This window comes from Acidisoma silvae (genome assembly GCF_020618775.1).
Classification (GTDB): domain Bacteria; phylum Pseudomonadota; class Alphaproteobacteria; order Acetobacterales; family Acetobacteraceae; genus Acidisoma; species Acidisoma silvae.
On record NZ_JAESVB010000007.1, the window covers coordinates 1 to 55,512 of the forward strand.

Genomic DNA, 55,512 nt, shown 5'->3' on the forward strand with positions numbered 1-55,512 from the left:
ATTACAGCTTGCGCTTGATCGCCTCATTCACCAGCGCCGGATTGCCCTTGCCGGCCATGGCCTTCATCACCTGGCCCACAAAGAACCCGAACAGCTTGTCCTTGCCGGACTTGTATTCGGCCAGCTTGTCCGGGTTCGCCGCCAGCACCGCATCCACCGCCGCGTCGATGGCGCCGGTGTCCGTCACCTGCTTCAACCCCTTGGCCTCGACGATGGCGGCGGCGCTCTCGCCCGTCTCCATCATCGCTTCCAGGACTTCCTTGGCGATCTTGCCGTTGATGGTGGCATCCGCGATCAGGTCCAGCAGACCGCCCAGCGTGGCGGCGGAAATGGGGCTGGTCTCAATCCCCTTCCCCATGCGGTTCAGCCCGGCGAAGAAATCGCCCAGCATCCAGTTGGACGCGCTCTTGCCGTCACGGCCCTTTGCCAGCGTCTCATAGAAATCGGCGGTCGCCTGTTCCATCACCAGCACGCCGGCATCATAGGCCGGGATGCCGTAGTCACTGATGAAGCGGGCCTTCTTGGCGTCCGGCAGTTCCGGCAGGGCAGCGGCCAGACCGTCCACCCAATCCTGCTCGATCACCAGCGGCAGCAGGTCGGGGTCGGGGAAGTAGCGATAGTCATGCGCGTCTTCCTTGCTGCGCATGGACCGCGTTTCGCCCCGGCTCGGGTCGTACAGCCGCGTCTCCTGGTCAACCGTCTGTCCGGCTTCCCAGATTTCCACCTGACGGCGCGCCTCCACCTCAATCGCCTGCATGACGAAGCGGACGGAATTGACGTTCTTGATTTCGCAACGCGTGCGGAACTCCTCGCCCGCCTTACGGACAGAGACGTTCACGTCGGCGCGCATGGAGCCTTCCTCCATATTGCCGTCGCAAGTGCCGAGATAGCGCAGGATGGTGCGCAGTTTCCGCAAATAGGCACCGGCTTCCTCGGGCGAGCGCATATCGGGTTCCGACACGATTTCCATCAGCGCCACGCCGGCACGATTGAGATCGATGAAGGATTCCGCCGGATGCTGGTCATGCATCGACTTGCCGGCATCCTGCTCCAGATGCAGGCGGGTGACGCCGATATGGCGCAGCTCGCCGCTTTCCAGCTCGATATCGACGATGCCCTTGCCCACGATAGGATGGGCGAACTGGCTGATCTGATAGCCCTGCGGCAGATCGGCGTAGAAATAGTTTTTGCGGTCGAAACGGCTGACGAGATTGATCTCGGCTTTGAGGCCAAGACCCGTGCGCACGGCCTGGGCCACGCATTCGCCGTTGATGACGGGCAACATCCCGGGGAAGCCCGCGTCGATGAAGCTCACCTGGGCATTGGGCTCGCCGCCATACATGGCCGACGCCCCGCTGAACAGCTTAGCGTTGGAGACGACCTGGGCATGGACTTCAAGCCCGATGACCAGTTCCCAGGGGCCGGTGCGGCCTTCGATGATATAGGACATTACGCGCCCTCCCCCATGCGGATCTGCGGCAGGCCCTTGAAGCCGGCCGCCTTTTCCAGCGCCGCCCCGACCGCGAAAACTGTCTCCTCGTCGAAATGCCGGCCCAGCACCTGCAAGCCCAGCGGCAGGCCCTGCGCGTCCAGCCCGGCGGGGACGGACATGCCCGGCACGCCGGCCATGCTGGCCGGCACGGTGAAGATATCGTTCAGATACATCTGCACCGGGTCATCCGCGTTCTCCCCGATCGCGAAGGCGGCCGAGGGGGCCGTCGGCGTCAGCAAGGCGTCAACCTTGGAGAAGACGTCCGTGAAATCCTTAAGGATCAGCGCGCGGACCTTCTGCGCCTTCAGGTAATAGGCGTCGTAATAGCCGGCCGAGAGGACGTAGGTGCCCATCAGGATGCGGCGGCGCACTTCCCGGCCGAAACCGGCGGCGCGGGTGCCCTCATACAGATCTTTCAGATCATTCGCCGGCACGCGCAACCCGTAGCGCACGCCGTCATAGCGCGCGAGGTTGGACGAGGCCTCGGCCGGGGCGACGATATAATAGGTGGCGAGACCGTATTTGGTATGCGGCAGGGAGACGTCGACAATCTCCGCCCCCTGCTGGCGCAGCCAGTCCAGCCCCTGCGCCCACAGCGCCTCGATCTCAGCCGGCATCCCTTCAGCGCGATATTCGCGCGGCACGCCGATCTTCAGCCCCTTCACGCCGCGCTTCGCCGCCGCCGCGAAATCCGGCACGGCGCGGGGAACGGAGGTGCTGTCCTTGGGGTCATGCCCGGCCATGGAGCCGAGCAGGATGGCGGTATCCTCCACCGTCCGGGCGAAGGGCCCGGGCTGGTCGAGCGATGAGGCGAAGGCCACCACGCCGTAGCGCGAGCAGCGGCCGTAGGTCGGCTTGATGCCGACGATGCCGCAATAGGAGGCCGGCTGGCGGATGGACCCACCGGTATCCGTGCCGGTCGCGGCCAGGGCCATGCCGGCAGCAACGGCGGCGGCGGACCCGCCGGAGGAGCCGCCCGGCACCAGGGCCACGTCGCTGCCCTGGCGCTGCCAGGGATTGATGGTGGCGCCGAAGGCCGAATTGGTGGTGGCCGAGCCCATGGCGAACTCGTCCAGGTTCACCTTGCCCAGAAACACCGCGCCGTCGTGCAGCATATTACTCGTCACCGTGCTCTCATACGGCGGCACGAAGGGTTCCAGAATCTTGCTGGCGGCGGTCGTCTTCACGCCCTTGGTGCAGAAGACGTCCTTGATGGCCACCGGCAGACCGGTCAGCGGGCCGGCCTCGCCCTTTGCCAGCGCGGCATCGGCGGCGTCGGCCTGGGCCAAGGCCTGCTCGGCCGTCACGGTGATGAAGGCGTGCAGTTTCGGGTCCAGCGCCGTGATGGCGTCCAGATGCGCCTGCGTCAGTTCGCGGGAAGAAATGCGGCGGTTCAGCAGCGCGTCACGCGCGCTGGCGAGGGTGAATTCCAGGGTCATCGTCTTATTCCACGACCTTCGGCACGGTGAAGAAAGGCCCGGAACGGGCGGGGGCATTGGCCAGCACGGCATCGACCTGATCGCCGTCCGTCACCACATCGTCGCGGAGCGTCATCGCCGCCGCACCGATATTGGCGAGCGGATCGACGCCCGAGACATCGACCTCGTTCAGCTGTTCGATCCAGCCGATGATGGAGCCGAGCTCGACTTGCAGTTGCGCGACATCCTCATCGGCCAGACGGATACGCGCCAGCCGGGCGATGCGGCGGACGACGGCAGGGTCGAGGGGGGCGGATGAAGAGGCCATGGAGCAAAAACGGTCCTTGGGGTTTGAATCGGCGCGGACCATAAAGGCCGGCATGACAGTCATCAACTTCGAGGACCTATGCGCGGGGCTCGCGCAGGACGAACGGCTCATCGGGCTAGACCCGGGGTCGAAGACGATCGGGGTCGCCCTGTCGGATGTGCGGCTGAAAGTCGCCAGTCCCTTCGGCAGCATCACGCGGGGCAAGCTGTCGGGCATCGTGGAACAGCTCGGCCGCATCATCATCCGTGAGGAGGTCGGCGGGCTCGTCATCGGCCTGCCCCTGGGCGAGGACGGACGCATGGGCCGGGCGGCCCAGGCGGCGCGGGACTGGGCGTGGTCTATCTCCGACGCGCTCGGCCTGCCGGCGGCGCTGTGGGACGAGACCCTGACCACCGCCGAGACGCATGACGTGCTGATCCATGAGCTGGATATGAGCCGCAAGCGCCGCGCTCAGGTTATCGACCGCATGGCCGCCGCCCGCATCCTGCAAGCGGCGCTCGATTCCCGGAGCTGAGGTTTGCCGGGTTTGTAATGAGGCAAGTCTCAACCCTGTCATACCCGCGAAAGCGGGTATGACGTCGTTTCAACTAAAACCTGAAACGCTCTGGGCAGCCATATCAGGTGGCGCGTCCCGCAGGACGCGTCAGGCGGCGAGAGTGGCGATGGTGCTGGTTTTCATGCGGCTGGCGAGCGGCGCCAGACGATAGGTGCGGCCCGCGGCCTCCCGCACCTGGGACAGATCAGCGAAGCGCTGCCCGTCCAATGCCTTCAGCCGGGCATCGACCCCGACAAAGCGGTAGCTGTCGCCATAAAAGGCTGCGGCACCGACAAAAACGCCGTCGATCTCAATCACGTAAGACTGTTTCACCGAAGTCTCCTGGCGAAATCCGATTCCGCGGATACAGCCCTGAATGGGCCTGTTCCGCTTGACGAGGATGTAATAGCGGCTCGCAAATTCTAAAAGAAAACTATTTGTGACCAATGATCTATTGGTCTTTTTTGATGTCACTTGTGAAGAATGTGCGGAACGTATCTAATTATTAATTGACGGTTACTCTTTGGCTCTTTGGCCTGTTCCTTGAGCGGCAGCGCCTTGTGGCCCTGCCCGACGGCTCTTCCCAGATTGCGCGTTTCTCGCTGTGGTCAATACGCCCTTCAAAATATAAGCGACAGGCGTCAGCACCGCTGTTCATAGCACTGTCACTCTTCGGACGTCATTACGATATGTTGCTAAAAAAGAGTTTCAGCATTGCCGGCCATCGCACCTCGGTCGCGCTGGAAGCGGAATTCTGGACCGTGCTGGAACAGGCGGCACAGCGGCGCGGCGAGACGCTGACGGCCTTCGTCATTTCCGTTGACGCACAGCGAGCCGACGAGCGCCCCCTCGCCTCGGCCTTGCGCGTCCGTGCGCTGAAGGAAGCAGCGGCAGGCGACCACTAGCCGGGGCTCGCGACCATCCAGGCGGCCGGGTTTTGCAGCGGACCGCGCAGAACCGCCGCCGCCGCCGGCGCGCCGGTGGGTTTCAGCGCAAGGTCCAGATTGCAGACCCCACGCACGAGATCGACCTGCCCCTTGGCGTCCAAGGCTCCGGCAGCGCCTGTAATGCCGAAGGCATCGAGATTCAGTTCCCCCTGCGTCAGGGTCGCCGCGCCGGTCATCTGATCGAAAGCCGTCGTCCCCTGGAACAGCGCTTCGCCCAGCTTGTCGCCGGCGGGCGCCGTCTTGGCGGCAAGCACCGCCAGGGTGACGCCCGGCAGGCTGCCCGGTCCTGCCGTAAAGCCGAACTTGCCGGACAGGCTGGCAAGCCAGGAATCGAGGCTATAGCCGTGGGCAGACAGCGTCATCTGACCGTCCAGGCCCTTGACCTTCAGCCCCGTCGGCAACCAGGCGGGCAAGGCCCCGGACTGACCGGCCTGAGCATCCTGTAAACCGAGGTCAGCTTCGGCCTGCGGCGGATCGGCCGTCACCAGCTTCACGGTGCCGAAGACATTGCCGCCCAGGAAGGCGGCGCGTTCCAGAGCCAGGCGCAGCACGCCGTCGGACATGTCGAGATTCGCGCGTATCTGTTTGGCGACCGGCGTCAGATCGTCGGTAATCGCGCCGGCCGAAACGTCCAGCGTGGCATTCCAGCCGGTCAGCAATTCCAGCGGCAAAGGATCCTGCCGGTCTGGATGCGGCACCGGCAGTGACGCGAAACTCAGCGCCCCCGTTATCCGCCGTTCGTCCGGCGGCGCCTTGACCTGATGCGCCAGATGGCCGCTGCCATGGATAAGCCCCAGGCTGAAGGTCAGCGGACTGACGCTCCAATTGCTGCCGTCGGACGCAGCATCGGCGACCACCGACAAAGACCCCTCGCCCAGCCAATTTCCCCCGCCCGCGAAACCCAGCGCCGCCATCAGCCGCCGGGCGCTTGGATGCTGAAGGGTCAGCGCGCCCTTCCAGCGACCATGCATCAGATCCAGCACCGGCTGGGCCGAGAAGCTGAGATCACCGAGATTGCCTTGAAGATTCAGCGCCAGAGCCGCCGTCGGGCCGGAGGCCGTGACGGTCGCGGTCAGCGGCTGGGACCAGATATCGGTATCCAGATCGCGCAGCGACGGTGGCATGAGGTCAACGATGGGCGTCGCATGCGGCGCCGTCAGCACCAGCCGCCCGCTGCTCAGCTTGCCTTTGGCGTCCATGGCCCCCGAGGCGAGGATCTGCATGCCACCGTCCTGGGCCGCCAATTGCCGCAGGTTGAGCGCGCCATTATCCACCGCCGCGTCCAGCAAGGCATGGTCCAGCCGGTCGCCACCGAGCCAGACCTCATCCGCCGACAGTTGCAAATCGGCATTGATGCCACTCAACTGGCCGGCCAATGCGTCCGGCCGGGGCGGATTGATCAGCCAGGCGCCCGGAAGCCACTGCCCAAGGTCGATGCGCGCGAAGGCAAGGCCGGCCGAGATATGGGCGGGCTTGCCTGTGGTCAGCACCATGCCGCCGGTCATGGTGGTATCGTTCATCAGCCCGTCGATCTGGGTGAGCGCGACCTGTCCGGGCACGGCGTCGAGATGCGAGTCGATCGCCAGCGACGTCAGGCCGGACAGCGCGTTCGACAGGTCCGGCACCAGTCCGGCCTGGGCCAGCCAGTGCAACGTCACCAGCGGCGCGGGCGCCGAAAGCTGCATGCGCCCACTGAAGCCGGCGGCCTGCGGATCATAATAGCCGGTCAGCGACAATCCGGCCTCGCCCGGCAGTACCACCGTCAGGGCGTCGAGCTTCAGGCGCGTCGATGAGGTCGACAGCTTGACGCCGAAATGGCGCAGCAGCCCTTCGCCATAGATGGCGGCATCGGCGTCGAGCGACAGATCAAGCGGCAGGCCACGGCTGCTGGCGGCCGGAAAGGCCTTCAGCCAAGGGCCGAGATCAAGGCGTGGCGTATGCAGGTTGACGGAGAGCCGGGGCGTGGAGGTCGCCTCAGCCTGCGGGCCGTTCAGGCGCAGCAGCACGTCGCCCGTCGTCGTCATGCTGCCAAGCGTCGCCGCGACATCCGTCATATGGATGGCGCGCCCATCGGCCAGCACCTGCCCCTGCGCGTCGAAACCCAGCGGCGGTGCGGCGATGAAAGCCGAAAGATCGTCGCCCTGGGCCGTGAACTGGCCGGAAATCTGGCCGTCGCCGTTCAGCATGCCCTTGAGGTCGAGCTTGGTATTGGGCGCGGCGGTGGTGGCGAGCGCCAGATGGACGCCGGCATTGCCGTCCGACGACGGCCAGGACAGATGCAGATCGACCTGCCAGGGCCGGCCGCCGGCCTTGGCCGTGCCGTCCACCGCCAAAGCGTCATCGGCCCCGCCGGTGACGATCGAAAAATCGGCATCCGTGACGCGCAGAGCGCCGAAGGTGAAAGTGCCGTGGGTGACGTCGGCCGAGAGCGCGGCCAGCCAGGGCGGCGGCTCTATCGCGTCCGGCCCGCCCGGCAGCGGCCAGGGCAGCCGGATATCCGGCCGGTTTAGCTCGACATGGGTGACGGCGATGCGGCCCGTGACCAGGGCACCGAGCGACAGGTTGAGCGTCAGCGCCCCGGTCGTCATGCGCACACCGTCGCCGCCGTCATTCACCTTCACCTTTTCGGCGGTGATCGAGGGCTGCGGCAGCAGGATAAGATGGATTTCGCCGTTGATCTGCACCTCGCGGCCGAGGATTTCGCTGGCGACCGCCTGAACGGCGGCGCGATGCGCGCTCCAATCCGCAAGGCGCGGACCGAACCACAGCACGGCCAGCATCAGCGCCAGCAGGACCACCACCGCGCCGAAGACGCGACCGCGCCGCGAGCGGGGCGCGGGGCGCGAGTGCGGCCGGCGCGGGTCACGCGGGGTTAGGGGCGCAGGCGCTCTCACGTCCGGCCTGCCTCATGCGTCGTCACTTGATACGTCATATCTCTCAGGACCGAAGCCGCTCCACATAATCCTGGCCCGGCATCAGCGCCGCTGCGGAAGGTCTCGTCATACTGGCGACAGGCATCCACGAATAGCGGGTTATTCATCCACTTATGGCCGCTTGTTGATATCGCCCTGCCGCGCATGGCGTGTTAGACCTCCGCCATGTTGTGGGGAAAGATCATCGGCGGCGTCGCGGGCTTCGCCGTCGGCGGTCCGGCTGGCGCCATTATGGGCGCGGCGCTCGGTCATGCGGCCGATGCGGGTGCTATTCCACAGATCCAGAAGACCCTGAGAGGTTTTAACGGCGGCCGATTCGGCGCCTCCTCCGCGCCGCTCAACTCCGCCCGCCTGGCCGCCATGCTGGGGCAGCGCGACCAGCTTTTCGCCATCGCCGCTGTCAGCCTCTCGGCCAAGCTCGCCAAATGCGACGGGCCGGTGAACCGCGCCGAGATCGACGCCTTCAAGCGCGCTTTCCATATACCGCCGCAGAATGTGCCGCTGGTCGGACGCCTGTTCGACGAAGCGCGGTCCTCTCCGCAGGGGTTCGAGCCTTTCGCCGAGGAACTGGCGCTGGCCTTCGACGACAATCGCGTCGTGCTCGACGAAGTGCTGCGCTCGCTTTTCGTCATCGCCCGGGCCGACGGTCCCGTGAATGCGGCCGAAACGCGCTTCCTAAAGGAAGTTCACCAGTTGCTGCGGCTGGACCGATTCGCCTGGGATCAGGCGATGAACAATCAAAGCCGCGCCGCCCGTGGGTCTGACGAGGGCGATGCTTATGCCGAGCTTGGGCTGACCCGCGCCGCCACCAACGAGGAATTGCGCGAGGCCCGCAAGAAGCTGATGCGGGAGAACCACCCGGACAGCCTTGCCTCGCGCGGCGTGCCGCCGGAATTCGTCGCCCGCGCCACCGAGCGCGCCGCCCGCGTCAATGCGGCCTGGGACCGCATCAAGCGCGAACGCGGCCTGTAATAAGGCTGCGGCGGCTCAGTAGCCGCCCATCATCGCCCGCAGATAGACCATCGTGATCAGACGCTGGAGACCCTCGAGCAGCAGAATCGCGATCAGCGGGCTGATATCGATATTACCCAGATAGGGGATGACGCGGCGGATCGGATTCAGGATCGGCCTCGTGACGCGTTCGAGGAAATCCATCACCGTCCAGACCATCCGGTTGCGGGTATCGATGACCCCGAAGGAGGCCAACATGCTGAACAGCGCCGCGAGAATGATCGCCCAAATATAGAGGCTGATCACCTTCTGCACGAGCCACACAACAGTATTCAGAACGGGGTCCATGAAAGCCTTTCCTTGCAGGAGCGCGGACCCTAACGGCCGCCAATCAGCCATGCAACCGAGGAGCGCGGCGGCGTGCTTGACACAGAACGGCAACCCAAGCATTAACCCGGCCACGGGAATGGGGCTGTAGCTCAGTTGGTAGAGCGCGTCGTTCGCAATGACGAGGTCAGGGGTTCGATTCCCCTCAGCTCCACCATTCTTGTTTTCCATATTTCCAATTGTATCAGTAACTAACGTCTGCGCGTTGAGGCACCGTCTCAACATTTCGACACAGTTGCGCCACAGCGCCGTCACCTTGTCCGGGTCAATCTGGCGCATGGACAAGCGCATCATCATCACAGAGACCGAAGAGGCGACGCCGACCGGCCGCACGGCCCTGATGGCGGAAGCCTATGTCGCACCCGCTGGCACGGCGCGCAGGCGAACGACCCCGCCGCTGGAATGGCAGGCGCTACTGCTGCGCTATCTGCCCGAGCCGGTGAGCGTCAGCCACAGCGTCAAACGATTCGCTGTGCGATGACGCCTCTGCCCGGTGCCTAACGCTTGCCGACTTCTCTGGAATCACAATTAAAGCCGTCATGCCCGGCCCCGGTGCCGGGCATCCAGGCCTTTAGGCGCCACAGCGTATGGATCCCCGGGTCAGGCCCGGGGATGACACAATATGGCTTGCCTCGCCCCCCTTCTGACACGCCCTCTTGTCTGGACGGCATAGAGCAGGCCAAGGATTGGTGATGGACGGTTTCTGGCAGGATTTCACGGCGCGGCCCGCAGATGGGCCGCCCTATCGCGACCGCTACAGCGTGGCGGTGGGCGGCCGGATGCTGGACCTGCCGATCCGCCCGCTGCCGCAACCGGAAAGCGCCGTCGCCTCGCTTCTCGCCAATCAGGCCAGTTTCACGGTCATCGATCGGCTGACGGAATCGATGGCCGCCCTCGCCCAGCGCTTCCAGCCCGATGTCGTAGTCGGCCTGCCGACGCTGGGCCTGACCTTCGCGCCCGGCATCGCCCGCGCGCTGGGCCAACCGAATTACGTGCCGCTCGGCTATTCCCGCAAATTCTGGTACAGGGATGACCTCTCGGTGCCGATCCGCTCCATCACCTCGCCGGACGCGGAAAAGCATCTGTTCGTCGACCCGCTGATCCTGTCACGCCTGACGGGACGGCGCGTGCTGGTGGTGGATGACGTGGCCAGCACCGGCCGGTCCCTGAAGGCCGCAGCCGAGCTTCTGGCGCTATGCGATGTCAGCGTCGTCGGCGCCGTTGTCGCCATGCGCCAGGGCGCCCATGACCCGGCGAAGGATCCCTTCCCCATCGCCCATGTCTTCGCGACCCCACGTTTCACGCGGCGCGCCGACGGCTGGTGGCCCGAGGGTTAAGCCTATCGACAGGCGCCCGCCGCTGCGGTTTGCTGGCCGCTTGTGACCGGAGCCGTGCCGCATGACCGAGACGCCTCACCCCGACGACGCTGGCCGCGCCGCCGCCCTTCTGGCCGCACAGGACAAGGCCGCGAGCCTCTTCGATGTCATCGAGCGGGATCTGGTGCGCCCCGGCATCAGCGAAAGCGCGCTGAGCGAGGAAATCTATCAACTCGCTGCCGCCCGTTTCGGGGTGGAGACGCATTGGCATAAGCGCGTGGTGCGCAGCGGCCCGCATACGCTGATGCCCTATGTCGAAAATCCGCCTGACCGGGTGATCGCGGCCGACGACATCCTCTTCGTCGATCTGGGGCCGGTCTTCGAAGCCTGGGAGGCCGATTTCGGCCGCACCTTCGTGCTGGGCAATGACCCGATCAAGCACAAGCTGCGCGACGCGCTGGCGCCCACCTTCGCCACCGTGAAGGCGGTCTATGAGGCGTCACCCGACATGACCGGTGAAGCGCTCTACGCCATTGCCACGGAAGCGGCCGAGGCCGCCGGCTGGACCTTCGGCGGCACCATCGCCGGCCATCTGGTGGGGGATTTTTCGCATGAACTGATCCCCGGCGACCGCATCGGTTCCTATATCATGCCCGGCAGCACGACGCGGCTGAGCGACCGTGACGAATCCGGCCGGCGATTGCACTGGATTTTGGAAATCCATCTGGTCGACCGCGCCCGCCAGATCGGCGCTTTCTATGAGGAATTGCTAACCGTCGGCTAAGCCGGTGCGTGGCAGACGGCCTCGATATTATGGCCGTCCGGGTCCAGCACGAAGGCGCCGTAGTAATCGGCATGGTAGTGCGGCCGCAGGCCCGGCGCACCATTGTCGCGCCCGCCGATCGCAATGGCAGCAGCATAAAACCGATCCACGGCCGCACGGTCCAAGGCCGTGAAGGCGACATGCACGCCGCTCTGCGGCTTATCCTTCAGGCCGATCCAAAAAAACGCCTTCTCGCCATCGCCGTAGCCGGCGAAGGTCGCGCCGTCGCTGGCCATAGAGGCGATGCCGAGCGGCGCGAGCGCCGCGTCATAGAACACCCGCGCCTTGGCGAAATCGGTCACGCCGATGGTCACATGGTCCAGCATCGCCGCCTCCATCTGTCTCGAACGAAGGCTAGAGCGTTTCAGGTTTGGATTGAAGCGCGTTCCAACCGTCATGCCCGGCTCAGGGGCCGAGCACGACAGATGGAAGGGCGGTGCCGATCCTGATGGAAACGCTCTAAACCCAACACCGCACGAGGCTGACGGTGACGCGGAACGGGGTTTCGTTCCCCTGCCCCGCGTCATCCCCGGTCAGGATGACGCGACGGATGCCGGGTAGAAGGCTGTCCGGCATCGCCCCCGTCACCAGCACGCTGGCCTTGGCCAGGCTTTCCGCCAGGCCTGCCGTCAGGGACAGGGCCGGCGGCAACCAGGCCGGCGGCACGCCCGCCACCCAAATCCGGTCATCGGGCCTGAGATCGGCCGCCAGCAGCAGACCGGCCAAAAGCGCCGGCGCGATGTCGGGACGGCCGGCGAAATCCTGGATCAGGCTCAGCGCCGAATCGCGCTCATTCGCCTCGCAAGATGGATTCGTGAGCCCCCGCGCCCTCAGCCACAGCCGATAGGCGAAGCCATTCGAACAAGCTTCCGATTCCGTCAGGGCCTGTCGCGAAACGGGGGAGGATAAGGTGTCAGCCATGCATCTGAATATGACAGGTTTCGGAAAGAGGGGCTTGATCGGCGTCACAAGGCCCGTCTATATGCCGCTCACCGCACGGCGGGGCCATAGCTCAGTTGGTAGAGCGCTTGAATGGCATTCAAGAGGTCAGGGGTTCGACTCCCCTTGGCTCCACCACGGTAACCCTTTGACTAGGCTAGGGTTATCGTGGATGGAATTTCCCAATCCGATACAATCGCACAGCATCATCAGGCCCGGCAACTGATCAGCATCGAGCGCTGAAACGGGTTCAGCACGGTGGCACTCAGGTCTTTGGAAACGACGTCATAGCCGGCCGGGCAGACCTTGGCGGCCTTGGCATAGCAATCCGACAATTGATGCTGAATGCCGCTGCAACTGACCTTATAGCCCGGCCCGCCCCCGGGCAGGGCCGCCTGCTCGGCGCTGGCACAGCCCGCCAGCGACGCCAGGCTTAATAAAATAGCCGTCCGCTTCCAGGCCATTCCGCTCACTCCCCCAATTGCTACGGCAGATGGGCAGGCTCCGCATTGCCGCCAACCCCTGTCCTGGCACGCCAGGGCCTGCGGTCCAGATCGGCGGACGGAATACCGCTCAGCATCGTCTCATGCAGAATGCGCTCACGCTCGATCGCACCCGCGTCCGGCTCGCCGGCCGCCTGCAGGACGCTCTCCTCGCCCGCGTCCAGCACGATGGCGGTGAGAAAGCCGGAACGATAGGCGCCGGTATCGTTGGAGATGCGATTGGACGCGAAAATGGGCCGGTCACCGATGATGGTATGGCCGTGAACGATCCGCCGGGGCAAAGGACCGGCAAAGTCCAGAAATTCTTCCCGGATCCAGAGCAGGTCTTCCTCCGCCTGATCGGCCAGCGGCACGCCGGGCCGAATGCCGGCATGGACGAAAAAATAGGTGCCGTCGTCATGGGTCAGCGGCAGGCCTGAGATGAAGTCGACATGGCGGGCAATCGTCTCGCGCACGGCCTGTCTGCCCCCCACGCGGCCATAGCTTTCCAGCGTATAGGTGAACAGGAACCAGGCCCAGTCGGGCACATCCTGGCCCGTGGTCACGCTGCGCACGAAGAGTTGGTCATGATTGCCGAGGAGGCAGAGGAATTCATCCTCCGCACGGTCCGGCCCGGCGATCAGCCGCTCGAGCACACCGCAGGAATCGAAACCCCGGTCCACATAATCGCCCGTGAAGATGATGCGGGCGCGCGCCTGGCGGGCGACGGCATCCGCCGTGATCAGATCCAGCAAGCGCAGCAGCAGGTCCAGCCGGCCGTGGATATCCGCCACGGCATAGGTCACGACACGTCTCTCATCAAAGCTTGGCAATGTCCGCAGCACCCATTCGTTTCACGCTAGATGGCAGATCAGGGCCGGCCCGTCACGCGGCCGAGCCGCGCCTTTGGCGGGACGCAGGCGCATGTCTTATTCTGTTCATGCCCCGGCGCGGCGCTGCCAAATACTGACATGTCGCACCATGAATAACAGAAAGTATTCACGACGTTTCATGAGGATATTGGCGATAATCATCGCCTTATAGTTTTGTCTGCCTGCCGCGTTCAATATCTATGCGGTCGCGTGCCGGTCATCCATCCGTGAGAGCGCCGTTCCGGCCTTTCGTTGCAAACGAAAGTGCCGAGCGCATTTGCGCCAACCCTGCCGCCCATTTCCGTTTCGGATTTAGACTGTTACGGTGACAGGTGATGGTCTCTGCCATGGGCACTATCCGGCTTCAGGCGTCTTCCGCTCTTACATGTTGATTTTGCTCAAGATTGACAAATTCCTTGAATTGCTTGATCAAAAATCATCGCAAGCGGCTTGCGGCATTTTGCCGCAGCGTCAATAGCATTCGGCCCTTGAATCGCTTGCGGTTCAGCATCGTCAACACCAAGACAGCACGAGAACCCGGCGGCAGATGTTGAACACGGATTTACAGGGCGACCGATCCAAGACGCGTGGCAGCTGGATGTGGTCATTCAATGGCCTCGGCATCGATATCAGCCTGGCCGTCGATCGCAGCAATCCCGTCGGCCGCGTGCTGTCCAGGCTGAACGCCATGCCAGACCGTTTCTATTGGCGCGCGATGATCGTCACCGCCATCGCCATGGTCTGCGTCTGGCTGCGCTGCACGACCATCCTGTCCCATGCCACCTTCTGGGGCGAGGACGGCTGGGTCTGGTATCCGACCTGCTATAACCAGGGCTGGACATGCCTGCTGGTGCCGCATTCGGGCTATCTACAGACCGAATCCATGCTGACGGCCCTTGTCAGCCAATGGTTTTCGCTGATCAACGCGCCGAACGTGTTTGCCTGGGTCGCCCTGCTGATTCAGGCGGCGCCGGCCGCCTTCCTGCTGTCGCATCGCATGGCGGAGGCCATTCCGTCCAAGGGCATCCGCCTGGTACTGGCCGCCCTGCTGATCGCCATTCCGGGGATGCAGGAGGTCTATGTCAATACAACCGATTCCCAGTGGCATCTGCCTCTGCTGGCCTTTCTGATCCTGACGGCGGCCGCACCGCGCAACACCGTTGAAAAGATTTTCGACACGCTGGTTCTGGTCATCAGCGGCCTGAGCGGACCCTTTTCAGTGTTCCTGGCCCTGCCTGCCCTTCTCTGGTGGTTCTATAGGCGGACGCCATGGAATGTCTGGCGTGCGTCCCTTGTTATCGTAACGGCGCTGATCCAGATCGGTGTCGTCCTGGCCCATCAGGCCAGCCGTGGCAGCGGCGTCCCTATGGGTGCGACTATCCCGACCTTCGATACGATCATGATGGTGAAAATCATCGGTGTCGCGACCATCGGCGCGCAGACCATCGTCACCAATTTCTGGGATTACGGCCAGGGCTGGCTGTCCAGCGGCCATCCCTGGCCGGTTGTCGTCGCCACGATCCTGACCCTTCTGGTGATTGCGCTGACCGTGCTGGCCTTCCTGCGCGGCCCGCTGATCCTGAAAGGCTTCCTGATTTTTGCCTGGTCCGAGTTTGCCGCCAGCCTGCTGGACAGCCTGCCCTTGCCAGGCATGACCATGTGGCACGCCTTGGAAATCACGATCGCCTATCGCTACGCGTTTCATCCGATCTGTGCCTGGCTTGTGGTGCTGGTCGCCTGTGCCGCCAGCGGCATCAGGCCCGCGCGATGGATCGGCTTTGCCTTGCTGGCCTGCACCGTCTTCGTCGCCATACCGGCGGATTGGTATCTCAATCCCTTGCCGAAGCAGACCTATCGCGACTTTCATCACGACGCCAAGGTCTTTGCCAAGGCAAAGCCCGGCACGACAATGTCCTTCCCGGTTCGGCCGATGAATACCCCGATGACGCTGGTTAAAAATTAAAACCGCCAGCCCAATGGCGCGGCTGGCCGGGCAGCGTTAGACGGAAACCTTGTCTTGCCCGAGCGACGCGGCCTGAATGAGGCCGCGCACCGCCAGGACAAGAAGGATGGCCGCCGCCGTGAAAAGCAGGGCGGCGCCGATACGGCGATAAGCGATGACGCCGATCACGCCGCCACAGACGAAGGCCGCGACCGTTTGCAGGTGCAGTTTGAGCTTGTCGCGATTGGCCCTGGCTTCCGCCGAGGCCGAGCCGCGAAATTCCAGCAGATTAGCGATTTCGATGCCGATATCGGTCACCATGCCGGTGACATGCGTGGTGCGGACGCGCGCGTTGGAAATGCGGGTCACCACGGCATTTTGCAGCCCGAGCGCGAAGGCCAGGCCGAAAGCCAGCACGACGCCGCGAATCAGCGCAGGCATCCAGCCGTCGACGAACCCGAGGCCGATCAGCAGCGCGGCTTCGACCACGATATTCAGCGCGAAGATGCGGACAATACCCCGCCGCCGGCCGAAATTGATCAGCAGCGTGGACAGCGTGGCACCGGCGACAAAGGTCAGCACGAGGCCCAGATAGGGCAAGGCCGCCAGCAGGTCGCCGACACCGAAGCGGTCCGCGAAAGCCGAGACATTGCCCGTCATATTGGCCGAAAACATACCGACCGCGTAAAGGCCCGCCGTATTCAGCGCGCCGGCCACGCCGGCCAGCCACCAGGCCAGCGCCTGATCGGCCTTGTAGCTTCGCTGTTCGCCCTGATGAACCAGCATGTCCCAGCCCCTCGCAGCCACGGCAAGACCTTAGCGCCGTTCCGCGACGGGCCAAAATCACCATGAATTTCATATGCCTACCCCGCGTGAGGGGATGCCCGTCAGGCAGCGGCTGGCCTTGGCATATCGCCGAAACGAAATCGGCTCTGTAAGCTGCGGTCCCAGACCAGCAAGCCGAGGACCGTTATGCGCCTTCCGACCTCCGTGCCGTCGACATTCCCGCCCCTTCCGCCCGCCGCGCCGTTTCGCCGGTTGATCATCGCGGGGATCGCGGTTGCGGTGGTTCTGGTGGCGCTGCTGGCGCTGAACCCCTTCTATACCGTGCAATCCGGCACCGTTGGGCTGAAGACCGCCTTCGGCTCGGTGCAGCCGGAAGCGCTGCCGCCCGGCCTGCATTTCGCCATTCCCTTCTACCAGAGCGTGGTGACGGTCTCGACACAGCCGCAAACGGTCACCAGTAACGAAACCGCCGCGACGCATGATTTGCAGACCGTGCAGACGGCCATCGCGGTGACCTTTCATATCGACCCGGCCGAGGCCTCCTATTTCTGGCAGAATTTCCGCTCCTTCGACACGGTGGGCCAGCGCATCATCACGCCTTCGGTCAGCAATGACGTGAAGGCCATCACCGCGCGCTACGACGCCCAGGAACTGGTCACCTCGCGCGACAGGATCGACGCCGAGATCAAGGATCTGGTGGTCGCCTCCCTCGCCCCCTATCACCTGACGGTCGAGACCGTGAACGTCGCCAATTTCGCCTTCTCGGAGGCCTATGAGCAGGCGATCGAACAAAAGCAGGTCGCGCAGCAGCAGGCCTTGCAGGCGCAATATACGCTGCAGCAGACGCAGATCAGCGCGCAGCAGCAGGTTGTCCAGGCAAAAGCGGCGGCCGACGCGACGGTCGCGACCGCCAACGGCAATGCGCAGGCAACGGTGTTGCAGGCGCAAGCCGAGGCCAAGGCCAATACCCTGGTCAATGCCTCGCTCACGCCCGAGATTTTGCAACTGCGCGCGCTGTCGCGCTGGAACGGCGTGATGCCGACCTACCTGACCGGCAATACGCCCCTGCCCTTCATCGGTGCGACACCGGGGCGGTAGAGCGTTTCAGAGTTAGATGGAATTGCCTCCAAAGTTAGTCATCCTCGGCCTTGCCGGCCGCGCCTTGTGCCGAGGATCCATACGTTGTGGCGCCTAAACATGGATCGCCGGGTCAAGCCCGGCGATGACGGAAACAGGGCGACTTCAGTCAGAACCCGACAGACACTAGCCAACCCTCATGGACAGCTCAACCTCATCGCCGAAGGGCGTCGAGATGTAGCCATTCGCGGGTAACCGCACGCGGGCCAGATAGTCCGGGCTGTAATCGGCGTTATCGGCGACGATGCAAGCGCCCGGCCGCAGCCGGCTTTCCACGCGGTCCAGAATCTCCGGGTAGAGAGACTTGGCACCGTCCAGGAGAAGAAGATCGATCTGGTCCGGCAGATCGCGGTCCAGGGTCTGCAAGGCGTCGCCTTCCCGGAATTCCACAAGGTCGAGGAGACCCGCTTCCGTCAGATGCGCGCGGGCCTTTGCCACCTTGCCGGGTTCGAACTCGCTGGTGATGAGTTGTCCGCCGCCATTGTCGCGCAAGGCTGCGGCCAGATGGATGGTGGAAATGCCGAAGGACGTGCCGAATTCGACAATGGTGCGGGCGCGGCCGCTGCGCGCCAGCATATAGAGTAGCGCGCCTGTCTCCCGGCTGACGGCCAGCGGCAGATCCTTCATGCGGCCGTAGAAATCCCGATACTCGGTCTTGCTCCGCATCAGGCGGTTCTGCTCGTCCTCTGACATCGCGGCCAGATCGGGGCTGGCACCCGACCATGACGCGGCGTCGGTGGCAAACAGACGCTCCAGCAGGGGCGCGACAGGGGCAGTGGTCAGCGTGGTCATGAGGGTCTCCGGTCGTCACATAGCGCGTTCTTGCGCGGCCCTAGAAATACGACTAATTCGTCACATTCTCTATTCGCATTCCCCGGCACCCTCATGACCGCTTCGCAAAAATCCCGGATTGCCTCACGAAAACAGCCGAAACAGGCGCGTTCCACCGTGCTGGTTTCCGCCATTCTGGAAGCGGCGGCTCAGGTTTTGGCGGCCGAGGGGGCGGCGCGCTTCACCACCGCGCGGGTGGCGGAAAAGGCGGGCGTCAGCGTGGGCTCGCTGTATCAGTATTTCCCCAACAAGGCCGCCATCCTGTTTCGCTTGCAAAGCGACGAATGGCGCCAGACGACCGATTTGCTGCGCGGCATTCTGGACGAGACGACAACCCCGCCCTTGCAGCGTCTGCGCCACCTCGTTCATGCCTTCATCCAGTCGGAATGCGAGGAAGCCGCTATGCGGGTGGCCTTGAGCGACGCAGCGCCGCTGTATCGCGATGCGCCCGAGGCGCAAGCCGTGCGGGTTTCAGGCAGCGACCGGATGCGGCAGTTCATGGCTGAGGTCTTGCCGCACGTGCCCGAAGCTGAGCGCCTGGTTGCGGGCGAGCTTGTGAATATGACGCTGGGGGCCGTCGGCAAGCAGTTTTCCGAAACGACGCGCAGCCAGCCTGAGATCGACGCCTATGCGGGCGCGATGGCCGATATGGTCTGCGCCTATCTGGAAAAACTGGAACAGACGGCCGCAGCCGGGGCTTGACCGCCCATGCCCGGCCCATCCTCAACTGTTGCTGAAAGCGCTTGCCGCGGGCCAAGCCCCTGACCACCTCCATCATAGCGGCATTCAGCCGCGACAGGAGACGGTTATGGCCAGCATCGACATGCCGCGCGATCCAGGCGGCGATAAGATCGCGGCAAGCCAGGTCAACGGCACCACGGTCTACGACACGGCCGGCACAAAGCTTGGCCATGTCTTTGACATCGTCATCGACAAGGTTTCGGGCCAGACAGATTATGCCGTGCTGAGCTTCGGTGGGTTCCTGGGTATCGGCGACCGCTACCATCCGCTGCCCTGGCCGCAATTGCGCTATGACACCGAACGGGGCGGCTATGTGATCGACCGCAGCCGCGCCCAGCTTGAAGGCGCGCCGCATTACGATGCCGATCACATCGGCACATGGTCCGGCGGCCAAAGCCAAGCCGTCGACAGCTATTACGGCGGCGGCGATGCCGGGCTGGGTGCCGAGCCGATCCGCTGATCAGAGCGGCTTGGTGATGCGGTACAGCCCGACATCGATGGCGCCGGCGCGGAAACCCGCCTCGCAATAGGCGAGATAATAATCCCAGCGGCGGCTGAAGGCGTCATCCATGCCTTCAGCGCGCAGCACCGGCCCGGCCGCGTGAAAGCGGCGGCGCCATTCCGCCAAAGTTTCGGCATAGCTCAACCCGAAGGTTTCCAATCCTTCCAGGCGCAGGCCGGCGCGGCTGATTTCATCCTGCATGATGGGAATGGTGGGCAGCATGCCGCCCGGAAAGACATAGAGCTGAATGAAATCCGGCACGCGCAGATAGGCCTCGAATTTTTCTTCCGAAATTGAGATGACCTGTAAAACGGCTGTCCCGCCGGGTGCCAGACAGTCCTGCAACCGCTGGAAATAAGCCGGCCAATAGTCGCGGCCTACGGCTTCCAGCATTTCGATGGAAACGATGCGGTCAAACTGCCCCTCGACATCGCGGTAATCCTGCAAACGCAAATCCGCCTGCCCGGCCTGCACGGAAAAGGCGAGACGTTCGCGCGCATAGTCCAATTGCGCGGGCGACAGTGTCAGCCCGGTGACATGGCATCCGCGCGCCACCAGCCGCTGCGCCAGGCCGCCCCAGCCACAGCCGATTTCCAGCACCTCTTCCCCGCCCTCGATATCGAGCAGCGACAGGATGCGGTCCTGCTTCACGGTCTGTGCCTGTTCCAGCGTCTGCGCGTTCCTGCCGTAGAGCGCTGAGGAATAGGTCATGCCGTCGTCCAGCCAACGGCGGTAGAAGTCATTGCCGAGATCGTAATGCGCCATGATATTGCGGCGCGCGCCGAGCTTGGTATTGGCGTGGCGGCCATGGCGCAGGCGGTTGAGGCTGCGGGTCAGCCAGGAACCATCCAGAGAATTGCCCAGAGCCGTCTGGTTCCGTGCGGCGAGTTCGATCAACACCGGCAGGTCCGGACTGTGCCAATCCCCGTCCATATAGGATTCCGCGAAGCCGACATCGCCGCGCAAGGCCAGTTTCAGCAAAGGCCGCCAGCTATGCAGCGCCAGAACCGCTTCCGGGCCGGGCTCGGCGCCTTGGCCGACCAATTCAGTGCCGCCGGGCAGGCGCACGACCAGCCGGCCAAGCGCCAGCCGTCGCAACAGCTTCGCCAGGATGACGCGCCCAAGCAGAGCACCGGGTGCGAAGGGAATGGAGGCAGAGGCCGCAAAACTGGACATAATCAGCCTGTCACGATTGTAACGGTGTGCGCGGGCGGTGCGGGCTTGGGATAGAACCCCACCTTCTTGCGCCAGAGTTTCAAAGCTTCCCAATGGATGCCGGCGATAACCTTCAAGCCCAGCGCGGGCGATTTCAGAACCGCGCCGAGCAGGGCGGCGTCCGTCAGTTCCACGCGCTGTCCCGACAGGCCGGCGGTGATGACCTTGCCGGTTGCGCCGCCCACCGCGCCCATGCCGTCGATGACGACCGACAGGCGCTTGCCCGGTGGCAGCACGCGAAAGCGGTATTCCATGTCCATCGGCATGAAGGGCGAGACATGAAACACTTTGCGCGTGGCCTGGCGGATGCTGCGGCTTTCCGGATTTTCCACCCCGATCAGATAGGAATGGCGCTGCCCGAAGGTGTTGTTGACCTGGTACAGAATGCCGCGCAGCGCGCCCGCCGCGTCATGACAAAAAAAGACGCTGAGCGGATTGAAGGCATGACCCAGCACACGCGGCATGCAGAGCAGGCGGATCGCGCCGGACGCATCGATGCCGGCGGCTGCACATTGATCCCGCACCCAGTCGCGCAAACCCTGCGCGCGGCCGTCACCATGATCGCGCTCGAAAAAGCTCACCAGATTGAAGCGGCCGACGGAAAACAGGCGCAGCTTGGATGACAGGCTTTGCATCTCATCGAGATCAATCAGGATCGAGAAGATGCGGTAACGCAGGTCATGCCGGGCGGGATGATAGCGCCGGTGCATGACGACGCCGGGATAAAGGGCGGATTGCCATGTCATGCGTCAAGCGTCCGCCGCGCGCTGATCTCAGCCGCCTCCTGCGACAGGAAGATGCGCCCGGATTCATCGGCGACCTGCCAAGGCCGGCGCACGCCGCCCAGCGCTTCGGCCACGGCGAGCCCGGCCTGCAATCCATCCTCATGAAAGCCGGCGCCGAACCAGGCGCCGCAGAACCAGACGCCGCCCCGCCCCTGGATATCCCATAGCTGCCGCTGCGCCGCTGCCGTGCGCGCGTCGAACAGCGGATGCGCATAACTCTCCGTATGCAGGATGCTGCCTGCCTTGGGCGGATGCGACGGGTTGATGGTGACGAAATAATCCGTGGGTGCCGGCAGATTCTGTAGCCGGTTCATCCAATAGGTCAGATAAGGCGGCGGCGCACCGACGCCCTCTGTTTCAACGAAATTCCAGGATGACCAGGCAAGCTTGCGCTTGGGCATCAGGCTGCGGTCGGTATGCAGCACGGCCAGGTTGCGGGTGGTGCCGAAAGCGCCGAGCAGATCGCGCTCGCGGTCATCCGCGTCGGCCAGCATGGCCAGCGCCTGATGCGCGTGGGTCGCGATAACGACATGGTCATGCTCGGCACTCTCTCCGCCCATATCCCAGATTTTGACACGACCGCCCAAGCGCTCCACCCGACGGATCGGGCGATTTTTGTAGATGCGCCCCGAAATGCCCGAGACGAGCTTGAAGACATAGGCAGCCGACCCGCGGGTAACCGTGCGCCAGATCGGGCGGCGGGCGATCTGCAAAAGCCCGTGATTGACGCAGAAGCGCAGAAAGGCACCGGCCGGATAATGCGCGATGCCGTCCGTCGGCGTGGACCAGATGGCGGAGGCCATGGGCAGAAGATGATCGTCGCGGAAAGCCGCGCCATAGCCGCGCAGATCGAGATAGGCGCCGAGCGTCATGCCCTGCCGCTCGATCATGTCGATGTCGCGCGGGGCCTCCCGATAGAAGCGCCAAAGATCGCGCAGCATGGACCAGAAGCGCGGCCGTAGGATATTGCGCGGCTGGGCGAAAAGCCCGGGCAGATCGCGCCCCGCATATTCGAAGCCGCCATCATCCTTCGACACCGCGAAAGACATGTCGGAAGCTTCCGTCGGCACATCCAGATGCTGGAACAACGCCGTCAGATTCGGATAGGTCTGCTCGTTATAGACGATGAAGCCGGTATCGATGCCGAGCGGCCCGGTGGGGCTTGGCACCCGCACGGTATTGCTATGGCCGCCCAGCCGGTCATCGGCCTCGTACAGGGTCACGTCATGACGCTGGCTGAGCAGCCAGGCAGCCGAAAGGCCGGCGATGCCCGAGCCAACCACGGCGATATTCAAACGCTCGGCCTTCGTTTCGGCGGCAGTGATAGACATGTTTTGACCCCATCCACCCTGTCGGCACCCTGCGATGCTCCAACCTGTTCCATACGCAGGGAAAAGCGGCACGGATGCAGGCGGCTGCCTTGCCGGATCGCCGCTCGCGCGCAGGCAGATGAGACGCTTCATTGCACGCGAACGGACGAAAGCTGTCGGGATAATATGCGGAATGAATTGCCCAATCCTGAACCGTGCATCACGCGGCGCGGCGTGACCCGCTCTGTATTTGGGCTGGGCCTGCTCGGTCTGGCGGCAACCGCCTGTTCACCTTTGGGTGTGCTCAACGGTCTGGCGCCACGCCGGCGCGCGGCCGAGGATATTGCCTATGGCCCCGACCCGCGCCAGAGGCTGGATATCTATGTGCCGGACGGGTTGAAGGCCCCGGCGCCGGTCGTCGTCTTCTATTACGGCGGCGGCTGGGACAGCGGATCGAAAACCATGTACCGCTTCGTCGGCGGCGCACTGGCGGCAAAAGGCTTCATCACTGTCATTCCCGATTACCGGCTGTATCCGCAGGTCCGCTACCCGACATTTCTGGAGGATTGCGCCCTCGCCTTCGCTTGGACGGCGGCTCATAGCCGCCAATGGGGCGGCAGCGACACGCAAATGCTGATGGGCCATTCCGCCGGTGCCTATAACGCGGCGATGCTGGCGCTGGACCCCACCTATCTGCGCGCCGCGCAAAGCCGGCTGATGCCGGCCGGCACGGTGGGCATTGCCGGCCCCTATGATTTCCTGCCGCTGCAAAGCGCGGAACTGAAGACGATCTTTGGCTTCCCGACCGCGCCCGAAACCCAGCCGATCAACCATGTCGATGGCCACAACGCGCCGATGCTGCTGCTGGCCGGCACCAAGGACGTCACTGTCCTGCCACGCAATACCCAGCACCTGGCCGCGCGCATCAAGGACGCCGGCGGCCCGGTCTCATCCAAGCTCTATCCGGGGATCGATCACCGGGAGATCATCGGCGCCATGGGCCAGCCCTTCCGCTTTCTGGCGCCGACTTTGCCCGACAGCGTCGCCTTCCTGCACGGCATCGCATCTGGGCAGGCTCAGCCCACGTAAGGCTTTCATGGCGCTTCTTCTTTTCGTCACGCTTCTCTGTTGCAGCCTGCTGATGCTGATCGCCTGGCGCGTGCAGCAATCCAGCGGCAATAGCACCTGGGTCGATGTCGCCTGGACTTTTGGCACGGGCGCGGCCGGCATCGCGCTGGCCCTATGGCCGCTATCGGGTCACGGCCCGATGACGGCGCGCCAAGGCCTCGTCGCAGTGATTGCCGCGCTTTGGGCCTTGCGGCTGGGAGCACATCTGCTGCAACGCGCGCTGAAGGGCCGGGACGATCCGCGCTATGCCAAGCTGAAGGAAAGCTGGGGCGCGTCCTATCAGTGGAAGATGCCGGCTTTCCTGCAAATGCAGGCCGTCAGCGTTTTCATTCTTGCCATGTTCATCATGCTGGCCGGGCGTAACCCCGCCCCCGGCCTCGGCCTGCTCGATATTCTGGCGATCATCATCGCTGGCTGCTCCATCATCGGGGAAGCCCTGGCCGACCGCGAGGTTGCGCGTTTCGCCGCCAATCCCGCGAACAAGGGCAAGATCTGCGAGGCCGGGCTATGGGGCTGGTCGCGCCATCCGAACTACTTTTTCGAATGGCTGATCTGGGTCGCCTATGCGCTCTTCGCCATCAGCGGTTTGTCCTTTCCCTGGGGCGCGCTCGCCTGGGCCGGTCCTGTCGTGATGTATCTGGTTCTCGTCCATGCCTCCGGCATTCCGCCGACCGAGGAACATATGCTGCGCTCCCGTGGCGACGCTTTTCGCGACTATCAAAGCCGCGTCTCCAAATTCCTGCCTTTGCCGCCAAGGAAAGCCCGTTCATGACCGCATTTGCGACCCTTGCCGCCGCGACGGCCGAGCGCTTTCCCATCCCTGACGCGCTGTCGCGCATGGGCATCAGCATGATGGTGGAGCGCACGCGGCAGAAGCTGGCGACGCAGGCCGGTGCAAATGGGCAGTTCGCGGCCGATATGGCTGATTTTCCCATCGCCCAGCATACGGACGCCGCTAATGCCCAGCATTACGAGGTGCCGGCCGCCTTTTTCGGCACCGTGCTGGGACCGCGCCGCAAATATTCGTCCTGCTTCTATGAAACCGGGCGCGAGACTTTGGGCGCCGCCGAAATCCTCGCCTTGCAGGCAACGGTCGACCATGCCGGCATCGCCCAGGGGCAGGATATTCTGGAACTCGGCTGCGGCTGGGGGTCACTCACCCTGTTCATGGCCGAGCGCTTTTCAGACTCTCGCGTCACCGCCGTTTCCAACTCGGCCTCTCAGCGCGCCCATATCGAGGCGGAAGCCCGCTCACGCGGCCTGAACAATATCCGCGTCATCACCGCCGATATGAACGATTTCAAACCGGCCGGGCGGTTCGACCGCATCGTTTCGGTGGAGATGTTCGAGCATATGGCCAATTGGCGGCCGCTTCTTTCCGGCATGCGGGACTGGCTGCGCCCCAATGGCCTGGCAATGATCCATATCTTCACCCACCGGCTGGCCCCCTACCGCTTCGACCTCAACGACAAGGCGGATTGGATAGCGCAGCATTTCTTCACCGGCGGCATCATGCCCAGCCGCGACCTGATGGGCTGCTTCCCGGACCTGTTTACGGTGGAGCAGGAATGGCAATGGGACGGTCGCCATTACCAGCGCACGGCGGAAGCCTGGCTGCGCAATTTCGATGCGAATAGGACCGGTATTCGCCGTATTCTGTCACCCGTCTATGGGCGCGATACCGCTGTTTGGGAACGCCGCTGGCGGCTGTTTTTCCTGGCGACAGCCGGCCTGTTCGGCCATGCCGGCGGCGCGGAATGGGGTGTCACGCATTACCGTCTGCGGCCGGTCGTCTAAGACCGGCCGGCAGGCTCAAAAATGCGGGTTGACCATGAAATGGAACAAAACCAGCAGAAGCAGGCTGACCACGAGCGCCACCAGCATGCTCGCAGGTCGGAAAGCCGATCCGCGCGCGGGCTGTGATTTGATCGGTTCAGCCATCTCTGCCTCCTGCCTTTTCGGTCTTTAGCTTTCTTCAGTCTCTCGCAGCTACGGGCGGAAAGCGCGCCATGGCTTCGAGGTCGTCCAGCTTCATATGGTTGCGCATATACATCTGGCTAGCGTCGCGCACAGGCTGAAAATCCCAAGAGGTCTGCTGTCCTTTTTGCAGGGCTCGGGACACCAGATGCCGCCGCTTCTGGCTGGCCAGAACCTGGGCGTGCAGGCTGGGCAGATCCCAGCGCGTTGCCGCTTCCGCCCGCATCGCGACAAGCCGCGCATCGTCCGGATCACGCGCCGCGATATTGTCCAGTTCCAGCGGGTCTTTGGAAAGATCGTAGAAGCGATCGGGATCGGTCGGGCAATGGATGTATTTCAGAACCCCGCGCCGGATCATGACCATGGGTGCCACCACGCCCTCCGCACAGTATTCGCCGATCACGTCGCCCGCATCATCCGCGCCCATGGCATAGGGCAGCAGGCTGCGCCCGTCATGATCGGTCGCGTAATCGGGCTCCTGCCCGCCGCCCGCGACAGCGGCCAGCGTCGGCAGGATATCGACGAGCGACACGGGAGCTGCCACGCGATGCGGCTGAAAGCGGCCCGGCGCATGCATGATGAGCGGGATGCGGGACGCGCCCTCATAGAAATTCATTTTGAACCACAGACCACGCTCGCCCAGCATTTCGCCGTGGTCGGCAATGACGATGGTGATCGTATTATCCGCGAATTCGCTGTCGCGTAGCGCACCCATGATGCTGCCGACATGGTCGTCGAAATAGGAGCAGGCAGCGTAATAGGCGTGGCGTGCGTCGCGCACATTCTGCTCGGTAATGGTCTGCGCATCCTGCGCACAGACGTGGCGCAGACGATCGGCATGGGGATCATTACCGGCCGCCGCCGCATCCACCTTCGGCATGTCGATCTCGGCCTCCGCGTAGCGGGACCAATAGGGATCGGCCATGGTGAAAGGATCATGCGGATGCGTCATCGAGACGATCATGCAGAAAGGCCGATCGTCCTTGTCGCGCGCCATGTCATAAATCTTCTGGCGTGCGGCGAAGCCCACCTCGTCATCGAAATCCATCTGATTGGTGCGCACGCAACGCCCGGCCTGGGTGACGCTGTCCATGTTGTGGTACCAATCCAGACGCGTGTCGAAATGTGTCCAGTCCGGCGTCCAGCCGAAATCGGCCGGGTAGATATCGGTCGTCAGCCGCTCCTCGAACCCGTGCAGCTGGTCGGGTCCGCAGAAATGCATCTTGCCGGCGAGGATGGTGCGATAGCCGGCGGCGCGCAGGTAATGCGCGAAGGTCGGCGATTGGGAGGGGAATTCCACCGCATTGTCATAAGCGCCGGTTGAGGACGGCAGGCGCCCGCTCATGAGGATGGCGCGCGACGGCGCGCAGAGCGGGCTATTGCAATAGGCAGCGTCGAAGATCACGCCTTCGGCGGCCAGACGGTCCAGATGCGGTGTCTTGGCGACGGTATTGCCATAGGCCGGCAATGCGCCCGCCGTCATCTGGTCCGCCATCAGGATAAGAATATTCGGCCGCTGGGTCACGCTCAGTCCCTTCTGCATCGCCATGACTAATCGCGCTTTACGGCAAAAGCGTGAAGCCGCTGCGGCCTTATGGTGCTATCAGACTGACTTATGGCAAACCCACGCGCCCTTCCGCCCCTGCCCGCCCTGCTCGCCTTCGAGGCGGCCGCGACGGCCGGGAATTTCAGCCTCGCCGCCCGGCAGATCGGCCAGAGCCAGGCCGCCGTCAGCCAGCATGTGGCGGCGCTGGAGCGCTTCATCGGCCAGCCGCTGTTCCGCCGCCTGCATCGCGGCGTGGCACTGACCGAGGCCGGGGTCAGGCTGCAAGCGGCCCTGGCCCGTGGCTTCGATCTGATCGAGAGCACGCTTGACGATTTGCGCAGCGCCGGCCGCGTGCCGACGCTGACCATCGCGACCGATTTCGGTTTCGCGACCTTCTGGCTGATGCCAAGGCTGGAAAGCCTGAATGCCGCGCTGCCGGGGGTGGAGGTGCGGCTGATCACCGGCCATCAGACGCCGCGCGCCGCACTGGCGGATAGCGACGTCACCATTGCCTTCGGCCCGGCGGATGTCGGCGGCGAATTGCTGTTTCATGAAACCGTGGTGCCGGTGTGCAGCCCAGCCTTTCTGGCGCGGCATCAGCGCGCGGGCGGCGGCCTCGATTGGGCAAGGCTGCCGTTGCTGGAGCTCGACGCGCCGGAGCCCGGCCGCTGGATGGGCTGGTCGGAATGGTTCACGGCCACCGGCCAGGCACCGCGCCCGGCGCGGGCGCCGATGCTGCACCTGAATACCTATCCGCTGGTGGTGGAAGCCGCGATGCTGGGCCAGGGCGCCGCCCTCGGCTGGCAGCCGCTGCTGGCCCGGCATTTGGCCGCCGGCAGTCTGGTGCCGATGACGGAGGCCGCGCTGACGACGACGCGCGCCTATCGGCTGCTCACGGCCCGCCTGCCAGCAGAAAAGCCGGCTGTCGCCGGCTTCCGCCGCTGGCTGCTGCCTGTCTGATCATGCCGCCTTGCGCAGGGACGCGACCAGCGCCGCTGCCTTCTGGCCGACGATTTCGGCGGTATCGCCCACCTTGTAGATGGCCGACGCGATGCCGAAACCGGCGGCACCGGCCGCCGTCCATTCGGGAATGGTCTCGGCCGTCATGCCGCCCACCGGCACCACCATCGTGCCGGGCGGCAGAACGGCGCGGATGCCTTTCAGCGCGGCCGGATTGAAGGCCTCGGCCGGGAAAATCTTGAGGCAATCGGCCCCGGCCTTGAGCAGGCTGAAAGCCTCGGCCGGGGTGAAGAAGCCCGGCGCCGCCAGCATGCCCAGGCCCTTGGCCGTGCGCACGATTTCCGGATCGGCATGGGGCGTCACGATCAGCTTGCCGCCGACACCCGCGATCTCGCGCACCTGATCCGGCGTCATCACCGTACCGGCACCGACCAGCATGCGGTCGCCGAAATTGTCGGCAATCAGCTTGATGCTTTCCAGCGGCTGCGGGGAATTCAGCGGCACTTCGACAATAGCGACCCCGGCGGCTTCCAGAGCCGCCACGATGGGGATGACCTCATCCGGGCGCACGCCGCGCAGAATGGAAATCAACGGGCATTTAGCGAACCATTGCTTCATAGCACTGTCTTCCTTGTCTCAGGCGGCCCAGGCCACGGCCTGCCCGATGCGATGCAGCCCGGCGGGCGCCGCCTCATAATCCAGCCCTCGCGCCTGACCGCCGCAGAAGGCGATGGCGTCGGCATAGAGGCCGCAGAGTTTCGGGTCGCCGATCAGCACGACCGGCCCCGCATTCTGATGCGCGGCCAAGGCCGCGCGCACTTCATGGCCCAGCAGCAGGCCCGAGAGATAGGACGCGGCCGAGACCTCGGACAGGCGATCGAACAGGCCCAGCGTGCGCACCCCGAACAGATGGCGCAGCAGGCCGCCGGCATCACCGCTGCGGGCAAGGCCCTGACGCAAAGCCGCCGGATCGGCCGGTGCATCCACCTTCATCATCCGCCCCAGGATGGTATGGCCGCTCAGCGCCGCGAAACTTTCACCCGTCATATAGGTGGAGAAGCCAGTGATCCGCCCGCCTCCGATCTTCACCCATTTGGAATGGCTGCCCGGCATGCAGGCGACGCCGCTGTCGCCGAATTCGGCGAGCGCGCCGATGATCTGCGTCTCCTCGCCACGCATCACTTCCGGCACGCCGGCGTCCTCGGTGGTGACACCGGGAATGATGCGAACCTCGGCCCCGTCATAGGTCACGGGAATGGTGGCCGAGGCCAGATCGGCGGCACCGGCCGGGCAATGGGCGTACGGCGCTTCCACCCAGCCCTGGCGGCTGCCGATCATGCCCGACAGCAGCACCCGGCGTTCCCCGCCATTCACCCAGGGCTGGATCGTGCGGCGCAGCACATCCGCAAAACGCCCGTTCTCCACGAACATGATGCCGGAATGGGCCGAGGCCTTATCCAGCACCTGGCCGTTCGGGCCGATGCGATAGGCGCGAAAGCTGCTCGTGCCCCAGTCAACACCAATCATTGAGACAACGTCCTTAAGCGCGCGGTTCGGTTTCCGGGAACGGAAAGTCGAGTATCGAAACATGAGCGGCGACGATCCGCCAATGGCCGTCGAGCTTTACCCAGGTCTGCATCTGCCGGCCCGTTTTCCCGGTTGACCGGCGGCGGAACAGCGTGCTCGCGGTGCCGAAATCATCGCCGAAGGTGGTGATGACGGTGCGCGCCAGATCGCGGTCCAGGTCACCCGTGCCGCGCCCCTGGCGGAAGGCACGGATTTCCGCCGCGCCGTGCAGGTTCTCACCGCCACCATAGCGGATGGTCTCCGCACTATCCCAGAAGAGTTCGGTCAGCGTATCGACGTCATTGGTGACGAGTGCCACCTCATACCGCTCGAAGGCGGCAGTCAGTTCGGCCTGCGGCGCCGGTTTGTTGGTCTCCGTCATCGTCTATTCCTAGCCTTAAACATCGTTTTACCCCGGCCTAATATGACGTCATCCGCGCACTTGTTGCGCGGATCTACCCGTCGCGGCGCCCTGACGGGTAGATGCCCGGCATGAAGCCAGGCGGGGCCGCCCGCGGCATGACCAGGCGGGCTAGTCCTGAAAAGCCGGGGCGATGGGGGCGCGGCACAGGCCCTGCGCTTCCAAGGCCGCCGCCGTCCGCACCAGCAGGTCTTCCCGCCAGGGGGCCGCGATCAGCTGCACGCCGATGGGCAGTTTGCCTTCCGCATTCTGCAAGGGCACGGCCAGAACCGGCAGGCCGATACAGGTGATGGGCTGGGTGAACAGGCCGAAGGCCGGGCGCAGCGGCATGGTCTGCCCGCCCAGTTCCAGCATTTCCTGCCCGATCGGCTGGGCCGGCACGGCGGTCGCCGGCGCGATCAGCACGTCATAATCCCGGAACAGCTCGGCCATGGCGGCGCGCCACAGAGCGCGCACCTTCAGCGCATGCTGATACCATTCGGCCGGGATGAGCGCGCCCGCCAGCAGGCGATCCCGCGAAAGGGGTTCCATATCCGCCCGCCGCTGACGCAAATGCGCGCGGTGCTGGCCCGCGCCCTCCACGCCGGTGATGACGAAAGCGGCCGAGCGGCCGGCGGCGGTAATCTCGGGCGAAGCGACAGTCGCGGCCTTCAGCGCCGCGCTGACCCGCCCCACCGCAGAGCGCGCGGCGTCACTCAACGGCTGGTCGAAATACCCGCCCAGACGGCCGAAGCGGAGCCCATCGATGCCATGGTCCAGCGCTGCCGTGACAGGCTCCGCCGCACGCGACACCTGCCCGGCATCCTGCGCGTCCCGCCCCTGCATGACGTCATAGGCGATGGCGAGGTCAGCCACCGTGCGCGCGAAGGGGCCGATATGATCCAGGCTCGGCACGAAGGCGATGGAGCCGGCGCGGCTGAGGCGGCCGTAAGTGGGTTTGAGGCCGAAAATGCCGTTCAGGCTGGCCGGCACGCGGATGGACCCATTGGTATCCGTGCCGAGCGTGATCGGCACGATGCCGGCGGCGACAGCGGCACCGGAGCCGCCGGAAGACCCGCCCGCGCTCCGCGCCAGATCATGCGGATTGCGGGATGGGCCGTAATGGGTGTTTTCGGTCGTGAAGCCGTAGGCGTATTCGTCCATATTCAGCGCGCCGATGCAGACCCCGCCGGCGGCCTTCAGCTGCGCGACGGCGAAGCAATCAGCCTCGGCCGGCGCATTGTCCGCCTCGATCTTCGATCCGGCGAGGGTCGTGATACCCTCGATGTCGAACAGGTTTTTGACCGCATAGGGCACGCCGGCCAGCGGGCCGATATCCTCGCCGCGTGCGATGGAAGCGTCCACGGCCGCCGCATCGGCCAAGGCGCGCGCCTCGGTAATTTTGGTAAAGGCATTGACCTTGGGGTCCAACGCCTGGGCGCGAGCAAGGGCCGCCTGCGCGACTTCGGTGGCAGAGATCGCGCCGCTTTTGATCTCGCGTGCGATATCGACGGCGGATTGGGTGATGAGGCTCATGCGCGGCACCTCAGGGCTGGAAGACAAGCGCGGGTTCGACCGCCGCATCCACCGGCCAGGCCAGCACGGGCTCAGCGAAGCGGGTGACGAGCGTGAAGGCTGCCGTCACACGGGCAAGCTCGGCCTCGTCCAGGCCCAATCCCTGCAAGGCCGCGGCGGCGCGCACATAGGCCGCGATATCGGTGGCGTCTTCCATGCCCGGATCTCCTGAACAGCGTCAGGACCAGAGCTTGCCCGAGCCGGCCCAGCGCCGCCAGTCATCCGATCAATGAAAATGCGCTAGAACGAAAAGAGCCGCGTTTCGCCGAAGCCGAGCGTGACGAAGGCATCATCCGCCAGACCCGCCGCTGCCCGCGCCGCCGCCATGTCCCTGGGCGGCGCGTCGATCGGCTCATCCGTCAGCTTGAAGGTGCCGAAATGCATGCCTATCGACTGGCGCGCGCCCATGGCAACATGGGCGGCCACGGCCTCGGCCGGATTGACATGGACCTGGGCCATGATGTGGCGCGGGTCATAGGCGCCGATGGGCAGCAGAGCGAGGTCCGGCGCACCCAGGCGCCGGCCGATTTCGGCCCAATGCGTGCCATGGCCGGAATCCCCGGCGAACAGGATCTGATGCCGGCCGGCCTTCAGCATGAAGCCGCCCCATAGGCTATGCCCGCGATCCCAGAGCGTGCGGGCCGAGAAATGCCGGGCCGGCGTGACCGTCACGCTGGTGCCGTCGGTCAGCCGCGTCTCCCCCCACCAGTCGAGTTCCGTCACCTGCCGCAAACCGGCCTTCGCCAGATGCCGGGCATTGCCGAGCGGCGTGATGACCGCCGGGTTATCGCGCCGGCGAATCTCGCGCAGGCTGGGCAAATCCATATGGTCGTAGTGGTTATGCGACAGCAGCAGCAGATCGACCCGGGGCAGGTCGCGGAACAGACGGCCCGGCGGTCGCGCGCGCTTCGGCCCCGCCCAGGATACCGGGGAGCAGCGGTCGCTGAAGACCGGGTCTGTCAGAATGGTCAGGTTCGGCAGGCGGATCAGGAAGCTGCTATGGCCGATGAAGGTGACGGAGACCGCGCCCGGCGGCGGCAGGCGATTGGGGTCGCCGCTCGGCGCCGGGTCCGGCGGCAGCACCGGCCAGGGCTGCCGATCCTCCCGAAAGCGCCAGCGCAGGATGCTGATCAGCCCGCCGCGCTTCCGCGGCTTGCCGTTGGCTTCAAAGGCGGGGGGCAAGACGACCGGCGGAATATGCTCCGCCGCCGAGGAGGGCGGATTGAAGAAAATCGTGCCGTCGAAATGATCGGAAACGGGATAGGCGGGCGGAGGCGTCAAGAGGCGGTATCTCTCTCAGGTCGAGGGTAGCCTCGCATTATGTAGGCGGTTAAGGCGCGGACGCCATAGGGGCTGATCTGACAGCGGCTTGTCTGTCCGATGTTTAACGTGACGGCAGACTGCCCTCGCAGCCCGCACGTCTCACGCGATCGTCATCGCCCGCACCGCCATCCATGACGATTTGGCAAAGACCGGACAAAACGACCGGGTTAAAGCAATAAGGCCGGCTTTTTGTCACCGAAAAGAAGGCGTTAGGTCTTCAGACGGGATGGGAGATCAAACCCGACGTGTCACTGCGTGACGATGACGTTCTGGCCCAATGCCACCGCCTGTCCCGGCTGGGGTTGCAGAATCAGGCGCAGGCCTCGGCGTCCTTATTGCTGGACGACGATACGGTCTCCCCCCAGATCCGCGCGGACGCGCTGACCCGGCTGGTCTGGATCAAATTCCACCAGGGCCAGCACGCCGCCGCCGAAGCGGTGGCGGCCGATGCCATAGATCTCTGCTGCGCCTTGCAAGACCCGGTCCGGGAATCCGTCGCGCGGGCCTATCACGCCAGGGTTCTGTGCGAGGGGCATGATCTGGTCAAAGCGGCCGACGAGGCAACCGCCGCCGTGCGCATTGCGCGATCTACCGGCGCGGCACTGCCGCAATCGATCGCCCTCACGATGCTGGCCATCATCTGCTCGCCGCTCGGCATCAATGATGCCGGCGTTGATCTGGCGCGGGAAGCCATCGCGCTCGCGGAACAGTCCGGCGACAGCGAAGCGCTCGCCCATGCGCTGATCAATGACGGTTCCATCCATGCGGATTATCTGTACCGGCTCGGGTCAGGCACCGATGACGAAAAGAAAGGCTTTCTGGAACACGCGATCAGACAGAGCGAACGCGCCTGTCGGCTGGCCGCAGCCCATGATGACGGCGAGATGTGCCGCCTCGCCGGCTTCAATCTCATCGAATTCCTGCTGATGGCCGGCAGACCGGACCAGGCGGAAGCGGTGATGCGGGAGACCGCGTTTCACCCGGAAAACGCCAGCGCGCGCGGCGCCGTTCATCTGATGCATGTCACCAACCTGCTACAGATCGCTCGTGGCGACCTGGCCGGCGGGATCGCGTCTCTGCAACGCGCGATCGAGGCCTATATCGCCTATCCGTTCATAGAACTGGCGGTATTCTCCTCCGACTATCTGGCAAGGGCGCTTGCCCAGTCTGGAGACTTCAAAAGCGCCTATCATGAGCAGCAGCGGTTTCAGGCCTTGTCGCAGCAACTGGGCGACAAGCGCAGCGGCGGCCATCTGCGCTCGGCGCTGATGCGCGATCAGGTCGATGAATTGCGCGCGGCCATCGCGGTCGAACGCGAACGCATCGCCTCGCTCACCAAAGTCCATGCCGATTTGCAGGCGGAAGCCGAGCAGCTTCTCAAGGCCAGCCTCGAAGACCCGCTGACCGGCATCGGTAATCGGCGGCGGATGAAGGCCGTGACGGCGGAGCTGAACAGCCGCCATACGCCCTATGCCATGTCGATCCTGGATCTGGATCATTTCAAAAGCATCAATGACCGGTTTTCGCATCTGGTGGGCGATGCCGTCATCAAGACCGTGGGGTCGATGATGCACGGCATCCTGTCCAACCATCTTACCATGAGCGGGTTTGCGATCCGTCTGGGCGGGGAGGAATTTTGCGCCATCCTGATGACCGAAAGCGAGGCGGACGCACAGGCCGTCTGCGAGGAATTCAGGACCAGCCTTGAAGCTTATGATTGGGGTGGTATCGCGGCCGGGCTGCGCGTGACGGCCAGCATCGGCCTTGCCATGGCATGCGAAGCGCCCGATGACCACGCCCGCCTGGCGCTGGCCGATGCCCGCCTGTATCGCGCCAAACGCGGCGGCAGAAACAGCGTCGTGGCGGATGGTTGATAAAGCATCTAAAAGCTGGCGTTAGATGGAATTCAGTTTTCTGCTCATGTCGTCTCCCGCTCGATGATGTCATACGGAATGACGTGCCGCTCGGCGGCAAGGCGCGTGCCGGTGCGCGAGGCCTCGATCGCGCGCCATAGCAGCGCGCCGGCTGTCATGCCGATGCCGGTGGAATCGACCGATACGGTCGTCAGGCGCGGATGGCTACAGCGCGCCACTTCAAAATCCCCGAAACCCGCCAGGGCGATCCGGCCCGGCACGGCCCAGCCGCGCCGCTGGCATTCCATCAGCGCGCCAAAGGCCACAAGATCGGAGACGCAGACCACCGCATCCACCTTCGGCCAATGCGCCATCAACTGCGCCATGGCGGCACTGCCATGGTCCATGCTGCTCGGCGCCTCGCCGAAGGCGACGATGCGGTCAGCCGGCAGGCCGAGTTCGGCCACCGCCGCCTTATAGCCCCGGCAGCGCGCCCGGCCGCGACTGTCGCGCGGACTGGCGCCGCCCAGAAAACCGATCTCGCGATAGCCAAGCGCATACAGACGCTGCACCAGCGCCCGCATGGCACCCGTATTCGAAAAACCGACGACATGCTCGATAGGATCGGTGGGCAAGTCCCAGGTTTCCACCACCGGCACGCCCGCGCCCTGCAACAGCCGGCGCAGCTTGGGCGAATGCTCCCCGCCCGTGACGATGATGCCTTCCGGGCGGCGGCGCAGCATGGCCTCGGCCAGACGCTCCTCCTTCTCCTGCACATAATCGGTCGCGCCCAGCAGCAATTGCAGGCCGCTCTGCTCCAGCGCGCGCTCCATCCCCCGCGCGGTATCGGAGAAATTGGAATTGTTGAGCGAGGGGATCAGCGCCGCGACGAAGCCGGAGCGTTTGGACGACAAGGTGCCGGCCGTCTGGTCCAGCACATAGCCCAGTTCATCGACGGCTTGCAGAATGCGCAGTCTGGTTCTGTCGGAAACCGCACCATCGGCTTTCAAAGCCCGCGACACGGTCATGGCGGAAACGCCGGCCCGTTTCGCGACATCCGTCATCTTCGGCGCGGAACGGGGGAAGCGGTGCGACACCGCCTCCCCCCCCGTCAATTCGTCCGCGCTATCAGGAGCCGGCGGGATGGGCATTGACGAAGATGGAATAAAGCGAGGTCTGCGCGGTGATGTACAGCCGGTTGCGCTTGGGGCCGCCGAAGGTGACATTGGCCACGATCTCGCCGATGGGAATGCGGCCGATCATGACGCCGTCCGGCGCATAGATGGCAACGGCTTCACCGGCCGAGGTCCAGATATTGCCGCTGCGGTCGACGCGGAAACCATCATACAGCCCCCCCTCCATCGTCGCGAAGACATCCTTGCGGCTGACCGAGCGGCCGTCGGTTGCCACCGTATAGGTGACGATCTTGGGCGTGCAGAGCGGGTCATGCGAAAACCCGGTATCGGCGATATAGAGCAAATCTTCCTTCGGTGAGAAGGCAAGGCCGTTGGGCTTCAGAAGATCGCTCACCACCATCGTCATCTCACCCGTCTCAGGGTCCAGACGATAGACATCCGAACTGCCGATTTCGGATTCCGCCGCGTCACCCTCATATTCGGTGTCGATGCCGTAGGTCGGGTCGGTGAACCAGATGCTGCCGTCGCTTTTGACAATGGCATCGTTCGGCGAATTGAGACGCTTGCCCTGGAAATTATCGACCAGGTTGGTCCAGGTGCCGTCATGCTCCAGACGGGAAACGCGGCGGCCGCTATGTTCGCAGGCAATCACGCGCCCCTGATGATCCAGCGTATGGCCGTTCTGATTGCCGCAGGGATATTCGAAAACGCTGACGGAACTGTCGGTCTCATCGAAACGCATCAGCCGGTTATTGGGAATATCGGACCAGAGCAGGCTTTTCGCGGCCGGCACATAGACCGGCCCTTCCGCCCAGCGCATGCCGGTATGCAGCTTCTCCAGCCGCGCGGGCCCGAAGATCAGCTTGTTGAAACGCGGGTCCAGAATCTCATAGGTCATGGAACGTCCTCATTTATTTTTGCCCCGGCCGCGTCATTCCCCGCGGCCGGGCCTGTCTGGATGGTGTTATTGCACGCCCCAGATCGCCTTGTAATGGTCCCGGTAACCGTTATCCGGGTCGAAATTATCCTGCGGTCCGCCGTCATAGGCAATATTGGCCTGGGTCACGACATGGAAGGGCGCGACATAGCCGGACCAGGGCTGGCCCGCGAAAGCGCGGTTCATCTCATCCACCAATTGCCAGCCTTGCAGGGTCAGCGGCTCGGCCACGGTGACAGACTGATACTGGCCGGCGCGGATACGCTCATAGGCCGAACGTGACCCGTCCCCCGCCGCGACGGATTTCGGATTGCCGGTGCCGTCCACCCCGGCATCTTCCAGGGACGGCCCCATGAAGTCGAAATAGATGTCGTTGATGGCGAGGCTATGCGTCCATTTCGCGCCGAACTTCTGGAGCAGCGACGTGGTCAGCTGCGGCATGCGCGTGGATGTGTCGGCAATCGGCGTATCCTCATAGGCCAGAACCTTGCCGCCCATGGCCTTGATGATCCGCTCCATCTCCTTCGCCTTGGCGACCGCGATCTGATATTGGCCGTCCGTGAAGACGACCACGGCAGGCTTGCCGTTCGCGTCGATATAGGCCCAGTCGGCGGCGGCCTCGGCCACCAGCATGGCATCCGTCGAGACATTCACGCGCACATCGGTGCCGGCAATCGGCCCGACCTTCGGGCTCGCATGCCAGGCGACGATCGGAATATTGGCCGCCTGCGCCGCCTGCAGACCGGGCCGCTGCTCGATCGGGTCAAACCCTTCCAGCACGATGCCATCCGGCTTCAGCGCCAGCGCCTGGCTGAAGGCCGAGGTGCGGCCCGAGACGGTGCCGGCGCCGTCAATGACACGAACATTCCAGTCGAGCAGCTTGGCCGCTTCCTGAAAGCCTTTTGTGGCCCCCAGGATGCCGCCATTCTTCATGTCGCCCGCCACCACCACGACGGACTTGCCCTTGACGGCCTTGGGTCCGGTGGTGGGACCGTCCCAGGTCGTGACATGGCTCGCATATTTGGCGAGGAAGGCCTTGGCGTCCGCCATGGTATCGGCGCGGGCCACACTGGTGGCCGCCGTCGCCAGCCCCAGGACGATCGCGGCACTCGCCATCATTGTCCGATGCAAGGTCATCAAGGCACTCCCTTTTGCTTTTATTGTTTTTGTCGTTACCGAGTCAGGATTGGGCGGATTTCGGCCGCAGCTTGGCCGCCCCGCGCCGCCTTTGCGCATAGCCCGCGATGCCGATCGCGATCAGCAGTGTGACACCGTTGAACATCGGCTCCACCCAGAAAGAGCCGCCGAATTGCTGGATGCCGGCAATGCCGATGGCCAGGATGGCGACACCGACGATGGTGCCCCAGACATTGACGCGGCCGGGCTTGATGGTGGTGGAGCCCAGAAAGGCGCCGACCAGCGCGGGCAGAAGATATTCCAGCCCGACGCTGGCCTGACCGATGCGGAGTTTCGACGCCAACAGCACGCCGGCGACACCGGTCAGCAGGCCGGAAGCGACGAAAGCGCCGATCGTATAGCGCTGCACGGGAATGCCGTTCAGCGCAGCCGATTTCGGATTGGCGCCGATGGCATAAAGATAGCGGCCGATCGGCAGATGTTCGAGAATGAACCAGAGCAGGAAAGCCAAACCCAGAACGTAGAAACCGGTAATCGGCAGATGCGCGATGCGGGTGGCGTTGAGCGCCAGAAAGCCGCGCGGCAGCACGCCCACCACCTGCTCCCCGCCCGTATGCCACAGCGCCAGGGCATAGAGGACGGTGCCGGTGCCGAGCGTCGCGATGAAACTGTCGATGCGCGCGACTTCAACCAGCAGGCCGTTCAGCAATCCGACGAAGGCCGAGAGGGCAATGACGACCAGCACCGCGACCGGCCAGCTGACGCCGTAATTCACCTGCAGACTGATCGCCAGAATATGCCACAGCACGATGCCGTAGCCGACCGTCAGGTCGATCTTGCCGGAAACCATGGGGATCATCGCGGCCAGAGACAGCAGCGCGATGATGGCCTTGTCGGCGATGATCGAACGCAGATTGAGCATGGTCGGAAAGGTGTCGGGCAGCAGGATCGAGAACAGCAGAATCAGCGCCAGCATGAGCAGCGGCAGGCCATAGACCGGCAGCAGCCGCGTTGCTTTTTCGCGCAAGCTTGCCCCCGCCAGTTCCCTGGCCGTCGGCTCCAGCGCATCGGAGCGCACGGAATTGATCGCCATGTGTCGTTTCCTTATGCGGCTTCGGATGCGGAGGCAGCCGCGATCAAAGCCTCCGTCGTCAGCGCGTTGTCCTTGAGTTCGGCGATGATCTGTCCACGATTGAAGACCAGCGCGCGGTGGCAGATATGGGCGATCTCCTCGAAATCGGTGGAGACGACGAGAACGGCGAGCCCGGCATCCAGCGCGCGGGCGATCAGCCGGTAGATTTCTGCCTTGGCGCCAACATCGACGCCGGCCGTGGGGTCTTCCGCGATGAGCAGCTTCCGGCCCGTCGCCAGCCAGCGCCCAACCACGACCTTCTGCTGATTGCCGCCCGACAGCCCTTCGATGGCGAGATCGGGATCGTTCGGCGACAGACCGACCGAGGCGCCCAGCTTGCGCGCGGCCTCGGCCTCGGCGCGCGGCGACAGCGGCTGAAACAGCCCCCTGCCCGCCGCGCCGGGATTGAGAAAGGCATTTTCCCGAATGGAGAGGCTGGGCGCGATCGATTCCTCGGCGCGGTCCCGCGCCATCAGGCCGATGCCGGCCTGCAAGGCCGCGCGGGTGGAGGACAGGTCAGGCGCCGCACCGTCCAGCAGAATGTCCCCGCGATGCGGCAGGGTGCCGAACAGCGCACGACCCACTTCCTCCTGCCCCGCGCCACGCAGGCCGACGAGGCCCAGCAATTCGCCCTCGCGCAGATCGAAATCGACCGGCCCGGCATGGGGCGTGGTCAGCCGGCGGACCGCCAGCCGCGTCGGCCCTTCGCGCAACGGCGCCTTCTGGAACAGGCTGAGATTGCTGCGTCCGACGATCCAGGAAATCAGCTCATCCGGATTTGTCTCCACAACCGGCTTCTGCCCGATCAGCGCGCCGTCACGCATGACGACGACATGATCGGCAATGCGGAAAATCTCATCCAGCCGGTGCGAGACATAGATCATGCCGACGCCCCGCGCCTTCAGCGTGCGAATGGCCGTGAACAGCCGCTCCACCTCATTCGCCGGCAGGCTGGCGGTCGGCTCGTCCAGCACCAGGAAGTCGCAATCGACCACCAGCGCGCGGGCGATGGCGACGAGCGACTTTTCCGTGCGGCTGAGGCTATGGACACGGCTGCCGGGGTCGATATCGCAACCGATGCGGGCGAGCGCTTCCGCCGCGCGCGTCTCCGTGCGCTTCCAGTCTATAGCTCCAAATAGAGACGGCTTGGCGGCAAAGCCTTCCGCCAGGCTCATGTTTTCCGCGACCGTCATCCATTCGATGAGGCCAAGATCCTGATGAATGAAGGCGACGCGATGACCAGCGCCGCCCGCGCTTTGCACGCGATGACGGTAAGGCACGCCATCGATGGAGACGGTGCCTTCATCCGCGCGGACGATGCCGCCCAGGATCTTGATCAAAGTCGATTTTCCGGCACCGTTTTCGCCCAGCAGCGCCACGACATCGCCGCGCGGCACATCGAAGCTGACGCCTTTCAAGGCATGCGTGCCGCCAAAGGTTTTGACGACACCGTCAAACCGCAGCTTGCCCTCTCCACCCATCACGGCCTCCTTCGGGGGCTTTTGCCCCTCGTTCTGCGCAAGGCTCTTTTTAGCGGCCGGCATCTCGTCTTTGTGAAGGTGATGCCGGCTTCAGCGTTTATTCAGACAGTCTTATCCTCACCCGTCGGGAATGACGCTGCTTCAATGAAAACGCGACAGATCCTAAAGGCTGGCGGTAATACCGCCATCGACATACAGAATATGGCCGTTGACGAAGCTTGACGCGGCGGAGGCGAGAAAGACGGCCGCGCCACCCAGTTCAGCGACCTCGCCCCAGCGGCCTGCCGGCGTGCGGGTCGCCAGCCAGCCGGAAAAGGCCGGGTCATCGACCAGCGCCTGATTCAACTCCGTGCGGAAATAGCCGGGCCCCAGACCGTTGACCTGCAAACCGAACTTGCCCCAGTCGGTCGCCATGCCCTTGGTCAGCATCTTCACCGCGCCCTTGGTCGCGGTATAGGGCGCGATGCCGGGACGGGCGAGTTCGCTTTGCACCGAACAGACATTGATGATCTTGCCGCGCCCGCGCGGAATCATGTGCTTCGCCACCGCCTGGCCCACGAAAAAGACGCTGTCGAGATTGACGGTCGTGATCTTGACCCAGGCTTCCAGCGGAAATTCGTGCAGCGGCGTGCGATGCTGCATACCGGCATTATTGAACAGGATGTCGATCGGGCCAATCTCGGCCTCGATATCAGCGACGGCTGCTGTCACCGCCGCCGGATCGGTCACATCAAAGCCCTTGATCGCGACCTGGAAGCCGCGCCGCTCCGCCAGATCGGCCTTGGCACGGATCAACGCATCATAATCGCGGCCATTGAGCACGACATGAGCCCCCGCTTCGGCCAGCGCTTCCGCAATGGCGAAGCCGATCCCCTTGCTGGAACCGGTGACGAGCGCGATGCGCCCCGTGAGGTCGAACAGATTCAAACTATTCCCCAATCCAGTCTTCACGGCCCATCTTGCGCGGCGCTTGGGGCCGGCATGTTAGCGATAACCATTTTACTGTCAAGCAAAGCATGGCGTCCAGAGAAGCGCCAAAAAACCGGCGATTTCCGCCCGTCTCACGCGTTAGTCAGCGGCGCGACAGGATCGGCACCTTCTCACACCGGCGAAAATGGGCGACTGTTACAGTCTCAGGCTTTCGAGCCGGCCCCTGATTCTGGACAGCATCGTGCGACGAGTCTTCCGCCCAAAAGCCTTCCCCGCGTGACATCCCTTGTCCGCACCCGTCTCAGGGACGCGACCGCGCCGGCCCATGCCGAAGTCGATCGGATCTTCTCACATTTCGACCTTACCACCGCCGCAGGCTATGGCGCCTTCCTCTCCGCCCATGCGGGGGCCTTGCTGCCCGTCGAAGCCTGGCTGGACAGCCGCGCGCCCCAGGTGATCGCGGATTGGCCGTCCCGCCGCCGCGCGGCGGCGCTTGCCGTCGATCTGGCGGCCATGGGGCAAACCGCTGCCCCGACTGAGGCTTTCCACAGTCCGGACAGCCCCGCCGCCGTCATCGGCGTGCTGTATGTGGTGGAAGGGTCACGCCTGGGCGGCAAGATACTCGCCCGCCGCTTGGCGCCGGGCCTGCCGGCCAGCTATCTCAATCCGCCCGGCGGCGGACCAAGCTGGCCCGCCCTGCTCCAGCGCCTGGAAGCCATCCTGCTGGACGAGACTGCGGAGGCCATCGCCACCGCCGCCGCCGTACAGACCTTCGACCGCTTCGCCCGTGCAGGCTCACTTGCCGCTGTCGGATGCCCCGCATGAGCGACATCCAGGTCGATCTCACCAATTGCGACCGCGAGCCGATCCATCTTCTCAGCGCCATTCAGCCCATCGGCTTTCTGCTGTGCATGACAGCGGATTGGTTGGTTGCGCGTGCATCGGCCAATGTCATCGATCATCTGGGCCAGGCGGTTGATGACATCATCGGCCTGCCCGCGACCGAAATTTTCGCCGTCGAAGCGCTGCATGACCTGCGCAACCGCCTGACCGGCATTCAAGGGCCGGACGCGGTCGAGCGCGTGCTGGGCATTGCCTGCATCGCGGCCAGGCCACGGGATCTCTACGATTGCGCGCTGCATTTCTCCGGCGAGCATATCGTCATCGAGCTGGAGCCCAACCGCCGGGAAGATTACGTTGACTCGGCAAGCGTCATCCGCTCGATGATGGCGCGGCTGGACCAGCCGAGCGATCTTGCCGGCTATTTCAAGACCGGCGCCCGGCAGCTGCGGGCGCTGACGGGGTTCGACCGCGTCATGGTCTATCGCTTTGACCGCGACGGATCGGGCGAAGTGGTCGGCGAAGCCGCGCGGCATGATATCGGCAGCTTCCTCGGCCTGCATTATCCGGCTTCCGATATTCCGCAGCAGGCGCGCGCGCTATACCTGCGCACGCCCTTCCGCATCATTACCGATCTCGCGGCGGAACCCGTGCCGATCCTGCCGGCGCGGGACGCGATCGGCGCGCCGCTGGACCTGTCATTGTCCGTCATGCGCTCGGTCTCGCCCATTCATATCGAATATCTGAAGAATATGGGCGTCGGCGCGTCGATGTCCGTCTCCATCATCATCGAAGGCAAGCTGTGGGGGCTGTTCGCCTGCCATCATTACTCACCGCTTTGCCCCTCCTTCCAGAAACGCACCATCGCTGAGCTGTTTGGGCAGATGTTCGCGCTGAAACTGGAAAGCCGCGACCGGCAGGAAGCCGCCGCCTATGAAAACAATGCCCGCCGCGCGACAGACCGGCTGATGGCCTCCGTCGCCAATGACGTCACCCTGCTCGACAATCCGGAATGGGTGGGAGAGACGCTGCGCGCCATCATCCCCTGCGACGGTATCGGCATCTGGATCGGCGCCAAGGCCGCCTGTGGCGGCTCCGCCCCACCTTTGGACGCGCTGCCCGTCATTGCCCGCCGCTTCAACGCGCTGGCGGCAGGCCGTGTCTTCTCGACCGATCATCTGGCCGAGATCGTGCCGGGGGCGGACGCCTATGCCGCCCAGGCGGCCGGCGTTCTGTCCATCCCCATCTCCCGCTCGCCGCGCGACTATGTGCTGCTGTTCCGGGAGGAGCGCGTCCGGCAGGCGCGCTGGGCGGGTGACCCGCACAAGCCCGCCAGCTATGGCCCGAACGGCGCCCGCCTGACGCCGCGCGAAAGCTTCGCGGAATGGCGCCAGGAAGTCCGCAATCGCAGCGAGCCGTTCAGCGCCGCCGAACAGCGCGTGGCCGAGACATTGCGCGTCTCGATGATCGAAGTCGTGCTGCGCCTGTCGGACGCGGCAGAGACCGAGCGGCAGACGGCGGCCGAACGGCAGGAATTGCTGATCGCGGAACTGAACCACCGCGTGCGCAATATTCTGGCGCTGATCCGTGGGCTGGTGCGGCAGTCACGCGATTCCAAGGCGCGGGCGGTGGACTATATCGCCCTGCTGGAAGGCCGCATCGAAGCGCTGGCCCGCGCGCATGACCAGATCACGCAGGATAACTGGGCGCCGGCGCTGCTGCGCGCGCTGATCGAAACCGAGGCCGCCGCCTATCTGGGCGGCCGCCGCGAGCGCGTGGAAATCGAGGGGGAGGCCGTGCTGCTGGACCCGGCCGCCTTCTCCACCATGGCGCTCGTCATTCATGAACTGGTGACGAATTCCGCCAAATATGGCGGCCTGTCGGATAGTGGCGGCGTGCGCGTGACCTGGGCGCGCGATGATGCGGGCGACCTCATCATCGACTGGCGGGAATTCGGCGGCCCCATCGTGACGCCGCCTTTGCGCCAGGGTTTCGGCACCACCATCATCCAGCGCTCGGTCCCCTATGACCTGAAGGGCAAGGCCGAGGTCTGGTACAAGCCGGCGGGGTTCGAGGCGCAATTCAGCATCCCGGCCCGCTATGTCAGCCAGCCTGCTGCAAACCTCAGCCAGACCGGAACGGCACCGAGAGCGGCCGCGGTCACCGACAGTACCGCACCGCTCATCGGCAAGGTTCTGCTGGTGGAAGACAGTCTCATCATCGCCATGGATGCCGAAGATATCCTGATGGAGCTTGGTGCCGTCGAAGTGCGCACGGTCTCGACCGTGGCGCAGGCGCTGGAATCCCTGGCGCAGGAAAAGCCCAGCGTCGCCGTGCTCGACGTCAATCTCGGCGAGGAAAACAGCTTTCCCATCGCCGATGCGCTGAAGGCCGCCGGCGTGCGCTATGTCTTCGCCACCGGCTATGGCGACCAGCTGCGCCTGCCCGACGCCCATGCCGGCACGCCGACGGTGAAAAAGCCCTATACCGCCGCCAGCCTCAGCCGCGTGCTGGAAGGCGGCTGACGGTCTCCCGCCCGCCGCCTTGCGTCACCTACATGCGCGGCGCCTTGCCTGTCAGATGCGGTCCGATCAGGCTGAGATCGGCCGCACCCAGGCGGTCGGCCGCCGTATTGGCCTGATGCCAATAGGGATATTGCAGCGGCTGCTGGCTGACGGCGTCCAACTGCGCCCGCTCATCCTCTGTCAGTTTCAGATCCGCCGCGCCGAGATTGGTTTTGAGCTGCGCTTCCGTCCGCGCGCCGATGACGACCGTCGTCACCGCCGGGCGGCCCAGCAGCCAGGCAAGCGCCACTTCCGCCGCTGAGACGCCGCGCGACGCGGCGATGGCGACCAGAACTTCGATCGTATCGTACAGCTTGGCTTCGTCATGGACCGGCGGCTCGCCCCAATCCTGAAAATGCCGGCTGCCTTCCGGGGCGCCCTTGCCACGGCGATACTTGCCCGACAGCAGGCCACCGGCCAGCGGGCTCCAGACCATGACGCCCAGACCCTGATCCAGGCTGATCGGCAGCAGCTCATTCTCCACATCGCGCGACTGCAACGAGTAATAGATCTGCTGGCTGACCAGCGGCACGAACCCCTCGCGCCGCGCGATTTCCATCGCCTTCATCAGATGCCAGCCTGAGAAATTGGACGCGCCGACATAACGGACCTTGCCGGATTTCACGAGCGTATCCAGCGCCTCCATCGTCTCTTCCAGCGGCGTCAGCCCATCCCATTCATGGAGCTGATAGAGGTCGATATGATCGGTGCGCAGCCGCCGCAGGCTGGCCTCGCATTCGGCGATCAGGTGATGGCGGGACAAGCCTTCGTCATTCGGTCCCTCGCCCATGGGAAAGCGGGCTTTGGTCGCGACCAGCAGGCGGTTGCGGCGGCCTTCCATCGCTTCGCCCAGAATCTCCTCCGAACGGCCCCGGGAATAGACATTGGCGGTATCGACGATATTGACCCCGGCATCGAGGCAGAGATCGAGCTGGCGCTGCGCGCCGCTGACATCGGTCGACCCGGTCTTGGCGAAGAAGGTTTCGCCGCCGAAGGTCATGGTGCCGAAGGTCAGCACGGAAATCTTGAGGCCGGACCGGCCGAGAACGCGGTATTCCAATAGACTCTCCTGCAACGTCTTGGTGCGTTATTGCGGTGATGCGCGGCGCAAGCCGGCTGCCGGCCAGCCTATGGCGTTTAGGATAGCGCTACCAGTCCCGCCGGCAGAGGCAGCCCTGCCAAACTTGCCGAGATGCAGTGCAGCAACATCTCACGCATTCTCTAAAGACATGACTATAAATGAAATGATGGTTGAAGCTCCGCTATCGATTCCTCCGAATCGTGCCTTACGCGTCGTCGGCGATGTCCATGGCGACGTGAGCGCCTTTGCCTATGCCGCCGATACCGATCGGTTTGTGATCCAGCTTGGCGATCTGGTCGATTACGGGCCGGACAGTGCCGGCGCCCTGCGCATCATGTTCGACCTCATCGATCGGGGCCAGGGGCTGTTCCTGCTCGGCAATCACGATCTCAAGCTCGCGCGATTCCTGCTCGGCCAGAAGGTGCGCAGCAATGCGGAACTGATCGCGACCCGCCGCCAGATGGATGAGCCGCTGCGCGCCCGCTTTCTGGCGGAAGCCGCGCGCGCGCCGCTGTGGCTGCAAAGCGGACCGCGCCTTTTCATTCATGCCGGTTTCCATACCGATATGCTGCTGGGTCCGCCGCCGCCGACCGAAATCGGCCGGGCCGTGGGCGTCAATGCGCGCGCGCTGTTCGGGGAGCCAACGGGCATGACGCAAAGCGACGGCTTCCCCGAACGCAGCCTGCGCTGGGTGCATCGCATTCCGCCGAATATCACCGTCTATGTCGGCCATGACCGGCGCAGCCAGGACGGCCGGCCGCTGGAACAGCCGTCGCGCGCCGGCGGCCGCGCCGTATTTCTCGATACCGGCGCCGGCAAGGGCGGCCATCTGTCCTGGATCGACCTGCCGCCCCTGGAAGACAGGATCGAGGCCGCCGCCGCGCGGTCATGAGAGTGTTTCAGATTTTCACTGAAACAACGTCATTCCCGCGTAGGCGGGAATCTTCTTCCTCTGGCCCGCCAAGGCTTAGAAGATGCCCGCTTTCGCGGGCATGACGGTTCCTGAACTGCTCTACCCCCGGCCGGATGGCACGCGCTTGCGCGCCTTGAAGGCGGCAACCATCTGCGCGGTATCGGCTTCGCTCGGCAGCTTGCGCGCGACAGCGGCCGAAGGCTTGCGGCCCGCCGCCGCTTTCGGGCGGTCACCGCTATCGGCTTTGGCAGCAGGCACAGACCCCGACAGAAGATTGCGGGGAATTTCGGTGATGAACCGCGAGGCGTGGCTTTTCCACTGACGCCGGCGATGCACATAGCTCAGTCGCAGCGTGAAGCGCGCGCGCGTCAGGCCGACATAGAACAGCCGCCGTTCTTCCGGCAGCGTGCCTTGCTGTTCCGCCTTGCGGCTGGGGAAAATCCCCTCTTCCAGCCCGGCCATGAAGACATGATCGAATTCCAGCCCCTTGGCACGATGCAGCGTCATCACCTGGATGCTGTCCGGCCCCTCGGCCTCCACATCCAGCGCGCCGAGGGCGGCGGCTTCCGCGAAATCGCTGACCGAACCCAGCCTGTCGGCCCGGCCCAGCAGCGCCTGCCAGGACCGGCGCAAGGCCGCGCTGTCGCTGAGCGCGTCGGCGAGGCCGCTGGCCTCGGCCGCGATCTGCAAGGCCTCGGCCGGTTTGGCGCGGCGCGCCAGAATGCGCTTATGGATGACGCGCGCGACATCCAGCACGGCAGCGAAGGCCCGCCGTTCCGGCTCGCTGATCGGTGCGCTGGGCACGGCTTCGGCGAAGGCGATCTCATGATCGGTCGCGTGCTGGCGCAGCTGGGCGAAGGCCTGGCCGGTGACAGGCCGGCGCGGCAGCACGCAGGCCCGGCGGAAAGCGTCATCCGCCGCCGCGTCCCAACGCTCATGCTTCTCATCGGCGTCATGGCTCATCGCCAGGCGCAGCCAGGCGATAACGGCCAGCACTTCGCGCGGCAGATCGGCCTCGCGGTCGCTGACCATCTGCACCGGCACGCCGGCCTCGCGCAGCGCATCCATGATCGGCTCGGCGACGAAGCCGGCGCGGATCAAGACCGCGCATTCGCGCAAGGGCTGGTTCGGCGACTGATGCCGCAAGGCGCGGATCCAGGAGATGACGGCCCGCCCCTCCTCCTCCGAGGTCTCGACGCCGTTCAAAGCGATGGCGGCACCCGCGACGCCGAGCGGGGCCGCCGAATGCAGGGTCTTGCGCAGCGCTTCCGGATCTTTGGCGGCGATGGCATTGGCCGCCGCCAGAATGGTGCGGGTGGAGCGGTAATTGGTTTCCAGCTTGATGGCCGCACGGGCTTTCGGGAAATCCTGGCCGAAGCGGCGGATATGGGCGATTTCCGCCCCACGCCAGCCGTAGATGGACTGGCAGTCGTCGCCGACCGCGAAGACGCGGCCATGGCCCGAGGCCAGCAGGCGCAGCAGCCGGTGCTGGGCGGCATTGGTATCCTGATATTCGTCGACCAGGATTTCGCTCCAGCGCGCGGACCAGCGTGCGGCAAGCGCCGGGTCCGTCTCCATCGCCTCCGCCGGCACGACCAGAAGATCGTCGAAATCGAGCACGCGCTGGCGGCGCAGTTCCGCGACATAGGCCGGCATGACGGTGACCGCCTGATCCATCACCTCGCCCTCGAAGCGGGACAAAGCGGGGGTCTTGGGCGGCCGGGCTTTCGGCTTCACGCCGTAATTGCGCAGGAGGGAGACCGCCTCCTGCACCATCGCCATTTCCTTGACGTCCTTGATGCCGGTCAGTTGCCCGACCAAAGCGCGGGCGCGGGGCGGGTCCAGAATCGTGAAGCCGCGCGGGGCGGCGTCCACCAGCCCCGCATCCTCGGTCAGCAGCCGCGCCATGCAGGCGTGAAAGGTGCCGACCCAATGCGGGGCGCGCGGCCCCAGCTTCGCCGCCATGCGGGCGCGCATTTCAGCCGCCGCGCGATTGGTGAAGGTGATGCAGAGCAGCCGCTCGGGCGGCTCGTCCTTTTGCAGGATGAGGTCGATGGCGCGCCGGGCGAGGGTTTCCGTCTTGCCGGAGCCGGCGCCGGCCAGGACGAGTTGAGGTGCGGGGGCGATGGCGGCCGCGCGCTGCGACTCGTTCAGCCCCTCCAGATGATCCGACATGGGCGCGCTGGTATCATGCGGGCCGACGGAAGTCAGGGGCAGTTCGCGGCGAGCAGTGTCGCGTCGGCCGGTGGCGGCCGAACGGGGCGTGCCAGCAAGGCCCCCAGCGCAAGGGCGAGGCGAATCGAATGCAGCGTCTGGCATTCCGTCACCAGATGATCCTGCGCGTCGAAGAAATCGGCGCGGGGGTAACGGCCTTCGGTTGCAAGGGTCAGGAACTGCGCACCGGCGGCTGTGTAGGTGGCGGATAAGGTTGTGCCAAGGGCGGCATCCGGTGGCGCATCGGCAAATTCGGTGGGAAAGCCGCCGATGACGGCGATGCCATGCGCGCGCGCCCAGAGCAGGAAGCTTCCGATTTCCTGCGTGCCGTAACCGGCGCGGATCGTGCCGGGTGACGGATCGGGGCGATGGAGCGCCGCCAGAAAGGCCCGATTCGCGGCCGCCCCGGTAAGACCGTGGCCGATGCCGTCACCGACCGCGTTGATCTCAGAAAAAACAGGATGCGCCATGGCCGGATGCAGCGCCGCGGCGGCTTGCTCCACCACGGACGCCACCGCCTCCGGCAGCGTGCCGGACAGCAACGCCGGCATGGCTTGGCTGATGCCCAGATGGAGCAACAGAAAACGGTCCCGGCTGAGCATCAGGCCAGCTTCCGGCCCTGTCCGCGCGGCGCCGGGCGAGACGGCATATTGCGCCAGTTCCATGGGCATATAGAGGATGTCGCCCGGCCGCAGCACCGGCTTCCACAGCGCGAACTGATAGTCCAGACCAAGGCCCAGCGCGACGCCGCCATTGATGCAGGGCAGCGCCAGCATGGCGCCGATGATGGCGCAGGAATGGGAGAACAGGGCGTTCGACCCGGCCAGGATGATCAGCCGGGGTGGCTTTTGCCGTTCCGCCGCCGCGATTTTCCGGCCCAGCGTCGCGCGCAGCGTGCCGAGACTCAGCGGCCGGTCGAGCAGGACAGCGAAAGCCGCCATATGCAGCAGGACAGCGGCCATCATTAGTCCAGCGACGCGCCAGACGGGGCGCATTGCCTAGCAGCGGGTCGATTGTGATGGGAACGCCACTTTGCTGTCGCCCCCGGACTTGACGCATTTCGGAGCGATGAGCCTCAACGCTTGAGCATCCTAAAACCGGAAATACAGAAAAGGCAGCGCAGCACCGGCGAAGAGCAAGGCCTGGACCATAAAGCCGCCGCCGGCGAGCAGGCTGGCGGATCGCCAGCGCGCCGAAGCTTGGGCCGTATTGGGCAGAGCCAGCACGATGATCCAGCCGAGCGTGAGTAAGGCAGCCGCTTCCGGCAGGCTGAGCGTGCGCGCATCCCCCAAACCCGGCAGCACCGGCACGGCGCGGGCAAGCCGGCCCAAAGGCGGCAGCAGCGCGATGAGCGCGGCCGGCAGTGCCAAACCGTTCAGCCCGGCCAGCCCCCGCAGCATCGCGATTGTCGTTGCCATATCCGGCGCACGAAACGGCACCCAGGCCAGCAGCACCGCAATGAGCGTGACAGCCTGCGCTGCGACACGCGGCAGTCTGCAAAGCGCCGCGCGATCCCACAGGTGATGGATGATGAGGTAAAACCCATGCAGGCCGCCCCAGAGCAGGAAGCGCCAGCCCGCGCCATGCCACAGGCCGCCGAGCAGCATGGTGAGCATGAGATTGGCCATGCGCCGCGCCTCACCATGGCGGTTGCCGCCGAGCGGAATATACAAAAAATCGCGCAGGAAACGGCTGAGCGTCATGTTCCAGCGCCGCCAGAAATCCCGGATCGTGGCCGCCTTATAGGGGCTGTCGAAATTCTCGGGAAAACGAACGCCGAAGAGGCGCGCGAGGCCGATGGCGATATCGGCATAGCCGGAAAAGTCGAAATAGATTTGCAAGGCAAAGGCCAGCAGCGCGACCCAGGCTTCCAGTAAGGTCAGCGGCAGGCCATGCGCCGCCGCATCGAAGCCGCGATCGGCCAGCGGCGCAAAACTATCCGCCAGGACCAGCTTCTTGGCGAGGCCGAGCAGGATGCGCGTCAGCCCCTCGGCGCTATCCTCGGCCTGCAAGGCGGCCTGCGGCGCGCGGGCGATCTGCGGCATGATCTCGGACGGGCGCACCAGCGGCCCGGCCAGAAGATGCGCGAAGAAGGCGACGCCATTGGCATAGGTCAGAAAGCCAAGCGCCGTCCGGCGCGGCGGCGCGACACGCGCGTCCCGTAAAACCATCAACTGCTGGAAGGTAAAGAAACTGATGCCGAGCGGCAGGGTGACGGGCGGTGCCGGCAGGTCAGCGCTGCGAGCGATCATGCCGCCATATTTGAACAGGCCGAGCAGCGCCAAATTGCCGACGATGCCCGCGATATACCACGGCCGGCGCGCGACTTTCGGCAGAAGCCACCAATTGCCGAGGATGGAGGCCGCCAGAAGCAGACAATCGGCCGCATTGCCGAAACCGTAGAAGATGAAACTCGCCGCCAGCAGCAGCGCGAGGGCCGCATCGCCGCCCCACACACGCGCTGAGACCGCGAAACTTACCAGCGTCAGCGGCAGGAAGCCGAGCAGGAAAAGCGGCGTACCGAACAGCATGACCCCAGCTTGCGCATGCGATTTTCGTTTCGTAAACGGATTATTATTGCGTCCCCGTTTTGTCATCTGCCGGCACGGTGCTATAGCGCTGCGGCATCATCCCTGGCCTGCCTGATGCGGCGGGGATCCGATGCGACCTGAGAGAGACGCATCGTGACCGACGACCTGCTTCCCAATCCCGCCCTTCTGCCGGCCGGTCTGCGTGACCTGCTGCCGCCTGATGCCGAGATCGAGGCGCGCTCCATCGAAGCGATGATGGAATGCTTCGCCCGTCACGGCTATCAGCGCGTGCGCCCGCCGCTGGTGGAATTCGAGCATAGCCTGCTGGCCGGGTCCGGCGCCGCCGTCTCGGAACAGACCTTTCGGCTGATGGACCCGGACAGCCAGCGCATGCTGGGCCTGCGCGCCGATACCACGCCGCAGGTCGCGCGCATCGCCAATTCGCGTCTGGCCCAGGCCCCGCGCCCGCTGCGCCTGTCCTATGCCGAGCAATGCCTGCGCGTGCGCGGCAGCCAATTGGCGCCCGACCGCCAGATCAGCCAGGCCGGCATCGAGCTGATCGGCTCCGACGCCGTGGAGGCCGATGCCGAAATCGTCCTCGCTGGCGCGGAAGCCCTGGCCGTGCTGGGTCTGACCGAGGTCAGTTTCGACCTGACCCTGCCGACCATGGCGGCGGTGCTGCTGGATAGCGCAGGCCTTGCGGCCGACCGCCGCGCCGCACTGGCCCATGCGCTGGACCGCAAGGACGCCGCCGCCGTCACAGCACTCGGCGGCAGTATGGCGAAAACCCTGGCGCGCCTGCTGCTGGCGGCAGGCGAAGCGACGCCCGCGCTGGCCGCTTTGCATGAGGTCGACCTGCCGGACGAGGCGCGGGTTCTGGCCGACCGGCTGACGGCCGTGGTGGGCGCCATCCGCGTTCGCGCGCCGCATCTGCGCCTGACCGTCGATCCGCTGGAATTTCGCGGCATCCGCTACCATACCGGCCCCTGCGTCACGATCTATGCGCTGGGCCATCAGCAGGAACTGGGCCGGGGGGGGCGCTATATCAGCGGCGAACGCGAGCCCGCGACCGGCCTGACGCTGTTTCCCGATGCCATTTTGGAGGCCGCGCAGGCCCCGGCTTTGCGCCCGCGCCTTTACGTGCCCGCCGGCACCGATGCGGCTGCCGCCGCGCGCTTCCGGGCGGAGGGCTTCGCCACCATCGCCGCCCTTGGCGACGAGACCACCGAAAGCGCTGCCGAAGCGCGCCGCCTGCTCTGCTCCCATCTTCTCAAAGATGGCGCGGCAGTCCCTCTTTCCTGATCCTATAAGAAGAATTCCGGAGTACCCGCTCATGGCCAATGTTGCGATCATCGGCGCCCAATGGGGCGATGAAGGCAAAGGCAAAGTGGTCGACTGGCTCGCCAGCCGCGCCGATGTCGTCGTGCGTTTTCAGGGCGGGCATAATGCCGGCCATACGCTGGTCGTCGGCGACCAGACCTATAAGCTGTCGCTGCTGCCGAGCGGCCTGGTGCGCGGCAAGCTGGGCATCATCGGCAATGGCGTGGTGGTGGACCCGGAAGCACTGCTGACCGAAATGGCGCGCCTCCAGGCCCAGGGCCTGGTGATCACGCCCGAGACGCTGCGCATTGCCGAAAACGCGCCGCTGATCCTGCCGCTGCATGCGGCGCTGGACCGCGCCCGCGAGGCCGCCCGTGGCGAACACAAGATCGGCACCACCGGACGCGGCATCGGCCCGGCCTATGAGGATAAGGTCGCGCGCCGCGCCATCCGCCTCTGCGATCTGGCCGAGCCCCAGACGCTGTCCGCCAAGCTCGACGAGTTGCTGCTGCATCACAATACGCTGCTGGTCGGCCTGGGTGCCGAGCCTTTCGCGAAGCAGGCGCTGCTGGACCGGCTTCTGGAACTGGCCCCGATTCTGCTGCCCTTCTCCGAACCGGTCTGGGAACGGCTGGACGAAGCCCGCCGCGCCGGCAAGCGCATTCTGTTCGAAGGCGCGCAAGCCGTGATGCTGGACGTCGATCACGGCACCTATCCCTTCGTCACCAGCAGCAACACGGTGGCGGCGACGGCGGCATCCGGCTCCGGCGTCGGGCCTTCCGTGGTCGGCACCGTGCTCGGCATTGCCAAGGCCTATACGACGCGCGTGGGGTCCGGCCCCTTCCCGACCGAGCTATTCGACGAGACCGGCAAGCTGCTGGGTGAGCGCGGGCATGAATTCGGCACCGTCACCGGCCGTCCGCGCCGCTGCGGCTGGTTCGATACGGTGATGGTGCGGCAGGCGGTGAAGGTCGGCGGCATCCAGGGCCTGGCCCTGACCAAGCTGGACGTGCTGGACGGCCTGCCGGAACTGAAGCTCTGCGTTGGCTATGAGATCAACGGCCAGACGGTGCGCCATCTGCCGGCCGCGATGGGCGCGCAGGCCGCCGCCAAGCCGATCTATGAGACGGTGGAAGGCTGGCTCGATTCGACGCGCGGCGCGCGGTCCTATGCCGACCTGCCGGCGCAGGCCATCAAATATGTCCGCCGTATCGAAGAACTGGTGGAATGCCCGGTGACGCTGCTCTCGACCAGCCCGGAGCGCGACGACACCATCCTGATGAAAGACCCCTTCGAGGGGTGAGGCGGCGAGAAACCGCAAGCCTCTGTTAGAGCAGCCTCCCCAACCGTCATGCCCGCGCAAGCGGGCATCTTCTCCTGGCCACGACACCTGCCCCAGAAGATCTCCGCTTGCGCGGAGATGACGGCTTTGCCGTGAAAACCCCCAAAACGCGAAAAGGGCGGATGGTGAACACCATCCGCCCTTTCGATGTCAGAAGCCGAGCCTGCGCCAGCGCAGGCTGCGCGCTGATTAGCCCTGGCGGGCCTTCATGCGCGGGTTCTTCTTGTTGATCACGTAGACGCGGCCACGGCGGCGCACGACGCGGCAATTCTTGTCGCGAAGCTTCGCGGAACGGAGGGAGTTACGCACCTTCATAGTTCAAGCCCGATCTTGGCAAGCCGGAACCGCGAACGGCCCGGGCTGGAGTTTCTATATAAAACACAGAGAAGGCCGGTCTCCCGGCCCTGTCGTCGTGGCTGGTGCATAAGGAGCGGCAGCGCCGCTGTCAATCAATCCCGGCGACTTCCGCTCATCGTTACGGTCGACGGAGCCTTGCATGACCGGAAAAGCCACCGAAATCGCATCCCAAGGGGCCGTTCATGCCGGAATGGCGCGGCCATCGGCATCGGCAATGCCGACTCCGGCCGCTTGCCCGGCCGCCGCAAACATGCCAGTGCAGGCTGATTGCTAGGGTTTTAGGTGAGATTACGATGCGTCTGCTGATTACCGGTGGTTGCGGCTTTATCGGCTCGGCTGTGGTCCGTCATATTATTCGGGACACGGATCATTCCGTCGTCAATGTCGACGCCATGACCTATGCGGCGTCGGAAGACGCGCTGGAGGAAGCTTTCACCAGCAACCGCCATGTGCTGGTGCGCGCCGATATCGCCGATGCGGCGGCCATGCGTGAGGTTTTCGCGACCCATCAGCCGGATGCTGTGATGCATCTGGCCGCCGAAAGCCATGTCGACCGCTCGATCGACGGGCCGGGCGATTTCATGCGCACCAATATCA

At 64.8% G+C, this 55,512-nt stretch carries 55 protein-coding genes and 2 tRNA genes (1 of these 57 only partly in view); 23 read left to right on the top strand and 34 right to left on the bottom strand.

From position 1 onward, the window contains the following. Position 1: 1 nt before the first annotated feature. The 3 genes from gatB to gatC are packed head-to-tail and all read right to left on the bottom strand — an operon-like array spanning position 2 to position 3,238. Entirely contained in the window at positions 2 to 1,450 is a 1,449-nt protein-coding gene (gene gatB, locus ASILVAE211_RS15435; RefSeq protein ID WP_227322240.1) for an Asp-tRNA(Asn)/Glu-tRNA(Gln) amidotransferase subunit GatB, read from the bottom strand. After that, positions 1,450 to 2,931 (bottom strand): Asp-tRNA(Asn)/Glu-tRNA(Gln) amidotransferase subunit GatA, encoded by a 1,482-nt coding sequence (gene gatA, locus ASILVAE211_RS15440; RefSeq protein WP_227322241.1) that lies wholly within the window; start codon positions 2,929 to 2,931, stop codon positions 1,450 to 1,452. Before gatA ends, gatB begins: the two co-directional genes overlap by 1 nt. A gap of 4 nt (positions 2,932 to 2,935) precedes the next feature. Next, positions 2,936 to 3,238 carry an Asp-tRNA(Asn)/Glu-tRNA(Gln) amidotransferase subunit GatC gene (gatC, locus tag ASILVAE211_RS15445; RefSeq protein WP_227322242.1) on the bottom strand — a complete coding sequence of 101 codons (303 nt, stop codon included), beginning with the start codon at positions 3,236 to 3,238 and terminating at the stop codon, positions 2,936 to 2,938. A 52-nt stretch (positions 3,239 to 3,290) separates the two neighbouring features. Between gatC and ruvX the strand changes: the two genes are divergently transcribed. Further along, positions 3,291 to 3,752: a Holliday junction resolvase RuvX gene (ruvX, locus tag ASILVAE211_RS15450; RefSeq protein ID WP_227322243.1), complete on the top strand. Its 462-nt coding sequence runs from the start codon at positions 3,291 to 3,293 to the stop codon at positions 3,750 to 3,752. A 129-nt stretch (positions 3,753 to 3,881) separates the two neighbouring features. On the opposite strand, the gene ASILVAE211_RS15455 is transcribed toward ruvX, so the two are convergent. Continuing rightward, complete coding sequence (locus tag ASILVAE211_RS15455) at positions 3,882 to 4,106, bottom strand: hypothetical protein (protein WP_227322244.1); 225 nt, start codon at positions 4,104 to 4,106, stop codon at positions 3,882 to 3,884. Between the two features lie 356 nt (positions 4,107 to 4,462). Between ASILVAE211_RS15455 and ASILVAE211_RS15460 the strand changes: the two genes are divergently transcribed. Beyond that, positions 4,463 to 4,678, top strand: coding sequence for a ribbon-helix-helix domain-containing protein (locus tag ASILVAE211_RS15460; protein ID WP_227322245.1), 216 nt, complete (start codon positions 4,463 to 4,465; stop codon positions 4,676 to 4,678). On the opposite strand, the gene ASILVAE211_RS26345 is transcribed toward ASILVAE211_RS15460, so the two are convergent. Next, on the bottom strand, positions 4,675 to 7,614 hold the full coding sequence (locus tag ASILVAE211_RS26345) for an AsmA family protein (RefSeq protein WP_227322246.1): 2,940 nt from the start codon (positions 7,612 to 7,614) through the stop codon (positions 4,675 to 4,677). The genes ASILVAE211_RS15460 and ASILVAE211_RS26345 overlap by 4 nt on opposite strands. A 204-nt stretch (positions 7,615 to 7,818) precedes the next feature. On the opposite strand from ASILVAE211_RS26345, the gene ASILVAE211_RS15470 reads away from it, so the two are divergent. Next, a complete protein-coding gene (locus ASILVAE211_RS15470) occupies positions 7,819 to 8,625 on the top strand; it encodes a TerB family tellurite resistance protein (RefSeq protein ID WP_227322247.1) in 807 nt (268 codons plus the stop codon). A 15-nt stretch (positions 8,626 to 8,640) separates the two neighbouring features. Here ASILVAE211_RS15470 and ASILVAE211_RS15475 read toward each other — a convergent pair whose 3' ends face one another. Next, positions 8,641 to 8,952: a YggT family protein gene (locus ASILVAE211_RS15475; protein WP_227322248.1), complete on the bottom strand. Its 312-nt coding sequence runs from the start codon at positions 8,950 to 8,952 to the stop codon at positions 8,641 to 8,643. Between the two features lie 120 nt (positions 8,953 to 9,072). Here ASILVAE211_RS15475 and ASILVAE211_RS15480 point away from each other — a divergent pair. The 4 genes from ASILVAE211_RS15480 (at position 9,073) to ASILVAE211_RS15495 (ending at position 11,091) form a co-directional block, all read left to right on the top strand. Next, positions 9,073 to 9,148 (top strand) — tRNA-Ala (locus ASILVAE211_RS15480). A gap of 120 nt (positions 9,149 to 9,268) precedes the next feature. Further along, complete coding sequence (locus tag ASILVAE211_RS15485) at positions 9,269 to 9,472, top strand: hypothetical protein (RefSeq protein WP_227322249.1); 204 nt, start codon at positions 9,269 to 9,271, stop codon at positions 9,470 to 9,472. Between the two features lie 211 nt (positions 9,473 to 9,683). Then, positions 9,684 to 10,328 carry a phosphoribosyltransferase gene (locus ASILVAE211_RS15490; RefSeq protein ID WP_227322250.1) on the top strand — a complete coding sequence of 215 codons (645 nt, stop codon included), beginning with the start codon at positions 9,684 to 9,686 and terminating at the stop codon, positions 10,326 to 10,328. Positions 10,329 to 10,389: 61 nt separating this feature from the next. Continuing rightward, the gene (locus ASILVAE211_RS15495) at positions 10,390 to 11,091 is read left to right on the top strand and encodes a M24 family metallopeptidase (protein WP_227322251.1); all 702 of its coding nucleotides are present in this window, start codon (positions 10,390 to 10,392) and stop codon (positions 11,089 to 11,091) included. Here the strand turns inward: ASILVAE211_RS15495 and ASILVAE211_RS15500 are convergent. Next, positions 11,088 to 11,456, bottom strand: coding sequence for a VOC family protein (locus ASILVAE211_RS15500; RefSeq protein WP_227322252.1), 369 nt, complete (start codon positions 11,454 to 11,456; stop codon positions 11,088 to 11,090). The two genes, ASILVAE211_RS15495 and ASILVAE211_RS15500, sit on opposite strands and share 4 nt — an antisense overlap. Positions 11,457 to 11,589: 133 nt before the next feature. Next, positions 11,590 to 12,051, bottom strand: coding sequence for a hypothetical protein (locus ASILVAE211_RS15505; protein WP_227322253.1), 462 nt, complete (start codon positions 12,049 to 12,051; stop codon positions 11,590 to 11,592). Positions 12,052 to 12,131: 80 nt separating this feature from the next. On the opposite strand from ASILVAE211_RS15505, the gene ASILVAE211_RS15510 reads away from it, so the two are divergent. Next, positions 12,132 to 12,207 (top strand) — tRNA-Ala (locus tag ASILVAE211_RS15510). A 71-nt stretch (positions 12,208 to 12,278) separates the two neighbouring features. Here ASILVAE211_RS15510 and ASILVAE211_RS15515 read toward each other — a convergent pair. Then, complete coding sequence (locus ASILVAE211_RS15515) at positions 12,279 to 12,533, bottom strand: hypothetical protein (protein ID WP_227322254.1); 255 nt, start codon at positions 12,531 to 12,533, stop codon at positions 12,279 to 12,281. A 20-nt stretch (positions 12,534 to 12,553) separates the two neighbouring features. Continuing rightward, entirely contained in the window at positions 12,554 to 13,357 is an 804-nt protein-coding gene (locus ASILVAE211_RS15520; protein WP_227322255.1) for a metallophosphoesterase, read from the bottom strand. 613 nt (positions 13,358 to 13,970) lie between these two features. Between ASILVAE211_RS15520 and ASILVAE211_RS15525 the strand changes: the two genes are divergently transcribed. Continuing rightward, positions 13,971 to 15,386 (top strand): hypothetical protein, encoded by a 1,416-nt coding sequence (locus ASILVAE211_RS15525; RefSeq protein ID WP_227322256.1) that lies wholly within the window; start codon positions 13,971 to 13,973, stop codon positions 15,384 to 15,386. A gap of 36 nt (positions 15,387 to 15,422) precedes the next feature. Here the strand turns inward: ASILVAE211_RS15525 and ASILVAE211_RS15530 are convergent, their stop codons facing one another. Then, on the bottom strand, positions 15,423 to 16,151 hold the full coding sequence (locus ASILVAE211_RS15530) for a YoaK family protein (RefSeq protein WP_227322257.1): 729 nt from the start codon (positions 16,149 to 16,151) through the stop codon (positions 15,423 to 15,425). Between the two features lie 186 nt (positions 16,152 to 16,337). On the opposite strand from ASILVAE211_RS15530, the gene ASILVAE211_RS15535 reads away from it, so the two are divergent. Beyond that, positions 16,338 to 17,249: a prohibitin family protein gene (locus ASILVAE211_RS15535; RefSeq protein ID WP_227322258.1), complete on the top strand. Its 912-nt coding sequence runs from the start codon at positions 16,338 to 16,340 to the stop codon at positions 17,247 to 17,249. Between the two features lie 165 nt (positions 17,250 to 17,414). On the opposite strand, the gene ASILVAE211_RS15540 is transcribed toward ASILVAE211_RS15535, so the two are convergent. After that, complete coding sequence (locus ASILVAE211_RS15540) at positions 17,415 to 18,080, bottom strand: O-methyltransferase (protein WP_227322259.1); 666 nt, start codon at positions 18,078 to 18,080, stop codon at positions 17,415 to 17,417. 93 nt (positions 18,081 to 18,173) lie between these two features. Here ASILVAE211_RS15540 and ASILVAE211_RS15545 point away from each other — a divergent pair, with 93 nt between their 5' ends. Together ASILVAE211_RS15545 and ASILVAE211_RS15550 are read left to right on the top strand one after the other, a co-directional pair. Then, positions 18,174 to 18,821 carry a TetR family transcriptional regulator gene (locus tag ASILVAE211_RS15545; RefSeq protein WP_227322260.1) on the top strand — a complete coding sequence of 216 codons (648 nt, stop codon included), beginning with the start codon at positions 18,174 to 18,176 and terminating at the stop codon, positions 18,819 to 18,821. Positions 18,822 to 18,927: 106 nt separating this feature from the next. Then, the gene (locus ASILVAE211_RS15550; RefSeq protein WP_227322261.1) at positions 18,928 to 19,320 is read left to right on the top strand and encodes a PRC-barrel domain-containing protein; all 393 of its coding nucleotides are present in this window, start codon (positions 18,928 to 18,930) and stop codon (positions 19,318 to 19,320) included. Here ASILVAE211_RS15550 and ASILVAE211_RS15555 read toward each other — a convergent pair whose 3' ends face one another. Genes ASILVAE211_RS15555 through ASILVAE211_RS15565 form a run of 3 tightly spaced genes read right to left on the bottom strand, consistent with a single transcriptional unit; the run spans position 19,321 to position 22,693 of the window. Then, complete coding sequence (locus ASILVAE211_RS15555; protein WP_227322262.1) at positions 19,321 to 20,538, bottom strand: SAM-dependent methyltransferase; 1,218 nt, start codon at positions 20,536 to 20,538, stop codon at positions 19,321 to 19,323. It abuts the gene before it with no gap. Positions 20,539 to 20,540: 2 nt separating this feature from the next. Next, positions 20,541 to 21,323, bottom strand: a complete 783-nt coding sequence (locus tag ASILVAE211_RS15560; RefSeq protein ID WP_227322263.1) for a DUF1365 domain-containing protein — start codon at positions 21,321 to 21,323, stop codon at positions 20,541 to 20,543. Next, entirely contained in the window at positions 21,320 to 22,693 is a 1,374-nt protein-coding gene (locus tag ASILVAE211_RS15565) for an NAD(P)/FAD-dependent oxidoreductase (protein ID WP_227322264.1), read from the bottom strand. The genes ASILVAE211_RS15560 and ASILVAE211_RS15565 overlap by 4 nt, the downstream gene beginning before the upstream one ends. A gap of 165 nt (positions 22,694 to 22,858) precedes the next feature. Between ASILVAE211_RS15565 and ASILVAE211_RS15570 the strand changes: the two genes are divergently transcribed. From ASILVAE211_RS15570 to ASILVAE211_RS15580, 3 genes are read left to right on the top strand one after another with little or no spacing between them, the layout of a single operon-like run. Beyond that, positions 22,859 to 23,761 (top strand): alpha/beta hydrolase, encoded by a 903-nt coding sequence (locus ASILVAE211_RS15570; protein ID WP_227322265.1) that lies wholly within the window; start codon positions 22,859 to 22,861, stop codon positions 23,759 to 23,761. A gap of 7 nt (positions 23,762 to 23,768) precedes the next feature. Then, positions 23,769 to 24,572, top strand: a complete 804-nt coding sequence (locus tag ASILVAE211_RS15575) for a DUF1295 domain-containing protein (RefSeq protein WP_227322266.1) — start codon at positions 23,769 to 23,771, stop codon at positions 24,570 to 24,572. Then, on the top strand, positions 24,569 to 25,597 hold the full coding sequence (locus tag ASILVAE211_RS15580) for an SAM-dependent methyltransferase (RefSeq protein ID WP_227322267.1): 1,029 nt from the start codon (positions 24,569 to 24,571) through the stop codon (positions 25,595 to 25,597). Before ASILVAE211_RS15575 ends, ASILVAE211_RS15580 begins: the two co-directional genes overlap by 4 nt. A 15-nt stretch (positions 25,598 to 25,612) precedes the next feature. On the opposite strand, the gene ASILVAE211_RS26040 is transcribed toward ASILVAE211_RS15580, so the two are convergent. After that, positions 25,613 to 25,741, bottom strand: coding sequence for a hypothetical protein (locus tag ASILVAE211_RS26040; protein WP_264478904.1), 129 nt, complete (start codon positions 25,739 to 25,741; stop codon positions 25,613 to 25,615). Between the two features lie 34 nt (positions 25,742 to 25,775). Then, on the bottom strand, positions 25,776 to 27,326 hold the full coding sequence (betC, locus tag ASILVAE211_RS15585; RefSeq protein ID WP_227322268.1) for a choline-sulfatase: 1,551 nt from the start codon (positions 27,324 to 27,326) through the stop codon (positions 25,776 to 25,778). A 66-nt stretch (positions 27,327 to 27,392) separates the two neighbouring features. Between betC and ASILVAE211_RS15590 the strand changes: the two genes are divergently transcribed. Continuing rightward, positions 27,393 to 28,283: a LysR substrate-binding domain-containing protein gene (locus tag ASILVAE211_RS15590; RefSeq protein WP_227322269.1), complete on the top strand. Its 891-nt coding sequence runs from the start codon at positions 27,393 to 27,395 to the stop codon at positions 28,281 to 28,283. Here ASILVAE211_RS15590 and ASILVAE211_RS15595 read toward each other — a convergent pair whose 3' ends face one another. From ASILVAE211_RS15595 to ASILVAE211_RS15620, 6 genes are all read right to left on the bottom strand, one after another. Continuing rightward, positions 28,284 to 28,901, bottom strand: a complete 618-nt coding sequence (locus tag ASILVAE211_RS15595; RefSeq protein WP_227322270.1) for a 2-dehydro-3-deoxy-6-phosphogalactonate aldolase — start codon at positions 28,899 to 28,901, stop codon at positions 28,284 to 28,286. Positions 28,902 to 28,919: 18 nt separating this feature from the next. Beyond that, entirely contained in the window at positions 28,920 to 29,810 is an 891-nt protein-coding gene (locus ASILVAE211_RS15600; protein WP_227322271.1) for a 2-dehydro-3-deoxygalactonokinase, read from the bottom strand. Positions 29,811 to 29,823: 13 nt separating this feature from the next. Further along, a complete protein-coding gene (gene hpxZ, locus ASILVAE211_RS15605) occupies positions 29,824 to 30,231 on the bottom strand; it encodes an oxalurate catabolism protein HpxZ (protein ID WP_227322272.1) in 408 nt (135 codons plus the stop codon). Positions 30,232 to 30,381: 150 nt separating this feature from the next. Next, complete coding sequence (locus ASILVAE211_RS15610; RefSeq protein WP_227322273.1) at positions 30,382 to 31,785, bottom strand: AtzE family amidohydrolase; 1,404 nt, start codon at positions 31,783 to 31,785, stop codon at positions 30,382 to 30,384. A 10-nt stretch (positions 31,786 to 31,795) separates the two neighbouring features. Next, on the bottom strand, positions 31,796 to 31,981 hold the full coding sequence (locus ASILVAE211_RS15615) for an AtzG-like protein (protein WP_227322274.1): 186 nt from the start codon (positions 31,979 to 31,981) through the stop codon (positions 31,796 to 31,798). A gap of 83 nt (positions 31,982 to 32,064) precedes the next feature. After that, positions 32,065 to 33,105 (bottom strand): MBL fold metallo-hydrolase, encoded by a 1,041-nt coding sequence (locus ASILVAE211_RS15620; protein ID WP_227322275.1) that lies wholly within the window; start codon positions 33,103 to 33,105, stop codon positions 32,065 to 32,067. 287 nt (positions 33,106 to 33,392) lie between these two features. On the opposite strand from ASILVAE211_RS15620, the gene ASILVAE211_RS15625 reads away from it, so the two are divergent. Continuing rightward, positions 33,393 to 35,021 carry a GGDEF domain-containing protein gene (locus tag ASILVAE211_RS15625; protein ID WP_227322276.1) on the top strand — a complete coding sequence of 543 codons (1,629 nt, stop codon included), beginning with the start codon at positions 33,393 to 33,395 and terminating at the stop codon, positions 35,019 to 35,021. A 44-nt stretch (positions 35,022 to 35,065) separates the two neighbouring features. Here the strand turns inward: ASILVAE211_RS15625 and ASILVAE211_RS15630 are convergent, their stop codons facing one another. The 6 genes from ASILVAE211_RS15630 to ASILVAE211_RS15655 all read right to left on the bottom strand — a co-directional run bounded on the left by ASILVAE211_RS15630 (position 35,066) and on the right by ASILVAE211_RS15655 (position 41,774). Beyond that, entirely contained in the window at positions 35,066 to 36,097 is a 1,032-nt protein-coding gene (locus ASILVAE211_RS15630; protein WP_227322277.1) for a LacI family DNA-binding transcriptional regulator, read from the bottom strand. 31 nt (positions 36,098 to 36,128) lie between these two features. Further along, entirely contained in the window at positions 36,129 to 37,034 is a 906-nt protein-coding gene (locus ASILVAE211_RS15635; protein WP_227322278.1) for an SMP-30/gluconolactonase/LRE family protein, read from the bottom strand. 66 nt (positions 37,035 to 37,100) lie between these two features. Further along, positions 37,101 to 38,210, bottom strand: coding sequence for a substrate-binding domain-containing protein (locus ASILVAE211_RS15640; protein ID WP_227322279.1), 1,110 nt, complete (start codon positions 38,208 to 38,210; stop codon positions 37,101 to 37,103). Positions 38,211 to 38,253: 43 nt separating this feature from the next. After that, entirely contained in the window at positions 38,254 to 39,303 is a 1,050-nt protein-coding gene (locus ASILVAE211_RS15645) for an ABC transporter permease (protein ID WP_227322280.1), read from the bottom strand. Between the two features lie 11 nt (positions 39,304 to 39,314). Then, positions 39,315 to 40,823 (bottom strand): sugar ABC transporter ATP-binding protein, encoded by a 1,509-nt coding sequence (locus tag ASILVAE211_RS15650; protein ID WP_227322281.1) that lies wholly within the window; start codon positions 40,821 to 40,823, stop codon positions 39,315 to 39,317. A gap of 162 nt (positions 40,824 to 40,985) precedes the next feature. Continuing rightward, entirely contained in the window at positions 40,986 to 41,774 is a 789-nt protein-coding gene (locus ASILVAE211_RS15655; protein ID WP_227322282.1) for an SDR family oxidoreductase, read from the bottom strand. Between the two features lie 255 nt (positions 41,775 to 42,029). Between ASILVAE211_RS15655 and ASILVAE211_RS15660 the strand changes: the two genes are divergently transcribed. Beyond that, positions 42,030 to 42,578 carry a biliverdin-producing heme oxygenase gene (locus ASILVAE211_RS15660; RefSeq protein ID WP_227322283.1) on the top strand — a complete coding sequence of 183 codons (549 nt, stop codon included), beginning with the start codon at positions 42,030 to 42,032 and terminating at the stop codon, positions 42,576 to 42,578. Beyond that, positions 42,575 to 45,118, top strand: coding sequence for an HWE histidine kinase domain-containing protein (locus tag ASILVAE211_RS15665; RefSeq protein WP_227322284.1), 2,544 nt, complete (start codon positions 42,575 to 42,577; stop codon positions 45,116 to 45,118). The genes ASILVAE211_RS15660 and ASILVAE211_RS15665 overlap by 4 nt, the downstream gene beginning before the upstream one ends. Before the next feature lie 28 nt (positions 45,119 to 45,146). Here ASILVAE211_RS15665 and ASILVAE211_RS15670 read toward each other — a convergent pair whose 3' ends face one another. Further along, a complete protein-coding gene (locus ASILVAE211_RS15670; RefSeq protein WP_227322285.1) occupies positions 45,147 to 46,217 on the bottom strand; it encodes an aldo/keto reductase in 1,071 nt (356 codons plus the stop codon). Positions 46,218 to 46,401: 184 nt separating this feature from the next. Between ASILVAE211_RS15670 and ASILVAE211_RS15675 the strand changes: the two genes are divergently transcribed. Further along, a complete protein-coding gene (locus ASILVAE211_RS15675) occupies positions 46,402 to 47,130 on the top strand; it encodes a metallophosphoesterase (RefSeq protein ID WP_406566070.1) in 729 nt (242 codons plus the stop codon). Between the two features lie 120 nt (positions 47,131 to 47,250). Here the strand turns inward: ASILVAE211_RS15675 and ASILVAE211_RS15680 are convergent, their stop codons facing one another. From ASILVAE211_RS15680 to ASILVAE211_RS15690, 3 genes are all read right to left on the bottom strand, one after another. Further along, positions 47,251 to 49,326, bottom strand: a complete 2,076-nt coding sequence (locus tag ASILVAE211_RS15680) for an ATP-dependent helicase (protein WP_227322286.1) — start codon at positions 49,324 to 49,326, stop codon at positions 47,251 to 47,253. Between the two features lie 32 nt (positions 49,327 to 49,358). Then, positions 49,359 to 50,327, bottom strand: a complete 969-nt coding sequence (locus ASILVAE211_RS15685; protein ID WP_227322287.1) for a hypothetical protein — start codon at positions 50,325 to 50,327, stop codon at positions 49,359 to 49,361. 129 nt (positions 50,328 to 50,456) lie between these two features. Then, a complete protein-coding gene (locus tag ASILVAE211_RS15690; RefSeq protein WP_227322288.1) occupies positions 50,457 to 51,896 on the bottom strand; it encodes an MBOAT family O-acyltransferase in 1,440 nt (479 codons plus the stop codon). A 153-nt stretch (positions 51,897 to 52,049) separates the two neighbouring features. On the opposite strand from ASILVAE211_RS15690, the gene ASILVAE211_RS15695 reads away from it, so the two are divergent. Both ASILVAE211_RS15695 and ASILVAE211_RS15700 read left to right on the top strand, forming a co-directional pair. Then, entirely contained in the window at positions 52,050 to 53,198 is a 1,149-nt protein-coding gene (locus tag ASILVAE211_RS15695; RefSeq protein ID WP_227322289.1) for an ATP phosphoribosyltransferase regulatory subunit, read from the top strand. Positions 53,199 to 53,229: 31 nt separating this feature from the next. Further along, complete coding sequence (locus ASILVAE211_RS15700; RefSeq protein ID WP_227322290.1) at positions 53,230 to 54,519, top strand: adenylosuccinate synthase; 1,290 nt, start codon at positions 53,230 to 53,232, stop codon at positions 54,517 to 54,519. Between the two features lie 228 nt (positions 54,520 to 54,747). Here ASILVAE211_RS15700 and ykgO read toward each other — a convergent pair whose 3' ends face one another. Continuing rightward, positions 54,748 to 54,873, bottom strand: coding sequence for a type B 50S ribosomal protein L36 (gene ykgO / locus ASILVAE211_RS15705; protein WP_227322291.1), 126 nt, complete (start codon positions 54,871 to 54,873; stop codon positions 54,748 to 54,750). Between the two features lie 335 nt (positions 54,874 to 55,208). On the opposite strand from ykgO, the gene rfbB reads away from it, so the two are divergent. After that, positions 55,209 to 55,512, top strand: the 5' portion of a protein-coding gene (rfbB, locus tag ASILVAE211_RS15710) for a dTDP-glucose 4,6-dehydratase (RefSeq protein ID WP_227322292.1). The gene runs 752 nt beyond the window's last position; the window shows 304 of its 1,056 coding nt (coding positions 1–304); it begins with the start codon at positions 55,209 to 55,211; its stop codon lies off the right edge, out of view.

Coding starts and splice junctions, on each gene's coding strand:
- gatB (WP_227322240.1), bottom strand. CDS start 1,450: ATGTCCTATATCATCGAAGGCCGCACCGGCCCCTGGGAACTGGTCATC.
- gatA (WP_227322241.1), bottom strand. CDS start 2,931: ATGACCCTGGAATTCACCCTCGCCAGCGCGCGTGACGCGCTGCTGAAC.
- gatC (WP_227322242.1), bottom strand. CDS start 3,238: ATGGCCTCTTCATCCGCCCCCCTCGACCCTGCCGTCGTCCGCCGCATC.
- ruvX (WP_227322243.1), top strand. CDS start 3,291: ATGACAGTCATCAACTTCGAGGACCTATGCGCGGGGCTCGCGCAGGAC.
- ASILVAE211_RS15460 (WP_227322245.1), top strand. CDS start 4,463: ATGTTGCTAAAAAAGAGTTTCAGCATTGCCGGCCATCGCACCTCGGTC.
- ASILVAE211_RS15470 (WP_227322247.1), top strand. CDS start 7,819: ATGTTGTGGGGAAAGATCATCGGCGGCGTCGCGGGCTTCGCCGTCGGC.
- ASILVAE211_RS15475 (WP_227322248.1), bottom strand. CDS start 8,952: ATGGACCCCGTTCTGAATACTGTTGTGTGGCTCGTGCAGAAGGTGATC.
- ASILVAE211_RS15485 (WP_227322249.1), top strand. CDS start 9,269: ATGGACAAGCGCATCATCATCACAGAGACCGAAGAGGCGACGCCGACC.
- ASILVAE211_RS15490 (WP_227322250.1), top strand. CDS start 9,684: ATGGACGGTTTCTGGCAGGATTTCACGGCGCGGCCCGCAGATGGGCCG.
- ASILVAE211_RS15495 (WP_227322251.1), top strand. CDS start 10,390: ATGACCGAGACGCCTCACCCCGACGACGCTGGCCGCGCCGCCGCCCTT.
- ASILVAE211_RS15500 (WP_227322252.1), bottom strand. CDS start 11,456: ATGCTGGACCATGTGACCATCGGCGTGACCGATTTCGCCAAGGCGCGG.
- ASILVAE211_RS15505 (WP_227322253.1), bottom strand. CDS start 12,051: ATGGCTGACACCTTATCCTCCCCCGTTTCGCGACAGGCCCTGACGGAA.
- ASILVAE211_RS15515 (WP_227322254.1), bottom strand. CDS start 12,533: ATGGCCTGGAAGCGGACGGCTATTTTATTAAGCCTGGCGTCGCTGGCG.
- ASILVAE211_RS15525 (WP_227322256.1), top strand. CDS start 13,971: ATGTTGAACACGGATTTACAGGGCGACCGATCCAAGACGCGTGGCAGC.
- ASILVAE211_RS15530 (WP_227322257.1), bottom strand. CDS start 16,151: ATGCTGGTTCATCAGGGCGAACAGCGAAGCTACAAGGCCGATCAGGCG.
- ASILVAE211_RS15535 (WP_227322258.1), top strand. CDS start 16,338: ATGCGCCTTCCGACCTCCGTGCCGTCGACATTCCCGCCCCTTCCGCCC.
- ASILVAE211_RS15540 (WP_227322259.1), bottom strand. CDS start 18,080: ATGACCACGCTGACCACTGCCCCTGTCGCGCCCCTGCTGGAGCGTCTG.
- ASILVAE211_RS15545 (WP_227322260.1), top strand. CDS start 18,174: ATGACCGCTTCGCAAAAATCCCGGATTGCCTCACGAAAACAGCCGAAA.
- ASILVAE211_RS15550 (WP_227322261.1), top strand. CDS start 18,928: ATGGCCAGCATCGACATGCCGCGCGATCCAGGCGGCGATAAGATCGCG.
- ASILVAE211_RS15555 (WP_227322262.1), bottom strand. CDS start 20,538: ATGTCCAGTTTTGCGGCCTCTGCCTCCATTCCCTTCGCACCCGGTGCT.
- ASILVAE211_RS15560 (WP_227322263.1), bottom strand. CDS start 21,323: ATGACATGGCAATCCGCCCTTTATCCCGGCGTCGTCATGCACCGGCGC.
- ASILVAE211_RS15565 (WP_227322264.1), bottom strand. CDS start 22,693: ATGTCTATCACTGCCGCCGAAACGAAGGCCGAGCGTTTGAATATCGCC.
- ASILVAE211_RS15570 (WP_227322265.1), top strand. CDS start 22,859: ATGCGGAATGAATTGCCCAATCCTGAACCGTGCATCACGCGGCGCGGC.
- ASILVAE211_RS15575 (WP_227322266.1), top strand. CDS start 23,769: ATGGCGCTTCTTCTTTTCGTCACGCTTCTCTGTTGCAGCCTGCTGATG.
- ASILVAE211_RS15580 (WP_227322267.1), top strand. CDS start 24,569: ATGACCGCATTTGCGACCCTTGCCGCCGCGACGGCCGAGCGCTTTCCC.
- ASILVAE211_RS26040 (WP_264478904.1), bottom strand. CDS start 25,741: ATGGCTGAACCGATCAAATCACAGCCCGCGCGCGGATCGGCTTTCCGA.
- betC (WP_227322268.1), bottom strand. CDS start 27,326: ATGGCGATGCAGAAGGGACTGAGCGTGACCCAGCGGCCGAATATTCTT.
- ASILVAE211_RS15590 (WP_227322269.1), top strand. CDS start 27,393: ATGGCAAACCCACGCGCCCTTCCGCCCCTGCCCGCCCTGCTCGCCTTC.
- ASILVAE211_RS15595 (WP_227322270.1), bottom strand. CDS start 28,901: ATGAAGCAATGGTTCGCTAAATGCCCGTTGATTTCCATTCTGCGCGGC.
- ASILVAE211_RS15600 (WP_227322271.1), bottom strand. CDS start 29,810: ATGATTGGTGTTGACTGGGGCACGAGCAGCTTTCGCGCCTATCGCATC.
- hpxZ (WP_227322272.1), bottom strand. CDS start 30,231: ATGACGGAGACCAACAAACCGGCGCCGCAGGCCGAACTGACTGCCGCC.
- ASILVAE211_RS15610 (WP_227322273.1), bottom strand. CDS start 31,785: ATGAGCCTCATCACCCAATCCGCCGTCGATATCGCACGCGAGATCAAA.
- ASILVAE211_RS15615 (WP_227322274.1), bottom strand. CDS start 31,981: ATGGAAGACGCCACCGATATCGCGGCCTATGTGCGCGCCGCCGCGGCC.
- ASILVAE211_RS15635 (WP_227322278.1), bottom strand. CDS start 37,034: ATGACCTATGAGATTCTGGACCCGCGTTTCAACAAGCTGATCTTCGGG.
- ASILVAE211_RS15640 (WP_227322279.1), bottom strand. CDS start 38,210: ATGACCTTGCATCGGACAATGATGGCGAGTGCCGCGATCGTCCTGGGG.
- ASILVAE211_RS15645 (WP_227322280.1), bottom strand. CDS start 39,303: ATGGCGATCAATTCCGTGCGCTCCGATGCGCTGGAGCCGACGGCCAGG.
- ASILVAE211_RS15650 (WP_227322281.1), bottom strand. CDS start 40,823: ATGGGTGGAGAGGGCAAGCTGCGGTTTGACGGTGTCGTCAAAACCTTT.
- ASILVAE211_RS15665 (WP_227322284.1), top strand. CDS start 42,575: ATGAGCGACATCCAGGTCGATCTCACCAATTGCGACCGCGAGCCGATC.
- ASILVAE211_RS15675 (WP_406566070.1), top strand. CDS start 46,402: ATGATGGTTGAAGCTCCGCTATCGATTCCTCCGAATCGTGCCTTACGC.
- ASILVAE211_RS15680 (WP_227322286.1), bottom strand. CDS start 49,326: ATGTCGGATCATCTGGAGGGGCTGAACGAGTCGCAGCGCGCGGCCGCC.
- ASILVAE211_RS15685 (WP_227322287.1), bottom strand. CDS start 50,327: ATGGCCGCTGTCCTGCTGCATATGGCGGCTTTCGCTGTCCTGCTCGAC.
- ASILVAE211_RS15690 (WP_227322288.1), bottom strand. CDS start 51,896: ATGCTGTTCGGTACGCCGCTTTTCCTGCTCGGCTTCCTGCCGCTGACG.
- ASILVAE211_RS15700 (WP_227322290.1), top strand. CDS start 53,230: ATGGCCAATGTTGCGATCATCGGCGCCCAATGGGGCGATGAAGGCAAA.
- ykgO (WP_227322291.1), bottom strand. CDS start 54,873: ATGAAGGTGCGTAACTCCCTCCGTTCCGCGAAGCTTCGCGACAAGAAT.